Origin of the sequence: Bacillus sp. OK048 (assembly GCF_900103525.1) — a bacterium.
Lineage (GTDB): Bacteria > Bacillota > Bacilli > Bacillales > Cytobacillaceae > Neobacillus.
Window position 1 is genome coordinate 230686 of sequence record NZ_FNHN01000007.1, and the last position, 57671, is coordinate 288356.

The window sequence follows — 57671 nt, forward strand, 5'->3', positions numbered from 1 at the left end:
TCATAATTGGAGGCTCCTACATGAAAAAATTCAAACCACTCATCCTACTAGCGACTTTCTTATTTGCCCTCACTCTACTCATTCCCGCAATCTTAGTGTTACCGTTCGGGGATGGGAAGGTTAGCGGCAAATTAGGTGAAGAATTATCCCACAAGGCTCCAAATACCGAAGGCGGTGGTAACTCAACAGCTGATGCCGCCGTTGAGGTTGCAGTTTACCGCTCCACAATTGGACAAATCGATAATATTCCACTTGAAGACTATCTTGTTGGGGTCGTAGCAGCTGAAATGCCTGTCGAATTCAAGGAGGAAGCCTTGAAGGCACAAGCCCTGACAGCGAGAACTTATATTGTAAAAAAAATGCTTAGCAAAGACAAAATTGGCGTTCCCGAAGGTGCACAGGTAACGGACACGCAGATCCATCAGGTGTATTTGAGCAAGGAGCAAATGAGAAAGAACTGGGAAATGGAGTTTGAATCGAACTACGCGAAGATTCTTGCTGCGGTTAGGGCCACGAGCGGTCAGATTTTGACGTATGACGGCCAGGCGATCGATGCCTCGTTCTTCTCAACCTCTAATGGCTACACCGAAAACTCCGAGGACTACTGGCCCAATGAAATGCCGTACCTGCGCAGTGTATCAAGTCCATGGGATAAAAATTCTCCGAAATTTAATTCTGTGAAGGAAGTTACCGTTAAGCAATTTGAATCGGCTCTTGGGGTAAAGGTTGGTGCGAGCGGGACGATTGGAAAAATTGTCGAGCGCACCGCTGGGAAGCGGGTCGCGAAGGTCGACTTTAATGGGAAGGTTCTGAGCGGTAAGGATATTCGTGATAAATTGGATCTGCGATCTTCTGATTTTGATTGGCAGCGTAAAGGGGATAGCATTGTCATCACCACCCGCGGCTACGGACACGGTGTAGGGATGAGCCAATACGGCGCAAACGGCATGGCGGCTGAAGGGAAGGACTATCAAGAAATCGTGAAGCACTACTACCAAGGTGTGGAAGTCACATCAGCGGACAGCATGCTGGCGACGATTACGGCGCAGAAATAGGGAATGCTAGCTGCAGTTAGGGATCAAGCCACAATTCAACCGTAATATCCATATAGGAAATAGTGATACCTAAGCCAGGGCGGACCCTGGCTTTTTCAGTGTTTAGTGTGGTGGTGGAATTGATTAGGCAGGTAAACAATGGTATTGGCAGGTGAAACGGAATTTTGGCAGATAGGAGCTCCGAATCGGCAGGTGGTGAGACATATTTGGCAGGTAAGAGTATTTTTATCTAAAAAAGGTAATTAAAAAAGCGACCTGGGGCCAAGAATCATATAAAAACCTAACCGCAATATCCATATATAGGAAATAATGATACCTAAGCCAGGGCGCGCCCTGGCTTTTTCAGCGTTTAGTGTGGTGGTGGAATTGATTAGGCAGGTAAACAAGAGGTATTGGCAGGTGAAACGGAATTTTGGCAGATAGGAGCTCCGAATCGGCAGGTGGTGAGACCTATTTGGCAGGTAAGAGAATTTTTATCTAAAAAAGGTAATTAAAAAAGCGACCTGTGGTCAAGGATCATACAAAAACCGAACCGCAATATCCATATATAGGAAAAAGTGATACCTAAGCCAGGCCGCGCCCTGGCATTTTCAGTGTTCAGTGTGGTGGGGGAATTGATTAGGCAGGTAAACAAAGGGGATTGGCAGGTGAAACGGAATTTTGGCAGGTAAGAGCACAAAATCGGCAGGTGGAGGAACCTATTTGGCAGGTAAGCGAATTTTTATATAAAAAAAGTAATTAAAAAAGCGACCTGGGGCCAAGGATCATACAAAAACTTAACCGTAATATCCATATATCGGAAATAATGATACCTAAGCCAGGCCGCCCCCCGGCTTTTTCAGCGTTCAGTGTGGTGGTGGAATTGATTAGGCAGGTAAACAAAGGGGATTGGCAGGTGAAACGGAATTTCGGCAGGTAAGAGCACAAAATCGGCAGGTGGAGGAACCTGTTTGGCAGGTAAGCGAATTTTTATCTAAAAAAAGTAATTAAAAAGCGACCTGGGGCCAAGGATCATACAAAAACCTAGGCATAATATCCATATATAGGAAATGATGATACCTAAGCCAGGGCGCACCCTGGCTTTTTCAGCGTTAAATGTGGTGGTGGAATTGATTAGGCAGGTAAACAAAGGGGATTGGCAGGTGAAACGGAATTTCGGCAGGTAAGAGCACAAAATCGGCAGGTGGAGGAACCTATTTGGCAGGTAAGCGAATTTTTATCTAAAAAAGGTAATTAAAAAAGCGAGCTGCGGTTAGGGATCATGCAATATTCCAACCGCGATATCCATATATAGGAAATAATGATGCCTAAGCCAGGGCACGCCTTGGCATTTTCAGCGTTGAGTGTGGTGGGGGAATTGATTAGGCAGGTAAACAAAGGGGATTGGCAGGTGAAATGAGATTTTGGCAGGTAAGAGCTCCGAAATGGCAGGTGGGGAGACCTATTTGGCAGGTAATAGAATTAGGACAAAACAACTTAATTCTGTCACAATTTTTCAGCAGGAGTTTTATGTAATAGAACAGAAATAGATGAAAAAAAGGAGAGGACTGATGCAATTGATAGCCAAGCCCTGCGTGCTGCCACTGAGTATGATGAAGTATCAAGCTTTGATTAGGAGGGTCATAGAAGATTTATTAGTACAATCTGATATTGTGACGGATTTTAATAATCGGATGACAGGGTTTCGTGGAGAGGAATCGGTTATGAGCTTTCATTTAGAACCAATCTCTAACCTTAATTATCGAATTTACCATGATCTCCGTTTCCTTCACGGAAACTATTACTTCCAAATCGACATCTTAATCCTTTGTGCATATTTTGCCCTCGTGCTGGAAGTGAAAAATTGGGCAAAAGATTGGCATTTCGATAAGGTTCTACAGCAGGCGATGATTGAAAAGGATGGAAAATTAGAAAGGGTGAATAACCCTATTTTTCAGGCTAGGTTACAGGCGTTTAAACTGCGGGAATGGTTAAAGAGGCATAACTTTACTGGGTTACCGATCCAATATCTATTTGTTAATAGTAATGAAAACACCAATATTATTATTGGAGATGACAATAAATACAAATGGAATGTTTGCAATAGTGAATATCTCCTTGAGAGGATTGACCAAATAGCAAATGATTTTAAAATTGAATTTTATGATGAAAAAGAACTACGAAAAATCGATAAGCTCCTTTTAACCAATCACACTCCTGAAGATCCAGACTTACTCCAGAAGTACAATCTAACTCGAAAAGAGATTAAATCAGGTGTTCATTGCACCATTTGCAACTTTTTGCCGTTGCACTATAATGCTGGAACATGGAAATGCCCAAAATGTAAAACTGAATCCAAAACTGCGTTCATAGATACACTCAACGATTATTTTTATACTATTAGCCCCACCATTACCAACGCGGAGGCACGAAGTTTTCTTCAAATTCCCTCTCCAAAAATAACCCACCATTTATTAAATTCAGCAGATCTTGCAAGTACAGGGAAATTCAAGTTCAAAATATATCACCAACCAACAAAGCAAAAATAAACCACCGCGAAACCCGCAGTGGCTACAATTTCTTCACAAACCCAAGTACCTTCCCTAACTTCGCAAATCGACCTTTAAACAGCGCGCCCCGAATAAAATAAAAACATACTAGTATTCCGGTAACGTCTTTTACCAAGTCAAACCAGGATGCTGACCGGTAGGCGTAGAAGGATTGGTGGATTTCATCGGTAAGCCCGTAAAGACCGGCGATAACGGCACAGATGACGTTTAGTGACGCTGTGAACGGCCGTTGGCGGGTTAGGAAGGCTGAAACTAGCAATACATACAAAATCGCGAACTCTATTAAATGCAGGGATTCCTTAATCGTGCGGTCAAGTCCTGAATTGGGGAGTTCGACAAAGTGATTCGATGGCAGGCTCGACATAATCCAAATGGCGCTCATATAGAAGAAAGGCAGGATTCGCAAGGTCCATTTTAAGATATTCATAAAAAATTTCCTCCAATAGTAAAAATGAATGCATAAAAACTTCAGTACTTTCAAAAAATAAGTAGAAAATTTTTTTTTGCTAGTGTATATAATTCTACTTATCTGTTCAGAATGATTGCTGAGGTGATGAAAATGAGAGAGGAAGAAAACAAACGATCTTCTCAAGGTTCCAGCGTTAAACGCTTTTTCAAGAAGCGTTGGGTATTTCCAGCCATTTATATTGCAAGTGCAGCAATCATTCTGACAGCCGTACTTTGGTTCCAAGGCAGCGATAATGCAACAGACAAGTTTGATTACAAGCCTTCAGACCTAACTGGTAAAAACAACGATAAACCAGCACTTGAAGTGAACTCGGCTTTAGAAAACTTGAAAATGCCTGTGAAGAATCCACTGGAAACGACAGTCAAAATGGAATTCTATGATTTCAACGCAAGTGATGAAAAACAAGAAGCAGCATTAGTCTATTACAACAATCAGTATGTTCCGCATACAGGTATTGACTTTACATCCAAAGATGGCGAAACATTTGATGTTGTAGCCGCCCTAAGTGGTGAGGTTACGAGAGTGCAAGAAGATGCTACCCTTGGAAATGTCATTGAAATCGAACACGATACAGGTATTGTAACACAATATCAATCCGTTAAAGATGTGAAGGTTGAGGTTGGCGATAAAGTAAAACAAGGACAAGTTATTGCCATGGCTGGACAAAGCTTGTTTGATGAAGAGTCTGGAACGCATGTACATTTTGAAGTCCGCAAAGATGGTGTAGCTGTTAATCCGACTACCTATTTCAATAAACCGGTAAGCGAATTACAGGAAGGCACTTCAGCGGGTGAAAAAGCAGAAGATACAAAAAGTCCAAAACAACAAATGATTGAGGACCCTGCGACTAAAGAGAAGAAAGCTCCATCAAAAGAAGAACGAACTCCATCTGATGATAAAAAACCATCTGATGATAAAAAACCATCAGACGATAAAAAACCATCAGACGACGAATCTTCTGAGTCTAAAGAAAAAACAAACTCATAAATAGGAACATAGGGGAAAGGGGAATCAACCTTTCTCTTTTTTTTGCCTAAATATGTTAAAATAAAGAGAAAAGGGGGGGATTTTTTTGAAAAAAATAATGGGGCTGCTGGTAATGGTGATGCTGATGTTAGTGGCAGCTGGCTGCAGCAAAGAACCTACGCCAGAGGATCGATTTGCCGCGTACATAAAACTATGGAATGATCAAAAGTTCGATCAGATGTATGACCTCCTCACAGATGGATCCAAAGAGGTGATCTCCAAGGAAGACTTTACTACCCGCTATCAAAAAATCTACGAAGACATACAAATCAAAGACCTCAAGGTGACTTTTGACAAACCGGGTGATAATGAAGAACTGCCCAAGGATCAAGAAAGTGTTACCTATGATTTTTCCGCTACCATGAACAGCATCGCTGGACCAATCGAATTTACACACAAAGCCAAGCTGAAAAAAGAAGAACGTGATAAAAAGAATAACTGGTATGTTGACTGGAATACCACATATATTTTTCCCGAATTAAAAGACGGTGACAAAATCGGCATCAGCTCTTCGACGCCAAAGCGTGGGCAAATCCTTGACCGAGCAGGCAATGGGCTGGCTGTGAACGGACAGGTATACGAAGTCGGTGTGGTCCCTGGAAAGCTTGAGGGGCAGAAGGAGACCGTCATTCAACAATTGTCGAGCCTGCTAAAAATGACTCCCGACCAAATCAACAAGGCGCTTTCTGCCAGCTGGGTGAAGCCAGACTTGTTTGTCCCGTTAAAGAAGGTGTCAATGGATGATCAGGAACGGATCGCGCAATTAATCGCCCTAGAGCCGGTTCAAACGAAAAAAGTCGGGGCTCGGATTTATCCATATAAAGAAGCAGCCGCTCATTTAATTGGCTATGTTGGCTCGATTACTGCGGAAGAATTAGAAAAACGGAAGGATAAAGGCTACTCGAGCAATGATGTCATCGGAAAAAGAGGGCTCGAGGAAGTTTTTGATGAGCAGCTGAAAGGAAAAAGCGGTATAACCATCACGATTAAAAAGCCGGATGGCAGCACAGAATTACTGGCTGAAAAACCAGTGGAGGACGGACCGGATATAAAGCTGACCATCGATATCGATTTGCAGGCGAGCTTGTATGCCGAGTTAGTTGGTGAAGCGGGCACAGGGGCGGCGCTAGACCCGGTTAGCGGTGAAACGCTGGCACTTGTCAGTTCACCATCGTTTGACCCCAATCAAGCCGCGCTGGGCTTCTCAACCGATGAGTGGAATCAGCTTCAGGACCATCCGCAAAAGCCAATGACAACGAGGTTCAATAAGGCGTATGCGCCAGGATCCGTATTCAAGCCAATCACGGCTTCCGTTGGGCTTACGAACAATGTAATAACGCCAGAGCAAACCATGGACATAAGCGGTTTGAAATGGCAAAAAGGCGCCTCGTGGGGTAATTATTTTGTGACGAGAGTTCATGAAGCGAATCCTGTTAATCTCGAAAAGGCCATGGTATTCTCGGATAATATTTATTTTGCCCAGACGGCATTGGGGATTGGGAAAGATGCCTTCACCGCTGGGTTAAAGGAATTTGGTTTTGAAGAAGAGTCCGATTTTCCATTCCCGCTTGAAACATCAACGATTGGAAAATTGGATAAGGAAATCGCTTTGGCCGACTCCGGTTATGGTCAGGGACAAATTCAAATGAGTATCGTTCATTTATTGCAGTCCTATACGCCATTTGCCAATGGTGGAAAGATGATTAAGCCAACCCTCGTGCTGGACGTTGCGAAAACTGAGAAGCATGTGGTTTCGCCAGAAATTGCCACTACCATTTCTGAAATGCTGCGAAAAGTCGTCGGCGATGCGGAGGGAACCGCTCATGGTGCGGAAATCGCAGACTATCCACTTGCGGGTAAAACCGGAACAGCTGAAATCAAACAAAAGCAGGGTGAAACCGGAACCGAAAACGGCTTTTTCATGGCTTATAACACAAACTCCCCAAGTTTACTGGTGGCGATGATGGTTGAAAATGTCCAGGGCCGAGGCGGATCACAAATACCGGTGAAAAAAGTCAAAAATGTTTTTATGCAGATGAAATAAGAAAAAAACAGAAACCAGATTATGCTAAAGGGTTCGGTTTTGAGGTGATTTTCTTAAAATACGAGCAGAAATGACAGTCATATTGGATTCTTATTGGTATATAAAAAGTAAAAATCGCCATAGCGGGAATAAAGTAAAATAAGCGGAGAGTTTCCGGTTAAATGTAGAATAGAGCTCGTTTTCGGGAAAATAAGGGGAGGTTTTCCGCTTATACAAAGCAACATCCTTCATTTTTGGGTTTTTCGAGATAATAGGCGGAATCTCTCCGTCTATTTATGCCCTTTTTACTAATAATTACTAATTAAGCGGAATTCTTCCGTCTATTTATCAGCTCGGGTACTTTACCTGACCCTCAACCGACAAGTGCGGACCCTCTGGGTTCTTGATGCCGGAATCAGCAGCTTTTTATAGATCAGCTTATCTAAAAATTGGTGCTCAAAACGGCACTGCAAATGACAGAAGTTTTGACCCTCTTTTTTAATTGTACAATACTTATTGTCTATCATAATAATGATGTCAAAGTTAATGGAATTTCGTGGAAAACTTGATAAATAAAGAAAAGACGTATGCTAATTCATACGTCTTTTCTTGTGTCTTTTAATAAGAATGCACCCGAAAACGGAACCCTTTAAGCTAAAGTGATTTCTGTTTTTAATGTTAAAAGTAATTTTGCGTTTCAATGGTTTCTGTTGTTATGATGTAAAGGTTATTTTGCTGTCCAAACTGCTATTAGTTGATCAGCGTCAGCGAGAAGTTTGGCTTTTAGACCTTCATCGACCTTTGCCTTGTTAAGATGCTTTTTAAAATTTTCCATGTGTTTCACTGCCTGTTTGATTTTTCCATCACGTAACATGTGCTGTACTTGATCCAGGCTATTTTTTAAAACAGATTCATTTAATTCTAGAACAACCGTATGTTTCATAGCTGGAAGGGTTGCTGTATAGTCAACACCTGGTGCTTGTAATTCGCCTGCAAGGATACGCTCGCGGATATCTTCACCAAGGTAGAAACTGATGTGAGGTGGCTGATTGTAGGCTGTGTTTTGCCAAGCAATACCATTCCGATAAACAGCATCGTGCATTAATGTATATAGCCTATACTCAGTTGGTATGGTTGTACTGTATACTCGAAGCTCTGTATCGTCTGTTGTCGGCAGCAGAACTTCCTCACGCCAGTCACCGAGAATATCCCCCTGTAGAGTTGGAGTTGCTTTCGTTCCATTATTACTATGAACGCCTTTAAAAGCTTTTAGACGATCCGTTTTACCCGTTGATTCGTTGTATTTGGAAATCGCCGTATCATCTAGTAATTCGTGCTGCAGGTCACCATCCCAGTAAAGAGCAAAGTTAGCAGATAGACCTGCATCCCTAGAGCTGTCAGCAATTACCTTGCCTTGAACATTGTAGAGGCCGCCGCCTGTTTCAACGGTGTCGCCGCCCCATCCCCAGAATTCATAGCCTGGCTCGGAGCTAATATTCGCCGCCACGCCTCGGCCGGCATCGACAGAACCAAAGTAGGACATAAACGTTTCACCTGTTGCCGCATCATGTAATTCTAAAGAGGCAACGGCAGGTTCTTCATGAACCCCAAATACTTGAAGGCCGTCACGATCGGGGTCAAATGCACCGACATGAAGCGCATCCCCATGTGATCCTTTTTCACGTTGCATTTCTCCGTCCATGGTATAGAGGATACTGCCATCATGATCCAGTGTTAAACTACCAGCGATGATTTCATCAAAGCCGTCATTATCAACGTCTGCAATTGCAAGATTGTGGTTACCCAAACTCGCCCCTCGACCCGCTTCATTTGAATCGAAAGTCCATTCTTCTACAAGCTTGCCATTTTTAACACTATAGGCGACAAAGCTTGTTCTTTCATAATAGCCACGGCCATAAATCGCACTTGGCGTTTTGCCATCTAAGAAAGCTAAACCGGCAAGGAAACGGTCAGAACGGTTCTGCCAAGTATCGCCCCATGAAGCACCAGCGTCGTCTCCAAGTGGGAACGCATAATCGATGGTATCGATCACTTCACCTGTTTCACCGTTAAAGACGGAGATATATTCAGGTCCGCCAATGATATGGCCATTCGCTGCTAACCATTTACCATTATCTTCTGGATTTCCAATTTCACTAAGCACTTTGCTGCTGTCAAACTTGCCATTCGTTACACCATAAGCAGTTGTCCCGTCAGCTGTTTTGATGAGGAAATCACTTTTTCCATTGCCGTCAAAATCGGCGACGATAAATTGATGATAATGGGCACCAGAGGTTAGATTAAGCCCCATATTGATCCGCCACAACAGCGTTCCGTCCAATTTGTAGGCATCAAAAATCGTCGGACCCGTCATAGCGGTCTGGGAACTGTCAATTGCATTGGTTGGATACCATTTTACAATGACTTCAAGCTCGCCATCACCATCTAAGTCTCCTACACTGGAATCATTTACAGTGTATGTGTAATCGCCAGTAGCAGTCGTGCCGCCCTCAGGCTTTTGCATCGGTATTGAAAGATAGTCTTCAGCTAATGCTTTTACTTCATTTTTCTCAACAGATTGGCCATTCACCAGTGTTTCCACTGTATACGTATCGTTTGCTGACCCTTTTGCATCCTGATAGTTGGTCACATTTAGCGGTTTAGAGGTTACTTTTTTTCCATTGCGGTAGACATTAAAGGTCACATCTTTCGCATATTCATCCGCAAGTAAACGCCAGCTGACAAAAATCCCATTTTCGGATTTAAGGGCAATCACGCTGCGATCCAGCCATTCTGTTTGTCTTTCGATTCCCGGATCAAGTAGGCGGTTATAAACATAAAAAGTGGCTTCACGATTAAAGCTGTTGTCGATCCCTTTTGTTTCGGCGAGAATACCTTTAAACTCGTAAACACCTGATATTTCAGGATTCCATTCTTTTCCGACAGACTTCCACTCACTAACAGCCACTTCCTTCTTGCTGTTATCGGCAAGTGTGACGGTCACGGTTTCAGGCAGGCCGATGGATGACAAATCAGAAGTTGTTTCATTTACTTTCACATGGTGGTATCGTAATTGATCTACTTTTGAAATGGTATTACTAGGAATCGGCACATTGTAGACGCCAAAGTCGTCAAGGTAGGTAGTCCAAGAGTGGTTATTTCCAGACGTCCGGATCCCGACAAGCTTAACGGTCTTGACAGATCCGTCAAACGCAACACCCTCTAGGGAAGAAGTGTATTCTTTTGTTTCACCAGATGCTTTATCCGTTAGCGTTAAAACAGCTTGGTTGTTGATTAAATCAAAATGAACACGTACTTCATACCAGGCTTCTTGATTGGTGATGAAGGTTTCAGCAGGGGCTTGGCTGCCCGCAAAATACTCTATTGCTTCCTTATTGGTATTGTTTAACGTGAAAATAGTGTTTCCTGTACTATCAATAATTCGAAGCTCACCGGAATTTTCATACTGTCGATCGCCTTTATCATTGTTCTTACCAGGATACCAATCTAGCTTGACAAGAATGTCTTTTCCTTTAACAGCCGTTTCTAAATTCTTTGTGGCAACACGGCCGCCAGATTGATTGACAATGGTGTATTGAAGTTTATCCGTTGCGTTTCCTTTAATGTTTCCCCTATTAATAGAAACAGTTGAATTGGCTGCGGTAAAGCCCCAGAGATTGTTTTTTTCAAAATCAGAGCCATCTACCAATTGGTACCCATCAACATCCGAAAGTGTAGCCGAGACAAATGGAAGATTTGAAAAAACGAGCCCTAGTGATAATACCCCCATTAAGATTTTCCTTTTTCTTTTACCCAAATTTAGTTCACTCCTTTTGATTTTTGACCACGCCGGACATCCTCCAAAACAATGTAAACGCATACAAAAGAAGCTAGTAAATCTCCTGTTTTTGAATGAACTTCGGAACATTGGCCTATTGTTACTAAATACTAGCTCGCTTGAGACAAACCGTCTAGAAGACAATTTTGCAAAAAACAAAGCCTTGTGGATCAAGGCTTTGTTGCTGTTCTTGGACTTTATTGTAAGAGTTAGAATATTTTGATAGCGGCAGCATTCTGGACTTTTGGCAGTTGCGGTGCAAATGAACTAGGACCAAAACCCTATAAGTAGTGACTGTCATTGTCTTCCTGAGTTGGGGCATTTTTTGGGCTAGTTCCTAGCTACTTTGGAAAAATAATCTTTTGGGGAGGAGGAGGACTGGCTTATTTTTGGTTGTAGGGTTTCCAAAAAATGTCTAAAAGTCCAAAACCTATTGAAAATAGTCCAAAACCTATAGAAAAAGGTCCAAAACCCCATAAAAAAAGTTCAAAACAAAAAAGCGACCTCATCCAAGGTCGCTCCCATCACTCAAATGTTCCACATTTAATTGTAACAACAGAGGCAGAAGAGAAAACGGTTCAGTTCCTGCTCGTTTAAGCATATGTTATTCCCAACTATTACTTTCATCTGAATTTGGATGATACTGATATTTATTTAAATCAATTTTCCCGCCAAGGCCGATTTCGACTCCTTCACTTTCAAGCGAAAAAAGTTGTTCCTGATAGGATTCATCGTCTTGAATGGCGATTTGACCTTTTGTGTTGATGACACGGTGCCAAGGAAGGTGATGTTTCTTGCTCATCGAATGCAGAGCACGAACAACCTGGCGTGCCGCCCGCGGGCTCCCTGCCTCTCTTGCAATTTGTCCATAGGTCATCACTTTTCCTTCGGGAATGGCTTTAATGATCTCAATGACTCTTTCTGTAAAAGGCTGCATAGTCATATTCCTCTCGATTTACTGCTTTTATTATAGAGCAAAATACCTTTTAATAAGGCTCTTTTCTAAAACTTTGTTGCTTTTTGTAAAAATAAAATGATTGTGCCGTGTCTTCGCGAGAGTCTGCATAAATTTAATAAGAAAAGAGCATGTAATTATATTCGAAAGATGTAAAATATCTATTACCCAGTTAAAATTGACTTTAAGATTTTAATAAAAATCGTTACGAAAATAGGCTTTTATTAAATTTTCATTCGACATCCTTCTGCGACAAATTTCTTAGGAAATAATCGCGGCTGATTGAACATTTTCTTTAAAAAACGAGCCAGGGTATGCCTTACAGCCTTTTCGCAATCGTGTCGAAATACGGTGGGCCTGGATTCCATTTCTGTTAAAATGTCAGATTTTTCAAAAAAATAAAATGGTACCTTGTCCCGATTAGATAAATCGTGCATATATTCGTATCCAAGCTAATAAAATGGTTACAAACCTTTACAAAGAGAGTGTTTGAGGTGAAGAATCGTTTGAAGCTCTTGTGAATTCAGTTGGGGACATGATTATTCATCGTAATGCCGCATAATTGCATAAATGGTGACAGGCACCGCTCGTGGACACTGTCCACCCCAGGCGGACAGTGCTGGCCGTTTGTTGGGTATTTGCGGATTTTGTATTTCGTCATAGTGATAAGCGGGTCTCATTTCGCACTTCTCACATCCAATTTAGGGAGGGCGAGTGGTGTGCACGATTACATCAAAGAGAGAACTATCAAGATTGGAAAGTATATCGTGGAGACGAGAAAAACGGTTCGTGTGATAGCGAAGGAGTTTGGCGTATCCAAAAGTACTGTCCATAAAGATTTAACAGAGAGACTTCCTGAAATAAATCCTGAGCTTGCAAATGAGGTTAAAGAGATTTTAGATTACCATAAATCGATCAGACATCTCCGGGGTGGAGAAGCAACAAAGATGAAGTACCAGAAGGAAGAACAAGAAGGTGAGGCCGTTAAATAGGCCGATTTTCAGAAGGAATCTCTACAAAAAGAAAATATGTTTTGAAATGGCCTTTTTCAAGGACTTCTTAGAGCATTCTAAGAAAGTCGGGGAAAGGGCCATTTTTAATGATGGCTATTTTCGCAAACTTTGTTGTTTTGGAATATGGGTTTAATAAGATTAGGTACTAGTCTGATTCCCATTCCCATGTTTTTTCGTGTTCAACGGTAATCAGAAGGTTCATCTGATTCCCTCTAGCATGATTTTTCGTGTTCAACGGTAATCAGATGGCTTGTTCATTCCATTAAATTTCGGACATTTATTAAAAGCAACAAACTTTTAGAAAAGAGCCTTAATGATAGAAAAAAGCGGGCATACTCTTTCAATAAATTTTTTACGACAAATTTCTACGTTTTTTGTGTTTACAGTATGGAAATTTTAAGGAATATGGTATCATTAACAATTAGGAAAGTATGACCGTTTCAAGGAGGAAAGAAACAGAATGTTTGCTAGGGATATTGGGATTGATTTGGGAACGGCTAACGTGTTAATTCACGTAAAAGGCCGTGGAATTGTATTGAATGAGCCTTCAGTTGTAGCCATAGACAGAAATACAAATCGTGTTCTTGCAGTTGGTGAAGAAGCTCGCCGCATGGTTGGACGGACACCTGGAAACATCGTTGCCATTCGCCCATTGAGAGATGGCGTAATCGCAGACTTTGACGTAACAGAAGCAATGTTAAAACATTTTATTAATAAACTGAACGTGAAGGGCTTTTTATCGAAACCTCGTATTTTGATTTGCTGCCCAACGAACATCACTAGCGTTGAACAAAAGGCAATCCGAGAAGCAGCTGAAAAAAGCGGCGGAAAGAAGATTTACCTAGAAGAGGAGCCGAAGGTAGCTGCCATTGGCGCGGGAATGGATATTTTCCAACCAAGCGGTAACATGGTGGTGGATATTGGCGGTGGGACAACGGATGTTGCCGTCCTCTCCATGGGCGATATCGTTACATCATCCTCCATTAAAATGGCCGGCGACAATTTCGACATGGAAATCCTTAATTACATCAAGCGTGAGTACAAGCTTTTGATCGGTGAACGTACATCAGAGAATATTAAAATTAACATCGGAACCGTATTTCCAGGTTCACGCTCGGAAGAAATGGACATCCGCGGTCGTGACATGGTCAGCGGTTTACCGCGTACGATCACGGTTCGTTCAGAGGAAATCGAAGGTGCATTGCGTGAGTCTGTGTCCGTGATCGTTCAAGCGGCAAAAAGCGTTCTTGAACGCACACCGCCGGAATTATCAGCTGATATCATCGACCGCGGCGTCATCTTAACAGGTGGGGGAGCTCTCTTGCACGGAATCGACACCTTGCTTGCTGATGAACTGAAAGTACCGGTTCTAGTGGCAGAAAATCCAATGGACTGCGTAGCCATCGGAACAGGCATCATGCTCGACAACATCGACCGCATTCCGAAGAGAAAACTTGGATAAACAGCGTAAAGTCTAATGACACCGTCATTGGGCTTTTTTGTGTGTTGGAGGTTTGGCTTGGCGGTGGATCACCGGTTTGGCACATAATCGGGGAGTCGGCACATAAAAAAAGATTTTGGCACATAAATTATGAAATCGGCACATAGGCAAAACTTCTAAAAAAAACCCGTTTATGTTTCTCCGACTGTATGAAAAACAAAAGATTTCGCCACTTTTTGCCATGGAAATACTTTTTCTGCAAAAAGTTGGTGTCTATTTCCTAATTATTTTCTATAATAGAGTATAATATTAGGTAAAATGAAAAAACAGCAGAAGAATGGGTAAACTAATGGTCCAATACAATAGATGGATTTCGGTAAAAGGGGAATAAAGAGATGTCAGTAAATCATCTAAACCAGGTAAAAACGAGGGAAGAGTATAAAAAGATAAAAGAAGATGAGCGGAAAAAGTCTGTAGATGCGCCTACGGCCCAAAAGGCTTCGAAAGCCAAAACTGCTCAAAAAGTCAGCAAAGCGGCGTATGAAAAAAAGCGGATTCGGATCCGTCTTATTCCGATTTGGCTTAGAATGGTCCTTTTGCTCGTTTTAACTGGGGTTTTTATGGTAGCAGGTACCGCGGTTGGGTATAGCTTCCTTGGTGATGGGAATGCGGGAGATGTCCTAAAACAATCGACTTGGACACATATTCTCGATTTAATTGAAAAAAAATAAACGCGGAAGGGCTTCTTGCCCTTCCTTTTTATATCCTCTTAATAGTAAAATATAGTTATCTGTTCCTATGAGGAGGTACTAACCATGTTAGATGTAACACAAATTAAAGAAATTATTCCCCATCGTTATCCATTTTTGCTTGTTGATAAAATTTTAGAAGTTGAAGAAGGGGTCAAGGCGGTTGGAATCAAAAATGTTACGGCCAATGAAGAGTTTTTCAACGGACATTTTCCTGACTATCCTGTGATGCCGGGTGTTCTGATCGTCGAGGCGCTTGCGCAGGTTGGTGCTGTAGCGGTATTGAAAAAAGAGGAAAATCGCGGCAAACTGGCTTTTTTTGCTGGTATTGATAGCTGCCGCTTCAAGAGACAGGTTAAACCAGGTGACCAATTAAGACTGGAAGTTGAAATTATCCGCTTGCGTGGTCCCATTGGAAAAGGGAAGGCCGTTGCGACGGTAAATGGAGAAATTGCTTGTGAAGCGGAAATAACCTTTGCATTAGGAAAATAACTGGACTTGTTCCGGTTATTTTTTTTTGTAATAGTCCTTTCATTCTTGGGGAAAATAACAACAGACCAGTAAACGGGTCAATATTTTACTATGGAAAGGGGCTTTTATTTTTGAATAAAAAGTTGTTTGTATTGCTTGCAGGTACGGTTTTATCAGTGTCAATGTTAGCGGGGTGTACCACTAATAAGAATCAAAACCCACCTCCACCGGTGAATGATAATGCACCGCTTAACAACACAAACACACGTTATAACGATAATAACCGTTTAAACAACACAAACACACGTTATAACGAAAATAATCGTTTAAATAACACAAACACACGTTATAACGACGGCATGAATGGTACCGACGATGGCACGGTCAGAGAAAGAATCGAACGCGACATTAATGTTAGATAATAAAGAGCAGGGCAGGCTAATGCAGCCTGCCCTTTACCTATTCATGTTTAATTTTTAATTTCGGCTTACTCTTCATTTTGTCCTTAAATTCATCAAGGAGCGTTTGACCGCCAAGGCCTTTTTCAAGGAGGCTGTCGAGCAAGAGTTCGGAGTAATCGCTTCGGGTACGGCGCAATTGTCCTTCAAACAGGACACTTATATGTTGGTCAAAGTTGGTTAGGGATACAATTTTGGTTTGGAAAAAGGCAGGGTCGTTATCACGCTTGGTAATCACCGCTTGTACAATCACCTCACGGCTTTCCACGTGAATTTTTTTGAAGTAGTCATAAAGGGATAGGTCGGAATAAGCTTCCAGCAGCCAGCTGGCTCGTTCATTTTCTTTATTAATGATCAATCCATCTTCTAATGGGATTTCAACAGATTTCCCATCCTCAATAACTTCCAAAGCGACTAACTTAAAGGATTTCATCAAAACACCTCCGGTTATCGATCGACGTTCCCATTTTCTAAATTATAGCATATCCTTGCTGGTTACAAATGTCGAAAAATATTTGTCGCTTTTTGCAAGTTTCTGGTTTTGAAAAAATAATCCTTCCAAAGTTGGTTTTTGCACTAATGGAAAAATTACTTTGAAGCCAAAACTCCCTTTATTCTCTGAAAAACACGATTTTACAGCACGGACGGAGTTAGCATATGATTAAGCCATCAAAAGGAGAGGAGACAAATGGATGATCAATCAAGTTACGCTCGTTGGAAGATTGACGCGTGATCCGGAATTAAGAAGGACGCCGGATGGACTGGCAGTAACGACAGTGATACTGGCCGTAAGCCGCCAATTTCGTAACCAGCATGGGGAAATTGAGGCTGACTTCGTTCAATGTACACTTTGGAAAAAATATGCAGAGAATACGGCGCAGTACTGCCGCAAGGGATCGGTTGTGGGGGTGACAGGAAGGTTGCAAACACGGCATTATGACAACAAGGAGGGGAAACGGGTCTATGTCACGGAGGTGGTAGCTGAATCGATTCGCTTCTTGAGTGGAAAGCCGAATAATTATACACCTGTTGAACCGCCGCCAGCTGTTGTGATGAAGGAGGAGCTGCCTTTTGCCTAATCATGATGATATTGCGACAAGCTTAGAACAACTGCTTGAAAGTTTGATAAAAATGGTGGGTCGAGCCAATCAAAAAAACGACAACCTCCATAAAGAAATCGTTCAGATCAATCAAAGTATGGACAGTCTGCAGAAAAGAATCGGCCAGCTAGAATGGATTTTGAAAGGGCAGATAAAGGAAAGGGAATGGAGCCCAATCAGAAATTACCCCACACATCCGCATCCGCACACTACATCCGAAATTCACGACCATATCTCAGTACATTTTTGAAAAGCTCACTAGGATTACTTTTGGTAAAAAAATTTGAAACTTGGTTCCTTTTTTAAAATTTTCCCCCGAAAGTAGAGGTTCCTTTAGTAAAGAAAACAGCCGCCTTCCAAAATAATCCCCATTTTCCGGCCAAACAGCGCCGGAATTTTTTTATGGCTGGCTGATGGTCTATGGTTACCGGCAAGGAGGAAAACCGAGGTTCGGGGTAATCATAGGAGGTTTATAATTACCGCCACGGCGAAAAAAATCAAATTAGTGAATAAAAAATTGTCAGATGGGTATACTATGACAAAACCCCCTGTTTTATTTTCGAGGCCGCTGATCAAGTATCAGCGGCCTCTTTTTTTAGATATTCTTATGCCTTTTACTAGCTTTAATCTGATAGGTTAATAAATCGACAAAAAATGCACGGCGCTTTGGAGACATTAGATAGAGATCGAGTAGATTTTTTTTCAAATCTGGCTCTTGCTGAAGCAGTTGAAGTATGATGCCCAAATCATGATCCTCTAAGCTTTCCTTCGTAATATACCCAGGTTCGTCGACTTTTGGAAGCAGCTGGTTTAGCTCTTCGACTAAATACTCTTTCTCTACTTGATATAGTTCAGCAAATCGGACCACCGTTTGATAGTTGGGTATGCTTTTTCCTGTTTCGTACCGACTCACCGTGGAACGGTCCATATTCATCATGTCTGCCAAAGTCTGCTGCGACCAATTCCGACGGTCGCGAAGCTTTCGTAATTTTTCCGATAAAGCCATCTCATTCACCGCCATTAAAACAATTGATGTTTTTAACTTAACGGCTATAGAAAGGGCATAGTTCGAATGTGCCCGATATGCACGGAAGTTCATGTGAAAACTGTGCACAAATGACTACTAATAGGATGTATGCCGGAAGAGGAAAAAAGGACTTTTAAAATTATTGTCGAATAATAAATGTTGATGTAAATATTTGTATTTTTGGAGGTATATACGATGCCAAACTCATTGATTTTCATTGGAGAACGACCGAGTCACTCAGAAATGTACATAAAAGGAAAACCAAGCTTCTTCGATGCCTTACAACTCTCAAAAACATCTCAACACCAAACTGCAATCCTGCCCTATCATTCCATTCCACTTCATCAGTCACTAATTTCTATTCATATTCTTGAAAGTAATTGCCGTTTCCACTGCCGGCAACAGTCGCTTCAGCTAATCGAAGGCAAGCAGCAGCTGTCTGAAGAAGAAGCCTACGATGTTTTTGCAAACTTCGCGATTATGGAAGACAACAAAGTCGCAATCCTCGTGCATTCAGACCAAAAAAGAATTAGAGCGGGAGAAAAAGAGGGGCCTAGGGTTTTGTCTGCTAGTCAGGACGAGGGGGTCTAGGGGTAAAAGAGGCGAGTCTCAAACAAAAAATACGTTAACAGACCTGCTGGAAATACATTTTATCGAGTTTCCAAAATTTGAAGAAGTCCGTTACGATTTGAATAATCCCCTCCATTGCTGGCTATTATTCTTAAAAGATGATGTTCCTGATCAATTATTGAGGGAGGTATTAAGGATGGACGTAATTAGTAAAGCAGAGGAAAAGCTGACAATGTTAAGCGCAGACCCGGAGACTAGAAAAGAGTACGAACGCCGGGCGAGAGCCCTTTCAGACGAACGGAGCCGGTTAGAGGATGCCAGAGAAATGGGCATGGAAAAAGGTATAGTAAGTGTAATTAGAGGTCTTTTGGCCAAAGGAATGCCGCTCACTGAAGCTGCGAAACTTACTCCATATAGTGTTGAGGAATTAGAAAAGAAGTTAAACGAAAACCAAGAATAGCTGAATAGTTGGTTGATCTGTCACAAGCGCTGCTAGTATTACAAATACATGATAAATATTATCGATGAAGGGGTTCGGGGATATTCTCCGGCCCCTTATTGCTGTGAAATTTAGCAACAGATCTTTCGGCTGTATTTTCAGGTCTTACGATAGATTCACGGAGAATCATGCCCTTGCGCTGCAAAAAAATGAGAATGAGGGAACGATACAGGGTGAACTGTGCCCTTGCGCTGCGAAAAAATGAGAATGAGGGAACGATACAGGGTGAACTGTGCCCTTGCGCTGCGAAAAAATGAGGATAAGGGAACGATACAAGGTGAACTGTTCCCATAAAATGTTTAAACCAATAAAGGTGGCAACTTCAACCTAAATATTTTACATATTTGACAAAGCTCGTACATAATCAAAAATAAATTCCCGCTTTCCCCTTGTTTTTCGCGTGCACAATTTCCCTATAATCACCATCATCGTGCGTCAATCGTACCCACAACAACCAAGTGTCCACCCCACGCGGACAAAAGTGACGAAATGTCCACGAGTGGTGACAGGCACCGAGGTCATCGCCTATATTTTTCATCTGTTCACATTGTTTTCCACTGTTATATGACAATTTGTGATAGAGTTTTAATGTTTTTGTAATATAACTGGTACATTGCCATGTTATAAATAGATTAATAGAGAAGGGGGAAACCGTATGCAACATTTAAAGCGTATGATTTTCATGTTTCTAACATGCGTATTATTGGTGTCAGGTACCGTTGTGGCACATGCACAAACAAGTAAGGACACTTTACATAGCGTAGAGCAAGAGCTTGAACAAAAGGCGAATGAGAAGAACTCTATTAACAAAGAAATTGAACAAATTAAAAAAGATATGGAATCTTTACAAGCGTATATTTCACAAAATAGAGAAGCGTTGGCAGAAACTCAAAAGAGAATCGCCGCTGTCCAACAACAGATTGAAAAGAAAAAGGAAGAAATTGTTGTCCTTCAAGATAAAATTCATAACCGTAAAGATGTTATGAAAAATCGATTAGTGGCCTTGCAAAAGGATGATAAACTTAATGTTGTCATTAATGTAATCTTAGAATCTAAAAGTGTGGGAGACCTTATTCAACGCGCAAGTGCGGTAACGACTCTGCTTACCGCCGATAAAAACATTATGACTGATCAAGAAAACGACCTTAAGCAAATTGAAGAAGATAAGAAAGAAATTGCTAAGCAAGAGGAACAGCTGGCTGTAGAACAGGCAAACCTTGGCAAACAGCAAGAAGAACTTAATCTAAATTTGCAAAAGAGACAAGAATCCTTAACGGTAATGCAACAAAAATATAGTCAAGTTGACGAACAAATGGCTGGTATTCAAGCGGAGTTACAAGCGGCTCAAGAAAAGGTTCGACAAGAACAAGAAGCAGCAAAATCAATAGTAGCTGTTAGCGCACCTGCAGCAGCTCCAGCACCTGCACCAGCGGGCGATGAATTGTATGTAAATTCCACTGCATACAGCTATCAATCTTCAGGAGATATTACACGTATGGGCTACAATATCAGAGAAAATCCCAATATGAAACTAATCGCGGTTGATCCGTCTGTCATCCCATTAGGTTCACAAGTATGGGTAGAAGGATATGGCGTAGCAATTGCTGGTGATACCGGCGGCGCGATTAAAGGACATAAAATCGATGTATTAATGCCAAACAATGCCGAAGCGTACGCATGGGGCAGAAAGACAGTGAAAATCGTCGTATTACAATAGTGAAATCAAAAAGAGAGATCTACCATCCTAAAAAGATGGTAGATCTCTTTTATTCTCGAGAAAAGGTATTTTTATGGCACTTCCGATGAAGGACGAAATTTCTGGGAAAATCGTAAAAGTGGTCATCATAACCCCGATGATAACCAAAACTCATGGGAAAAATCGTAAAAAGGGTCATCATAACCCCAATGATGACCAAATCTCATGAAACAATCATAAAAGTGGTCATCATAACCCCAATGATGACAAAAAACTCATGAAACAATCATAGAAAAGGTCATCATAATAGAGTGTCCACCTGGGGTGGAAAGTGTCCACGGGCGGTGCCTGTCACCGAAAGTGTCACCGAAGGATGTCACCGAACTACCCTAAATACACCAAATCCTTAAGTTGGTCGGTTGATAGTTCGGTGATCCAGTTTTCGCTTTGGATGATTTGGTCGTTTAGGTGCTGCTTTTTCTCGAGCATCGCATCAATTTTTTCTTCTAGTGTCCCGGTACAAATGAGTTTGTGCACGTGGACGAAGCGGGACTGACCGATCCGATACGCCCGATCGGTAGCTTGGTTTTCAACGGCAGGATTCCACCAGCGGTCATAGTGGATGACGTGATTGGCTGCCGTCAAGTTCAGCCCGGTTCCTCCGGCCTTCAACGAAAGCAAGAACACAGGGAATTCCTGATTTTGGAACCGCTCAATCATGGTATCACGCTGTGTCTTCGGTACGCTGCCGTTCAGGAACGGCACTTCAACACCAAATTTCTTCTTGATTGTCGAACGGATCATTTCACCCATTTCGATATATTGTGTAAAAATGAGACAGCTTTCGCCAGCTTCCAAAACTGAGTCTACAAGGTCAACAAGTTTCTCCAGTTTATTTGAGCGGTCAAGAAGCTGGCGCTCAACCGATCTTTCCTTCAAATAGAGTGCAGGGTGATTACAAAGCTGCTTCAACCTGCTGAGCATTTGCAAAATTAACCCTTTACGCTCAAAGCCAGACAGCTTTTCAATCTCTGCAAATGTATCGCGGACGAGCTGCTCATATAAGGAAGCTTGCTCCGTAGTCAGCGGGCAGTACTCCTTTTGTTCCTGTTTGTCAGGGAGATTGAGGGCAACCTCTTCGTCCTTTTTCGTCCGCCTCATCAGGAATGGACGGATCAGTGACTGAAGCTCATTGACCTTTTCTTTTTTCTCATCTTTTTCAATCGGAATGACGAACTTTTTCTGAAATTGTCCTAAGCTGCCAAGATAACCATGATTGGTAAAATCAAAGATCGACCACAACTCGGATAAGCGGTTTTCCATTGGTGTACCAGTCAAAGCGATGTGATGGCCACCACGCAGTCTGCGCACCGCTTTTGACTGCTTCGTCCCAGCATTTTTAATATTCTGTGCCTCATCAATCGAAATTGAGCTCCACAGGATCGATTCAAACTCCTCCGTATCCATATGGCTAAGACCATACGAAGTCAGGACAATATCCACAGCCTTGACCTTTTTAGAAAAAGCGTCTTCTCTCAATCGATTCGATCCATAATGCAAATACACATTCAACCCTGGAGCAAACCGCTCAAGCTCCTTCTGCCAGTTACCAAGAACCGATGTCGGACAAATGATCAAAGCAGCCTTAACAGGTGTTTTATCACTGGTACCTTTTAGTTGCATCAGATTTGGATCTGCATTGGTTTTGGTGCCTGTCACCATGTTCGGATCCGCATTGGTTTTGGTGCCTGTCACCATGTTCGGATCCGCATTGGTTTTGGTGCCTGTCACCATGTTCGGATTCGCACCGATTTTAGTGCCTGTCACCGTTTTCGGACCCGTACCGGTTTTGGTGCCTGTCACCATGTTCGGATCAGCATCGATTTTAGTGTCTGTCACCATTTTCGGATCTGCACCGATTTTAGTGTCTGTCACCTCACCCGAATCCATCTCTGGGAGCGCTCCGATTTCATCCTTTACCTTCAACAAATAAGCAATTAGTTGAACGGTTTTTCCGAGGCCCATGTCATCAGCGAGGACGGCGCCGAAGCCGTATTGGCGCAGAAACCAGAGCCAGCTCATTCCAAGCTGCTGGTAGGGGCGGAGTTCGCCTTGAAGCCCTTCCGGAACGGTTTCTAATGGTATCTCATTCGTTTCAGTGAGCTGTTTGATCATTTTTTTCCATTGGCTGTTCAATTCGATTTGAATCCGCGCGAAGGCCTTCGGATTTTCCAGCTCATCCTCCGTAGGCGTAGCCTCAATTAGCTCCTGCTCAAGCAAATCCCTAACGTGCAAGCCTTCCTTTTCGGCACGTTTCATCAAATCCTGAATTTGTCGAATAAAGCCAGGATCGAGCTTGACCCAGCGGCCGCGAATAAAGACAAGCCGGCGTTTTTCTTCGACAAGCTGACTGAATTCATCCTCGGAAAGATCGACACCATTCATCGAAAAGCGCCAATTGAAATCAAGCATGGCTTGCAGCCCGACGAACGACGGACGGTGGCTCGAGGAACCTTTTAGAGAAGCCTTCACCTTCAAGTTGGCATTTTTCATCGCTTGCCACCAGGCCGGAAGCAGGATTTCCACGTCCAAAGCGACAAGTGTCTCACTCGCCTCCGTCAAAAACATCCACGCTTCTTCCTCGGTAAGCCCAGACTTTAGTGTAACGCCATCCTCACTTAACCAAGGAATTAGCCTAGCCCAGCGTCCCTGTTCGGCGTCAATCCTCTCCAAAAATGGCTTCCACCGTGCAGGAAGCTTCGCATCCATGCTATAAACATCATCGACATTTTTCTTGCCGCGTAAAAAAGACTCCAGGTTCCAAAGACCCTCGCCATCGATAGGCTCTTCTAACTTCAGACCGATCGTAAAAGGGGAGTCGTTTTCTTTGATTCCAACCCATTCAAGCCAGCTTTCTTCATCAAAATAGCGGGCAAGCTCGGCGCCAGAGATATTTTGCTTTCGCAACAACGCAAGCTTCGGTCCAAACAACTCTTTCATAGCAGTATTTCGCGTTAAATAGGCGTCAAGCGCATGGTCGTATAAGTCAGAAATAAATGTCTGTACGGTTTCAGACTCTTCCAAATGGGTATCTACAGCTTGATCCCAAAACGACGGATCGAACTCATCCTTCACCCGGACAGGAAGCTGCCAGCGGAAGTCCCCTTGTTCCCAAACGGAAAAGTCCGGCAGCCAATCCTTTTCAAGAATCCCTTCATGGAGAGCATGGGCAGCCGCTAAACAAATTTCAGACCGATCACTCCAGTCCCAATCAATAAAGCGATTAAAGGATTCCTTGGCAAAAAGAGAAACAAGATGCCAGCCAGTGACCACCACACCCTCGATGCCATCCACGGACTCGGTCTCCAGAAGTGTGCCAAAAAAGCTCTCATCATGCCGGCCAAACAGCACATTCTTCCACTCAGAAGGGGGTAATCGATCCCCGTGCTCATCCTCAGCAGCCAATAGATAGCGACCACCTTCTAATTTAATTGTCAGAAGCTTAACAAATCTCGTCTTTAGCATCGTAGTGTTACTCCTTTTACTTGGGTAGGTGAGGTGTTTGGTGCACTTTAGGTGGTTTTTGTTTTCCAGATATTGTCTAAAAGTACAAAACCCTCTGAAAAAAGTACAAAACTCATCAAAAAATGTACAAAACAAAGAAAAACCCAAAAAATCATAAATCTAAAAAACAAAACTGTCCGCCTGGGGTGGACAGTGTCCACGAGCGGTGACAGGCACCACATTTTTTCCGAGCGGTGACAGGCACCGCATTTTTTTAGTCCTCTATGAGTTTGCTCCGCCTGCATTCTTCGTGGAAGGCGCGGAGTCGTTTGGTTTTGTCCATTAGGTTGTCGAGGAAGTATTGCCAGTCGTCGACGCGTTTGGTTTTTTTGTAAAGTGTCCGCAGTTTTTTTAAATGGCGGACGGCTGTTTTGTAACTGGAACGGTTTTTTTGGTTGATTTCGTTCAACGCGGATTGGTGCAGCATTCCAAGCAGGACTTCAGGTTTTTCCTTTTCGACCACCTTAACGCGATCCTTTGGCAAGTCGTAAAAACTCCAGCCCATGAACGCCTGCAGGTCACCCCATTTATCATACTGACACCGTTCAAACAGCATTAATTCATAATCCGTATAACTGTATGGTAAAGTCGCCAATAATGTCCGTTCGTACAAATCCACCTTGCCATTTTCCGAAATATAAGGACGGATGGCTTTGAGTGCCGAGCGGGTAAAGGCCGCGCAAGAATGATAGGTGCGCAAAAATTCCAAATAGCCCTTGAGTTTGGATGAAAACAGCTCGATGAATGGCCCCACTCGTTTCCAAGCTTTCGTCAGTGACAATAAATCAATCCAATGGAGCATATAAGGAGTAATCACGTTATCATCGATTTTACCAATCAAATCTAATGCAAGTTCATCCTTTTGCTGCAAAATACTAATATGAACCCCAGCAACCATCAAAGGATTTAGGTTCTCCCACTCCTGCGCGGCCTTCATCCGTTCGTGAATCCTTTCGATCTCCTGCTCACGCCATTCCTTCTTCTTAAAAAGGTTGGTCCAGAGAAGACGGTAAAGATAAATCCGCTCCTGCTCGAGTCCCGAAGACACTGTCAGCAGCTCGAATACATCGTCCTTTAAGTGTAAAATAAACTCGTCGAAGTCAAATGGCAGGGATTGGACGCCAATTTTAAAAACGAGCTCATCCGCATCCTCAATTAAATTATGGAAAACTGAGAGATAGGCACGCCGTACCGCGTCCTCTGCAAACTGTGATTTCTCCGTCAAGACAGCAAGTTTTTTAAACGACACAATAATTCCGACTACCTCATACAGCAGGCGCCATTCTTGTTCGACGGGAGCGCTCGCCTTAATGCGCCGATTGTAAATGTTAAAAAGCTCGGCAATGATAAAAGGGCTTGAATACTTTTTCGAGTTTAGAATCGTATCAAAACTCACTTCAAACGATTCAACCCAGCGCCGATAATCAGGCTTCAACACACCATTCGCCTTGATTAAATCCTTCGCCTTCTGAAGGCCCCAGCTCGCGATATCACTTTTCTCCTTCATCGGTTCCCGCCACTCGGTCACCCAATCGGCGACACTGCCAACTCGAGAATAAGCCGCAAAAAACACAGCCATCTGATGGCGGCACAGTCCCTCGTGCGGGCACGTACATTGACTAGAAGCCAAAAGGGAAAAATTGAGCTTAACATGGCATGGTGTCACATCCTGAACCATTGCCGTAATTTGGGCATTCCATATTTGTACTTGCTTCACCAAACCTTGCCGGTACAGCATTAAGCCCTTTTGAACGAGTTTTACATCATCGGCAACATGTGGGTGCAGTAAATCCTTAATCTCCTCTGAGAGAAGTTCAATCCGTTCATTAGCAGTCGTCGACTCCAACGCCACGACCCCCTTTATTCAAAAAATCCATATTCCTATATTATACCCAAAAAAAGGGCGTTCGAGGAGAATTCATTCTTATTCTAAAAAAAACAAAAAAAGTCCAGGCATCATGTTAACGCCTGAACTCAAGAATTTTCCTCGGAGGTAGTAGCTGCAGTAGGATTCTGAACTAGCTGGTGGGAGACAAGTTCAAACAAGTGGGTAAGATAATTAGTAAGCTCAAAGCCTTCATCATTAGTAAAATGTGATAATAGCAATTTATTTTCGTCCATTCAGTCATTCCCCCTTAAATTTCCTTCCTATCATCTTTATTCCCAATCTATCATTCTCTTATACATCCAATTTTATAAGTAACAGAAAATTAAGGCCGCTTGATTCTCTTTCCAACGCACGTAATCTTCTTCTGTATTTGCCTGCGACTCTACTATTTGACGTTGCAGTTGAATCGGACCGCATTTAAAATGTGTCTTCACCTCCCTGTCCAAAAGTCACTTACAAATGGGTGAAGATGGCACGGCATAAACGCAAAAACCAGCCCCAGCAGGTGCCAGGACTGAATGATTATTATAATTCGATTGAGGCTTTCGTCTCTTCAGTAACCTCCGGATCATGTGTCTCCCCATCAGGAGCGAAACGGTCCAACCCCCCGGTAGCACAAAACAAAACAAGCGCAATGAACAACGCAATCAAAACTTTTTTCATCGAAATGCTCCCCCAATTATTTCCTTTTATCTCTACTCATTTAGACGTAACTAGGCGGTAAAATGTTCCACAAAAGAATTAGACAAAATCTGCAGATCAATCGAGTTAGTGATTGCTATTCTAAAATCAATATGGTATAGTACTTTTTGTGAAAATGACCAATTTGGTTTTTTAGTCATTTTTTTAAAAGTGAGGTGAAGAAGATGGCAATGATTGATCGGAAGAGGTTAATTCTTGAAGCAGCAGCCAAGTCATTCTCTTTGTATGGTTATAAAGCAACGACGATGGATCAGGTTGCGAAGTTAGCCGGTGTGGGAAAGGGGACGATTTATACCTTTTTCAAAACGAAGGAAGAATTATTTGATGAGATCATTAATTCGCTGATTGCTGATATTCGAACGGAAGTGGAAGGCGCCATGGACGATTCCGCCGCGATTCTTGAAAATGTGAACAGAGTGTTAGTTCAGGTCCATGAGTTTCGCAAATCCCATCAGCTGACGATAAAATTGATTCAGGAAGAACGGGATATGGGGACGCAAACCGTTGTCGAAGCGATGCAAAGGGTCGAGCAATCGATCATCCAGTACATGAAAGTGATTATCCAAGAAGCAATCGACAAGGGTGAAATCAAAGCTTGCGATCCAGAAATCACGGCTTTTGTGATGCTCAAAATGTATTTTTCATTAGTGAATGACTGGCAAAGGAACCACCCGCCATTGGAGAAAGAGGAAATCACCAAGCTGTTTGAACTTTACTTGCTAAAAGGCTTGTTAACCTAAATAAGTCTTTTATTTTTCCATAAAAATGACCATTTGAACAAAACGGTCAAAATTACTAGATTGGGAATTTTTTTCGAAAAAATTGACCAAGTGAATAAATTAGTCAGGAGGAATGACACTATGAAAAGATCTTCATTTAAAGCAGAGTTAAAATCTATCCTTTCCAATCGCAAGGTTTTGATTCCCATCATCGCCATAATGTTTATTCCGGTGCTGTATGCAGGGATGTTTTTGTGGGCGTTTTGGGATCCATATAAGTATTTGGGCGATCTGCCGGTGGCGATTGTGAACGAGGATGAGGGGGCGGCGCTTAATGGTGAGCAGCTCCAGATTGGCGAGGACCTAGTCAAAAATTTAAAGAAAAGTAACACGTTTGCTTTTGATATTGTTGATAAAAAGCAGGGCTATCAAGGCTTGGAGGATCAAAAGTATTATATCCTAGTGGAAATTCCAAGTAATTTTTCAAAAAATGCCACCACCTTACTTGACGATCAGCCTCAGAAGCTCGAAATCAACTACGTGCCAAATGAAGGAGCCAACTTCTTATCGGCGCAAATCGGGGAAACCGCGATGAAGGAGATCAAAGCGGAGATTTCCAAACAAATTGTCACCACCTATTCTGAAAGTATTTTTGAAAAAGTATCCGAAATGGCTGGCGGCCTAGAAAAAGCCAGCGATGGAGCCAAGCAACTGAACGATGGCAGTATAAAACTGAGCGAAGGTGCCAGCCAAATCAAAGAAAACCTCGCAGTCCTAGCGAGCAAATCCATTGAATTCAATGATGGTGTGCATAGTGCAGCCAAAGGTTCCGATGAACTGGCAAAAGGGTCAACGGCCATCAATCAGGGGTTAGCGGAAATTGACGGAAAGCTTCCGCAGTTGGTGACAGGCACCGCAAAAGCGCAAGCTGGGGCGGAGCAAATGAAAGAGCAATTACCGGCTGGAATCGCAGCGGGGATTAGCAGTCAATTAACCGGAAGCACTGAAAAATTAAACGCCGGTATCAATCAATTCGAGTCACAGCTGGGTGCAGGATTATCAACACAGATTGCCGATCAGATGATCGCGCAGCAAACCGCGAAAATGCAGGAGCTCGCTGCAGCCTTGGTCGCGAACGGTATACCGGCTGAAACTGTCCAAGCAATAATGGCGCAGCAAGCCGCGCCAAGCAAGGCGGAGGTTGAGCAGCAGGTGGCACAAGCGATAAACCCAGGATTACATCAGGGCTTCACACAATTTAAATCCCAGGTGAATGGACAATTACTTGGGGCGGCTACAGGGTTAGAAGAGCAATTGAAAAAACAAACCGATCCGGTATTTGACCAATTAATTGGCGGAATCGGTGAAATTAATGCCAATCAGGCAAAATTACAATCAGGAATTCACCAGCTCTACGAAGGGTCATCAGCATTAAATGCCGGTGCCAATCAACTGACAACGGGGATGGGACAACTATCTGACGGTGCCGATAAAATTGCCGATGGCACTGAAAAGCTCGCCGAGGGTTCTTCTGAATTACAAGCAGGCACAGAACAAGTGCAGAATGGAACCTCGGAATTAAGTGAGAAGCTGGCTGCTGGGGCAGATGCGGCATCTAGTGTAAAAGCGGACGATGACACGTTTGATATGATGGGCGAACCCGTGAAGGTTGATAAAAATGAGATTAATACGGTACCAAACTACGGTACCGGCTTCGCACCATATTTCATCTCACTGGGACTATTTGTCGGTGCACTGATCATCTCAATCGTGTTTGCAATGAGGGAACCAGCCGTCCAACCAGCTTCGGCAGCACAATGGTTTTTCGGTAAATTAGGTGTCATCACCATCATCGGAGTGGTTCAAGCCTTGTTGGTTGATTTTGTGCTACTAGTCGGTTTGGGGATTGAGGTGCAGAGTTTACCATTATTTATGGTGACATCGATCATTACAAGCATGGTGTTCGTAACATTGATCCAAATGCTCGTCACCACAATGGCGGATGTCGGTCGCTTTATCGCGATTCTCATCTTGATCATGCAATTAACCACAAGCGCGGGTACCTTCCCACTTGTGTTAATTCCAGAGGCGCTGCAGCCATTCAACGCGGTCTTCCCAATGACGTACACCGTCCAAGCGTTCAAGGCAGTGATCTCAAGCGGCGACTTCGGGTACATGTGGCAAAACAACGCCATCTTGCTCGCCTACATGGCTGGGTTCATGGTCGTGACCTTCGCCTACATGATCATTCGTTTCAAACGTAAACAAGTCAGTGTGACAATGATCGAGCAAGCTGCATAAAATTAAGGAAACACCGAGTTCGCGGAAGGAGCGAATTTGGTGTTTTTTTGTGTGGCGGGGGCTGATGTGTCGATTATTTGTTTACCTGCCAAATGGATCTCTTCACCTGCCAATTCTGAACTCTTACCTGCCAAAATCTCATTTAACCTGCCAAATGCATTTGTTTATCTGCCTAATTAATTCCCCCACCACGCTGAACGCTGAAAAAGCCAGGGCTCGGCCTGGCTAAGGTATTTTTATTTCCTATATATAGGAATTCGGCTGCGGATTTCGCGTAATTCCATAGCAGCAGATGCTTTTTTAAGCTAAAAAAAATCTTACCTGCCAAAATGATCTGTCAACCTGCCAAAACGGACCGCTTACCTGCCAAAATCTCATTTAACCTGCCAAATGCATTTGTTTATCTGCCTAATCAATTCCGCAGCCACGCTGAACGCTGAAAAAGCCAGGGCTCGGCCTGGCTAAGGTATTTTTATTTCCTATATATAGGAATTCGGCTGCGGATTTCGCGTAATTCCATAGCAGCAGATGCTTTTTTAAGCTAAAAAAAATCTTACCTGCCAAAATGATCTGTCAACCTGCCAAAACGGACCGCTTACCTGCCAAAATCTCATTTAACCTGCCAAATGCATTTGTTTATCTGCCTAATCAATTCCGCAGCCAAACTGAAAGCTGAAAAAGCCAGGCATCTGCCTGACTAAGGCAATTGTATTTCTTATATATGGAAATTTCGCTCAGGACTTTGCATAAACCTTGGACCCAGGTCGCTTTTTTTGCTACCTTTTTAGATAAAAAATTTCTTACCTGCCAAACAGGTTCCCTCACCTGCCGATTTTGTGCTCTTACCTGCCAAAACCCTCTTTCACCTGCCAATCCCCTTTGTTTATCTGCCTAATCAATTCCGCAGCCAAACTGAAAGCTGAAAAAGTCAGGCAGATGCCTGACCGTATGTACAAACCAAAAGATTTATGTGCAACTTTCCGGGTTTATGTGCCAAACCAATTCACCCACCGCCAAACAGCTTAAAAGCCTGGCGAACGCCAGGTCCAGGTCATTGTCATTGAATCCCTACCTTACCCCCACCTCAAACTTTTTCAACAAAAACACGATAACCCAAAGCAACCCGCCAGTTAGCAGCGACGCCCACCAAGAAAAGGCGAAGGCAGGACCGAAGTCTGGTATAAACATTGTTAATGCGATGACGAGCCCCATGGAGACTGCTGCGAAGACCCCCACCTTAACCATAATTTTCTTTTCATTTGCCTGTTCATTAAACAAGCTTTGTTTGATGACCCTAAAAATATACCAAACGCCAAATGCAACCGATCCTAAAATAACTGCAAATGTCACTAGAGTTGGGAACACATAAACGCTAGAATCCACATCCTTAAATTGTGAGATAACGAGAATTACCACTCCCCGAATCATTAACATCCAACTTACCAGATTAAGAACAATCCCCATTATAAAAGGAATAACCTCCCGTTTTTGTTCCTTCGGTAAATTCTCAATGATTTCATCCGCATAGCCTTTAGGGTCAGCACCGAAAATATCCCTCGCCGACTTACCTTCGATTTGACCATCAAGGAGATGATCGAGCATTTCCATCAACACTTCCTCGGATTGTTGTTCGGACAGAGTTAATTGCAGACGGATGTAGATGAGCATGTCACCATAGTATTTTTCGTTTTCTGGTGTGAGCTGTTCTCGTTTGCGGTTATTCTCCTCAATTAATTGTTTAGCCTTCATAGTAAATCTCTCCCCTTAAATAAAGAATGAACTGGTTCAACAATCTGTTTCCACTCTGAAGCAATCATATCGAGTGCCTCTTTGCCTTCATTTGTTAAAAAATAATACTTTCGATTTGGACCAGACTCGGATGGCCGCATTTCTCCCCGGATAAGGCCGTTTTTCTGTAAGCGAAGCAACACGGGATAAATCGTCCCCTCGCTAACATCACTTAATCCGTATTCTTGAAGCTTCTTAGATAACTCATAGCCATAAACAGGTTCTTTTTCAATAACAGCTAAGACGCAACCATCCAAAATTCCCTTTAATAATTGGCTTCTTAAGGACATGGTATAGCTCCTTTTCCTTATTTAATACGGAACAACAAGGACTACATTGTTAAACAAGATAGTTGATGAAAAAATTACTACTTTGCTAAACAAGGTAGCTAATAAAAAAACAACTACTTTGTTATACATAGTAGCTGTTTTTATTTTATCCTTTTTGTTCCATCATTGTCAATACACGGTTTAAAGGTTATTCACTAAAATGCTTTGCTTTCCTGCAAAAAAAGCCTGACTTCCAAAAGTCAGTCTAGGTGACGCCAGGTGCTTCCTCGCGTCTATTTATAGTATTCGTGTTTAGTGACAGTAGTTACTCTACCAGGGAGACGGTTCTCACGGCTCCATCACGGAAAAATTAGGCAAAAAAAGCCATCAGAGCCGTCTCTCTGGTCCTATTCATCTGGACGTAAAGGGGTTGCATATACGTTAATAAATACGATGTAAACCGGAAACAGAATGCTTGACCCAAAAATTAAAAGACTAAATCTCGGAAAAAGTGTTACTCCTGAACTAAAAGGAACGAAGACAGTGAAAAGAGAGAGAAAAAGGATAAAGTAGGGTACCCACAAAGCCAGTGACCAATAGCTGTTTTTTCTACCTACCATCCATTTTTTTGTTAAGCTAATGAAGATAATGGTTGCAAGTAGAAGCCCCAAAACATTAATAACAGCAACTACTATGTAAACATGATCCCATTCCCAGCCAGTTAAACTACTAATACGAGATACATTCATAATGAGTTCGATTGCTATAAACAACGCTAAAGCGTATAAAGCACTAATGGTATTTAACTTTATAAAAAATTTCATCATAAACCTCCGTGATTAAGAGACAGCGTCGTCATCCATTATACTACTTCTTAAAGAATTTTTGCCATTTTAGCAACATGGAAAAAAGACAAACCTCTAATCGCTGTTTGTTCCATAGCCGATACTTTACATTGCATACACTTTGCCTCAGCAGCTGTCTTTTTCTCCTTTACTTGATGTAGAATCGTATAAATTCTGAATAATAATCTGCTATAATGTAAAAAAAGGGAATTATCTGAAATTATTTGAATGTTCATGGGTGATCGGATGAAAATTTCAATCGAAGAAATAAACAAAGAACTGGCAGAGGAAATCCTCATTCGGTGTCATGAGGTAGACGATGAAATAAATGAAATCGTCAACAAGCTGGAAATAGAAAACCTCATTGTACTTGGCTATCAAAACGATCAAGTTCATCGGATAAAGCTTAGTGATATCTATTATTTTGAGGCCGTTGATGGAAAGGTTTATGTCTACTGCAAGGACGACGTTTTTGAGGTCAAACAAAAGCTGTATGAGTTAGAGGAATTGTGCAAAGAGAAGAATTGTTTTCGTGCATCCAAATCAACGATCCTGAACATCGCTAAAATTTCATCTATTTATCCGTCGATAAGCGGCCGATTCGAAGCCGTGCTTGATAACGGGGAACGTGCTGTTGTCTCAAGGCAGTATGTGCCTGTTCTTAAAAATAGGCTTGGGTTGAAATAGGGGGATAAATTATGAAGCTATCCGAATTTTTACAAAAGATTTTCAAGGATTTCTTGATGATCTTCGCAGCCATCATCATCATCATTACGATTTTGCGGCAAATCTATGCTCCACATCTCGACTTTGATTTGAAGTCGATTTACACCCTTATGGCTTTTTCTTTTTTAAGTGCCTTCCTGGCGTTTATTTTGTATTCACCTCATGATGTAAGTGAGAAGAACATGCGGATCAGAAGGGTCATTCATTTTTTCGCGTTGGAAATTCTCTTGATTGCCCTGGCCAGCGTTTTTGATATTGTAAATAGTGGAGCAGATGCCATCATTCTGGCACTGCAAATTGCGGTCATCTATATCCTCGTTCGTCTGCTGTCATGGAAAAAAGATAAAAAAGAAGCCGAACAAATCAATGAAAAACTAAAGGCATTTAGGAAAGACATTTAATAAAAAAAGTAGCTATTTTCATGCGGTAAGCTCACTAGCTTACCGTTTTTTGCATCTTATTTGCCTGTGGATGCAACTTACTGATTTTCTATATACTTCCTTTTGGTGATTTTTTATGATGTGTTCATAAGAAATTTTTCAAAAAAGGGGTAATGACGATGGGGATTATATTATTATTGATTGCTTTGATTTTCGAGATTGGTTTTGCCATCTACTGTGTGGTAACGAAGCAAAATCATACCAAACTAAAGAATGGGATGAGGATTGCTCTTTTTATCGCTTTTGTCGTGCTCACACTTTCATCGGTGATTGAGTGGAGCTTCCGCTGGGTTATGGTTGCGATCCTGCTATTCCTAATGGCAGTAAAGGCAACGGTTTCTCTGATCCGCAATCAATCAAATACGAAACCATACAAAACTTCTAAAATTGTCTGGAAATCCTTGATGGCGATTGTGGTAACGGTATTTGCCCTTGCGCCTGCCATTGTTTTTCCGCAGCATCAATCACCAAAAGTGACGGGGGACTATAAGGTTGAAACGGCTACTTACAGCTATATGGACAAAAATCGAATCGAGGAGTTTACCGACAAGGGTGACAACAGGGTTGTGAATGTGGAATTTTGGTATCCGAAAAACGCGGATGGAAAATACCCTTTATTAGTGTTTTCACATGGTGCATATGGTATTAAGTCGAGCAATACCTCTACTTATATGGAGCTTGCAAGCCACGGGTATGTAGTCGTGGCGATGGATCATCCTTATCATTCCTTTTATTCCGCTTCAGAGGACGGAACGCGAGCGATGATTAGTGCAGATTTTAATAATGAAGTAAGTAATTTTAATAAAGAAGGCATTTACACGAGGGAACAAGAATACAAGATCATTCAAAAATGGATGAAGCTGCGGACGGATGATATGAATTTTGTCATTGATACCATTCTTGATAAAGCCAAAAGTAACAATACCTCTGTTTATCAACATATCAATACTGAAAAAATTGGCGTATTCGGGCACTCAATGGGCGGTGCTGCCAGTGTGTGGCTGGGCAGAGAGCGTGATGATATTGGTGCAGTGGTGAATATTGACGCCCCGTTCTTTAGTGATCTTGTGTATAACAACGAACAGGCTGATTTTGTAGCCCGGGACGAAGCCTTCACGAAACCGCTTCTTAACATTTATTCGGACGATGTTTGGGGCCAGCTCGACACCAACACCACGTATGTAGCGAACAAATTGAATAATGAAAATTTCAAAGATGCCTATACGGTTCATTTCAAAGGGGCAAAACATTTAAGCTTGACGGATTTACCGCTGTTTTCTCCACTCCTTGCCACTATGATACAAGGCGGAAAAGCGGACATTGACAAATATTATAGTATTGAAACGGAAAATAAACTGATTCTTGAATTTTTTGACGATCAATTAAAGGGAATCGGCCAGTTCACTGCCAAAGCAACCTATTAATGTTGTGCCAGGGGGACGGATCTAAAAAAGCCATCAGAACCGTCCCTCCGATCACTGACATGAAAATGTGTAATCCAATGCCAAGAAGGTACTTTCTACCTTTGGAGTTCCGCCTATTTCGTAGCACTGATCACTTGCAAGGTTGATTTCACCATAGTTGAAGTACGATTGAGAGCCAATTAAGAAAACTACTGTTATTAATTTATCATATATTTTTTGAATAGTGAGTTATTTTTTAAAAAAAGGGATAAAAAGCCTGGCGAATGCCGGGCTTATGGAATTGTATTTTCTATATATGGATAATCAGCTGTGGATTTATCATAATCTCTTGGCGGTGGTTGCCTTTTTTATTAACTTATTTTTTTAGGATCTGTTAAAGTTAAATGTTGTTTTTATTGCAAAAATAATGGAAACCAGTGCTACATAGGTTTCCATTATTTTTTTATAAGTTAATCAAAGAAGGAATTTAATCCAAAATACTGTGTTAAGGGTACTTTTCGACCTTCTTCATGCCAATTATGGTACTCCTCAAAAACAGAATTCACATTATTATTAGCACGAACCTCTACTAAATACTTCACAGCGAGATAACTTCGCCAATAATCAAACATAATACTTGATAAATTACCTTGATATGAACTAATTCCAAAATTATCGATTGAATGTTTTCCATATTTATCTTTGAAGGTTTCAACTAACTTCATTTCTGCAAATGTTATATCATTAAATTCTTCATCACTTAATAATATTTTTCGCGGTAGATAAAAACACATTCCTTCCTCGAACCAAATACTATCCTCTCTTTCGTCTTCAAACTCATCTAAGAATAAATCTGAATGGTGTGTTAGTTCGTGTGCCAATATTATAAATACTTGGTTTTCGGAAAAGTTTTCATAAAACTTTTGGATATCTGGAAGTTTTTTTCCGTCTAATTGCTTTACGAGAATATTCCTCCACGTTACTAAATCTGGCGACATATATATTAAACTTTTATTTGTGTAGGCAGGGATAGGTATTTCAGAGAATACAGTAGTTGCTAATTCTTCATTAGTCCATAAAATAGCCTTTGGCAAATCCCTCAAAGCATATTCATTTTCGAGTACCTGTTGGTATTCCTTCAATTTCTTATTAAATCGTTCTATGATATCCTGATGTTTTTCGTATTCCTCTTTTACCTCAAACGCAAAGATATGCTTCATTGAGTTTCCCCCCATTAGTTTTCTTTCGTTGAATTCTAAAGGCTACACTTGTTAACCCCCCCCCGAAAAATTTAATATTCAAATAATTTACCACGTTTTTGGCACATTGCTCAACCGTTAGGCTTGTTTGCCTTGTATACTAGAAGGAATTTAAGATAATGAAATAGAAGAATATGTGAGCGAGGGAGTGGGTTCTACATGGTTAAAGCAATTTTATTCGATTTAGATGGAACGTTATTAGATAGAGACTCATCCGTAAAAAACTTTATTCATAGCCAATATGACAGATTGAATGGAGTTGTAGGTCATATTTCAAGAGAGAACTATGTGGGAAGGTTTATTGAGTTAGATCAACGCGGGTATGTGTGGAAGGATCAAGTGTACCAGCAAATGGTCAAGGAATTTGGTATTACAGAGATCTCCTGGGAGGAACTGCTTCAGGATTATATCGCTGAATTTAAAAATCATTGTGTTCCATTTCCGAATCTCATAAGGATGCTGGAAGAGTTGAAGAGTAGGAATCTGCTTTTAGGCATGATCACAAATGGCAGAGGGCAGTTTCAAATGGATAATATAAAGGCTTTAGGAATCGAAAGGTATTTTGATAGTATCTTAATTTCAGAATGGGAAGGGATAAAAAAGCCTGATCCCGAAATCTTTAAACGGGCGTTAGAGCGGCTGAAAGTTTCGGTAAGTCAAAGTGTATTTGTTGGGGATCACCCTGAGAACGATGTGAAAGCGTCTCGGAATTTAGGGATGAAAGGAATTTGGAAAAAAGACTCTCAATGGAACGGGGTTGAAGCAGATTATACCGTGAATGATTTGGCTGAAATCCCATTGCTCATATAAGATGAAATGTAATTAGTGCCATATATATCGACGAATTAAAGAATTTAAGGGAGGCTTGTAAGATGAGTAAGCTGGTATTTTACGGAGCAATTAGTTTGGATGGCTATCTCGCACGAGAGAATCATTCGTTGGATTGGTTGGATAGGACGGAAGGTGAAGAGGAGATGGGTTATCAGGACTTCTATAATGGTGTTGATACGATTCTAATGGGAAGGAGTACATACGATCAAATCGCCATCCTTTCGCCAGATAAATTCCCGTATGAAGGTAAAGACTGTTATGTTTTCTCTCGTACGTTGAAGGGCTCTACTGAATATGTGAAGTTTATTAATGAGGATATTGTCGGTTTCACCCAATCCCTAAAGGAGCAGGAGGGCAAACGGATTTGGATCGTCGGCGGGGGAGAGGTGCTGCAGCCCCTATTGCAAGCAAAACTTGTCGATGAGTTTATTATTCAAATCGCTCCGTTCATCATTGGCCGGGGGATACCAATGTTTGTGCCAGGCGAGCAGGAGAACGAGCTGACACTGGTTGATGTTAGACGTTACAAGCAATTTGCTGAATTGCATTATGTCAAATAATCTAGGGACAAGGACTTTTTAGTCTTTGTCTTTTTCTATGAAGACCATTTTTTGAAAATCCAGCTTATGTGCTGATTTCATATCTTTATGCTCCAAACCGGTTCCGCCACCACACCCAACACATCCATCAATAGTTCCCCCACTCTGCCAATGTCCATCCCACAACCTAAGTGCTCTCGGATATCCACTTGTATAAATTAGCCAAATCTAGTAGTTTTCCCTTAAAATAAGTTTAAATAGAGACACGTGATCAGATCGTAGTGGGGGGTAGAAATGAAAACAAGAAATAAGCTAGTGCGAATGTCCAAGGTGCTTTCGATGGCGTTTGTCATTTTTCTGCAAATCTATTGGTATAAGATTCGTCGAAAGCCGCAAGCAGAGTGGGATATCCTGTGGGGGAAAATAGGAGAACGGTATCGAAAAACACTGTTTGAATTAGAAGGCTTATTGATTAAAGTAGGACAAATTTTAAGCACCCGAGCAGATTTGCTTCCGAAAGCCTTTATCAGTCAAATCGAGGATCTGACCGATAAAGTTCCGCCATCAGATTGGAGTGAAATTGAGGAAATTCTCGCAGCTGAATCGCTCCACCAAAAGTTTCTTTCCATCGAAAAAACAGCTGTTGCTTCTGCTTCCATTGGAGAAGTGTATAAAGGTGTGCTACTGGATGGAACAGAGGTCGCCATTAAAGTAAAACGTCCTCATATTGACACGATTGTACAAACGGATTTCCGAGTTTTAGCGATCATCATTTGGTTTGCGGATCACCTTGTTCCCATTCCAAAAGGGTTTATCAATTTTAACGTGCTGTTTAAGGAATTAAAAGAAGTGATTGAACGGGAGCTTGATTATTCAAAGGAACTCGACAACATTTTGTTTTTTCAAGAGAGATTTAAGGATATGGATGTCGTCCAAATTCCGTCTGTAAATTCCGAGCTTAGCACGGCGAATGTGCTGGTAATGGAATGGGTCGATGGTATACGGATTACAGATGTTGAGTCGTTAGAAAATGTCAGCCGAAAAGAGATTGCGAAACGGCTAATTCAAGTGTTTCTTCCCCAATGGCTGGAGCCCGGCAGGTTTCATGCTGACCCACATCCAGGTAACGTGTTGGTGTCAAAGGAGGGGAAAATCATCTTACTTGATTTTGGGATGATTGGTGAAATCACCAAAAAGGACGCAGCGCATTTTCAAAAATTGATTGAAAGCTTTCTTTCTAAAAATTATTCGAAAGCGGTGGCGAGTTTAGCTCAATTAGGATTTTTACTTCCGGATGCGGAAACGAGAACGATAGAAAAGCTATTAGCTGAATTCGCCTCGTTCCAGCCCGAACAATTAAAGGAAATGGACCTGCTCGCATTAAAAGTGGAAATGAATGATATGATTCAGGCCCTGCCAATCCAGGTTCCAACGAGATTTGTTTTCTTGGGACGTTCGTTTGTCACCATTGAAGGGATTATCCGTAATTTGGCTCCAGAGGAGGAGCTGATCGACTTAGGAAAACCTGTATTCATGGAATGGCTAAATAAACACGGGAACAATAAGTGGTCATTGGTATGGCAATGGGCTCAATCACAGCCTGTTTTTAAGCTGGTCCATTCGGTAACTGAATTTCTAGATGCACCGCAAAAGCTAGTAGATCTTAAGGAAATCGAACAACGAAGACAATTTCAATTTACTATCTATGAAAATAATAAAAAGCATTTATTTCAAGTAACACTGCTTGGATTGATAGGTATCGTAGCTGGCATCTATACCTCTGATGATTTCATTCGAAACCTGTCGACAGGAGTATCCACTGCTGCTCTTATCGGTTACCTCATAAGTAGTCATAAACAGAAAAAATGGATGAAGTACATGCATGAAAAACGGTAATCCATAAAATTAAGATAAAAAGGGGCGTGACTGCTATTTTTCAAAAATTAATTTCCTATGTGGAAGATATAAAGGAGCGCAATCATAGCAGTGGAGCTGCTCTCGTTATCATCAAGGACAACGAAATCGTGTTGGAGCACTATAGCGGCTATCATTCGAATGCCGCTGATTCTCTGCCTATTCATGAAAACTCGCAATTTAATGTTGCATCTGTCCGAAAAAGTTACTTAGGTTTAGCGGTTGCCTATGCTTTATATGAGGGGAAGATTAATAGTCTCGATGACTTGGCCAGTCAATACTTCGAAGAGTTTGATAAGGAATTGTTAGCCAAAACCACCATCAGGCATTTAGTTACTCACTCACACGGACTACATCAAAGTGAGGATGGAACGATTTTTCGGGAATTCGCTCCTGGCGAAGGCTGGACGTACAGAGGAATTAACATTTTAATGATGACGAAGCTGATCGACAAGCTTTATGGTAAAAGTTTTCCCGAACTGCTGGAAGAAAGAGTGTTCCGACCTTTAGGAGTAAAGGAAACACATTGGCGAACAGAGCCAAGTAAGCAATTGGTGCAGGTCATCCATCATCCCGACGAGCCTGCTTCCTATAAACTTGGCAGCACAAAGGATGGAACGGAATCAAACCTGCATACCTCTGCCCGGGAGCTTGCCTTATGGGGGAATCTTCATCTGAATAATGGTTCCATAAATGGGAAACAAATCGTTCCAAAAGAAGTGATTCAATTGGCGACGCAAGTTCAAAATCCACTTTATAAAAATAAAGATTTGCCACAAAACGGATTGTTCTGGTATGTGCAAGATACACCGGCAAAAAGAAGTGAGCTGGGTGAAAGAGTACCAAATGGGTCCTATCAAATACTAGGGATAACAGGACCAACGTTATTAGTGATTCCAGCGTACAACCTCGTCGTCGCAAAAATGTACAATAAACGATATAACTATGGAGGCGACAATTACCTCCATTATTTAAGGGAATTCAGTAATCAAGTGGCTGATACATATTTACGATAGGGCGACATAGAAAGAATAAATTGGATTAGGTGGAACTCCGTATGAAGAAGGATATTTTCTGTTTTAAGGGAATTATAATTTCAAACAAACCTTACTCGAATGCAGGTATTGAAAATAACAGGAACATAGGAGGTATGAGATATGAAGGTCAATAGAATAGATCATGTGAGTATAAACGTAAATGATCTTTCAGAGGCTAAAGCGTTTTTTCTTGATTTAGGACTTGAAGTGCAAGCTGAATGGGAAATGGATGGAGAACAGTTGGACAGAATAGTGAGGCTTAATAATGTTAAAACGGCATGTGTAGGAATGGGGATGCCAGATGGTCAGGCATGGATAGAGCTAGTCAAATTTTATACGCCGTCAGATGAAAAAGATAGTCAGATACCTTTTGCAAATACGCTGGGTATCCGACATATTTGCTTTAATGTTGAAGATATTGAAGCTATTGTTGCAAAATTGAAAAAGAAGGGCACGGAAATCTTTAGTGAGATACAGCAATATGAAGAAAGTTATAAGTTATGCTACGTTCGTGGTCCAGAGGGAATTATTTTAGAGTTGGCGGAGAAAATCAGATAAATATTGAATGGGACTTTAAATGTATAGCCTTTAAATGGTCATCTAGACGTTTTGAGTGGTTGTTATTTGTCCTCATATTTCCACGACTTTTACTACAGTAAATTTGGAATATTATACCACGTTGCTTCTTTATTCTAAAATCTACAACTTCATTTGATTTCTTTTAAATATAGTTAAAAAAGCTCCTATTTAAGAGTCGGTGCCTGTTAAGGCTTGATAATTATTTCTTAATTATAAGATAACAAAACTAAGTAGATTGTTAGTTGAAATTTTTCTTTGCAACGATTTTACTCCCTCATTCGACTTTATTATGAAAAGGAGGGGATACTCAAATGGATGTTGCGAAATTGGTGCAAAAAGCCAAGAAGGGTAATGATGAAGCGTTTGAACTTCTAATAAGTTCTGTTCGTAATAAATTGTATCGGACAGCCTATTCATATGTTAGAAATGAGCAAGATGCCCTTGATATTTATCAAGAAACAATTTATAAGGCCTACACTTCACTAAAAACATTAAAAAAACCAGAGAGCTTTCAAAGCTGGATAATAAAAATTCTTGTTTTCAAATCTATAGATTTTATTCGAAAAGAGTCTCGACATTTTACTACAGATGATGAGAAAATATTTGCCGAAATAATTTCTAAAGACAGCGTAGATTACATAGCTCATTCAATGGATTTATCTGAAGCCTTTAAGTTCTTGGATCCTAAATACAAAACCATTATTATACTGAGGTATTATCACGATCTATCAATAAGGGAAATTGCAAACATTATGAATTACCCTGAAGGAACTGTGAAATCGCACTTACATAGAGCGCAAAAAGAACTTAGGCCGATTTTAAAGGAGGGCTATTTTTATGAATAAAGAAAAGTTTAATCATTCTATAGATAATATTGATATACCTCTTGAAAAGCTAGTTGCTAGGGAAAAGGCAGCTATGCTCCAAGTAAAGAAAAGACGAAAGGTCGGAAGAACTACGAGACTTTCCGTATTGATTGCATGTGGATTATGTATTACCCTCCTGGGATCCGGCTTTGTTTCAACAGGAATGGCAGCTGCGTTATCAAATATTCCACTGATCGGACCTATTTATGCTCAATTCAGTGACATTGCATCTGATAAAATTCAACAAGATCAACTTACGACAGAAATTGAAAAACAAGATAGTCAAAATGGATTAACGATGACCGTAAAAGAGGCTGTTTACGATGGCGGCCGGTTAATTGTAACAGTAGAATATACAGGTAAGAAAAAGCTTTCTCTTACAGAAGAAACTGTCGGCTTAAATTATGTAACAATTAACGGACAGTCAGTCAAACCTGCAATTGCCTCCACTGGGCAAGATGCTATCGATTCAAAGACAATCATTGAACATCATCAATTTACTTTATCAAAATATAACGAATACGGCGATAATATTGAGGTTTCGGTTCATGGGGAAAATTTATTTGGATATAAAGGAAAATGGAATGTAACTTTTCCACTTGAAAAAGTAAACGGTGTTATGAAAGAGTTCTATCCAAAGGTGAAAACTGAAACAGCCGATAAAGATTATGCATTAACAGCTGATAAAGTAACAGTTTCACCTCTATCAACACGAATAGACTTAAAGATTGATTATCCTGCTGAAATGGATGAAAACGATACATGGCCATGGTTTGATTTCACAGTAGTCGATGATAAAGGCCGCGTATATGATCGACTAAAACTACAAACAGGTATGGCTGGGGACTACGGACACCATATGGTATTAGCATTGCCGCCAATGGATGAGATACCTAAATCATTTATCATCAAGCCAGCTGATATAAACAATGAAGGTTATAGGGAAGAAATAAAAGAACTAGAATTGGTCGTTCCATTAAATAAATAAAAATAAATTTTGTCAGATTAATCAGGGGTTGTGTAACAAGAAAATGGTCAGACATCTTTTTTGAAAAGGTGAAATGAAATTAAGTTTATTTGTTCAATTAAGGTCCAGATTGTTGAATAAGGAGTCCCTTTTCTGATTGAACTAAAGGGTCCTTTCGTTCAATCAGCCTTCTAAATATATAAAAAATAGCCTAAGTTTTTATGCGCTTGGGCTATTTTTTATAAACATAAAAGGACCGCAAATACGGTGCAAATTGATACGTATTTTACTATACATTTTGGGCTGTAATTTCACGTTTTGCGATAGGAAACGGAACCCGTTAAGATACTATATCCTCTTTTTTACATACTAAAGGGCGGAAACCCTCTAACTCTTAGCACTTATCGTTTACGGAGTGGACTACCAGGGTATCTTATCAACAATTGTAGAAATTTCACTCCGCACGTTATAATTGTTATAACGTTTGAACGTAAAAATTGTATTAACGGTTATGATCCTCTGGTTCTGGGAATAAATTATAAGGAGGATGAAAAAATGACTTTAGTGGTGGTGAAGGAGCAAATGGAGAGAAAAGTTACTAGAGTCGGGAATAGTTTAGGAATTACACTTCCACAAGAAGTATTAGAGCATTTACAAATTGCACAGGGCGATGAAGTACGTTTTGATTTAGCGGATGGTCACGTAACGATTAAAAAGAAAGCTGATTTAAAATTGCCAAAAGGTGTTGACGCTGAATTTTTACAACAAATGAATGATATGATTAACGAGTATGATGAGACTTTTAAGGGCTTGGTAAATAGGTAAATATGGACCAAACAAAATATCTTACAGAAGCGCAAGTGATTTTCCTTAATTCGCACCAAATTAAACTTTATTCTCCGAAAGAACAACTAGGAGTAAAAGAACCTACATTGTTAAACAATGCAGTAAACCGCCCAAAATCCACGATGTTTGAGCAAGAACTATATCCGAAGATTTATGAGAAAGCAGCGGCATTATTTGAAAGTCTGGCAAAGAATCACGCTTTTCACAATGCGAACAAAAGGACCGCATTTGCAGGTCTTTATATGTTCCTTCGGCAAAATCAGCATAAGATTGTAGTTGATCCCCAAGAGGCGGAGGACTTTATGGTGAAAATGGTTGCAGATAAAAATCCTCCAGTTTCTTTTGAAGAAATTGTCGCTTGGATAAAAGAATACACCATTTAAAGCCTATCATTTTGGTGGGCTTCTTTTCGTATCTGACACAAGATACTTGTGTTAGGGATGGGATTGGCTAGTAACATGATTGAGGAGTGAGCAATTTGAAAAAAAAAATCGGCTGTCTGCATGCCCATTATTCAAATATTGAGTATATCGAATCCGCACTATCTGCTTATGACATCGAACTAAGTCATTTCGTGGACCCAGGTTTAATGCAGCGGGTGGGGACCGACGAGAGTTTCACGGTGGTGGACGCGGAAAAGAAAGTGAAGGATCAGGTGGAATGGATCGTTCAAACGGGTGTGGATGCCGTCCTGATAACCTGTACAAATTACATTGCTTTATTAAAAGATGAAACGCTCAATGTGCCGATCATCAAGATCGACGAGCCCTATTTTGAGGCAATTTGCAAGATTGAGGAGCCGCAGACGATCCTGTTTACAAACCCTGATACCGTTTCAGGTACGATGACGCGGCTACAGCAATATGCACAGAACAATCAGAAAATACCGGATATTGAGGTGATCGTCATTGAAAATACCTTTGAATTATTGATGCGTGGGGAGAAGGAGGAGTACCAACGAGAAGTGGCCCATGTTTTGAAGCATCAAAGTCAGCAGAGGATTGTTTCTGTTGCTCAACTCTCCATGGTTGCTGCCGCACAGCAGGTAGAGCGGGAGACTGCTAAAATGATCATCAATCCATTAAGTACGCTTGTTTCATCTATCGTGGATCAATTAAATCTATCGAAAAGGGCGGAACAAAAGTAGCAATTGTTCCGCAAGAGGTATGTAGATAGTAGTAACGTCGTTCCCTAGCTGCCAAAAAAAAATTGTCCGCTCCCATTTTTTTTAACAACTATTTGGGTAAATTAAAAAATCTTACCTGCCAAAAGGGTCTCCCAACCTGCCAATTTTGAGCTCTTACCTGCCAAAATTTCATTTCACCTGCCAAAACCATTCGTTCATCTGCCTAATCAATTCCACCACCAAACTAAGAGCTGAAAAAGCCAGGCGGCAGCCTGGCAAAGGTCATTGGATTTCCTATATATGGATATTCAGACGCGATTTTAGCATAATCCCTTGGTGGAGGAAGCCTTTTTTATTACCTTTTTTAAAATAAAAAGATTGTACCTGCCAAAAGGATGTCCCCACCTGCCAAATTCGAACGCCTACCTGCCAAAATTTCATTTCACCTGCCAAAACCATTCGTTCATCTGCCTAATCAATTCCACCACCAAACTAAGAGCTGAAAAAGCCAGGCGACAGCCTGGCAAAGGTCATTGTATTTCCTATATATGGATATTTGGATGCAAATTTAGCATAATCCCTTGGCTGAGGGGGCCTTTTTTATTACCTCTTTTAAACTAAAAACATCGTACCTGCCAAAAGGATCTCCCCACCTGCCTAATTTGTGCGCTTACCTGCCAAAATTCCATTTCACCTGCCAAATCCATTAGTTCATCTGCCTATTCAATTCGCCACCACCACACCACACTAAAAGCTAAAAAAGCCAGGCGGCAGCCTGGCTCAGGTATCATATCAGTAAAATCTCTTAAACCCATCTAGATGCTCGGTATAGTAAGGGTTGCCCAGACTCGCAATGGAAACGCCCTTTTTTTCGTCGGCGTGGATGAATTGGTTGTCGCCGAGGTAGATGCCGACGTGGGAGATGCCTGGTTTATATGTATTTTGGAAAAAGACGAGGTCGCCTGGCTGCGGCTGGTCGACGTAATAGGTGCGGCTGTAGTAGCCTTCTGCCGAATAGCGCCCGATACTTTTGCCGCTTTTGTTGGCAACATAGTGAATGAAGCCGCTGCAATCAAAGCCAGAAAGCGTGGAGCCACCCCATACATAAGGCGTTCCGATTAAACTCTTTGCCGTATTCGTAAAGGTCACGGCGAAATCTGTTAGCTGTGGTGGTGGCGCGCTGCCAGCACCAGAAACGATGAGCTTTTGGCCAACATAAATCAGGTCGGATTTTAATCCGTTAAGTGTCTTTAACTCCAGAACAGTCATACTATATAGCAAGCCAATCTTGCTAAGGGTATCACCGCTTTTTATGATATATTCACTGGCTGGAGCACTAGGTGTCGGTATTGGTGGAGCAGGAGGAGCCGGTGTTGGCACTACTGGCTCAGGCGGCGGTGCCACTGGTGTTGCGGCAGAGACCTTCAGTACTTGTCCGACATAGATCAGATCGGACACCAATCCGTTAAGGGACTTTAATTCCTGGACGGTGGTGCCAAATTGTTTGGCAATCTTGCCGAGATAATCGCCACTAACAACGTTGTATTCTGTGACACTCACAGTCGGTATCGTTGGAGCAGGTTCTGCAGCACTCGCTACTTTGAGTGTTTGGTTGATGTAGATCAAATCGGATGTTAGTCCGTTCCATTGCTTTAAATCCCTGACGCTTGTTTGATACTGAATGGCAATTTTCGATAAAGTATCGCCTTTTTGCACGGTATAGGTGTTAGCAGAAGCCATTCCCGCATAGGCGCCAGACAGAATGGCGACGGTTACCACCGCCGTTGCGACTTTCTTCTTCATTTTTCTTCATCCCTCCAGACATGATTCTACTTTCTGTCTACTATTCTATCACAAAAAATTGGGGTTTTAAGCAGATTTTAACAAAAGTAGACACGGAATATTCAAAAAACAAACCTTACAATTTATTTACAAATAATAGGAAGTTTAGTAGAATGGGCGGAGGAGTTACCAAGAAAGGAGAAAATTGTCTAATGGGGGAAACGCGAAGCAAAGATGAGCTTTCGGCAAATGAATTCTCTGACATTGTAAAAAGAGCCTATGATCGCGGCCTGAGTGATCAAGCGATGACGGTGCAACAACTACTTGCTGATTTGAAAAATGACCTTTTAAAACTAAAGTTTACTAATATATGAAAAAAGGGGCAAACTAGATGAATCCTAGTTTGCCTTTTTATTGACAAAATAATCTACAAGGAATTGCGCCCAAACCTGGTAGCCTTTTTCGTTTGGAGCCTTTTGAACCGCTGTTAAATAATCCTTGATTTCTGGATTATCGGTTGCCGGCCAGGCTGTCCAATGGTCAAGATAGGTGATGCTGTTTTCTTCGGCAAATTGCATTAATGCTTCCACTTGGATCGCATAATAATTTGGCAGATAGATGGGGTGCGACGGCTGCAACATGATCGTGGTATCTGGATTCGCCGCCTTTGCCGCTTCGATTATTTTTGTTACGTTCGCTAAGGTGACATCCATCTTCACAACATTATTGTCGTTTAATAAAAACGGCTCGATGACCATCAGCTGTGCCTTTTCCGCTGCCAGCTCCTGCTGTTTGTTTTGTGCGATGATGTCCTTTGTTGTCAAATCGTATGTATAGTGTGCGGTGCGAATCCTGTCAGGGCCGAAGCTCGCGGTTAATGTTTTAGAAACGGTTTGCTCCCACTCCATGCTGCTAGAGCCAGCAAACAGAATTTTAAAAGGCTGTTCTGCTTTCAAGGATCGTTTGAGCTCCAGTTTTGCGGTTTCGGGCCAATTTGCGGCTAGCTCTAGGTATTTATCGACTTCTATTTCGGTCGAACTTGCTGTGATCGCGGGTTTAACTGCTTTTACCGCTGTGGTTTGCTGGTTCCAGTGGATATGACCATAGACTAGTATGCTAACACAGATTAATCCCCAAATGACGGTGAAAAAATACTTCATTTGTTACCCCCCAGATACATTTTTCCTATTATTATAGCAAACTTTGGGCAAGGAATTTATTCCATTTGTGAAAAACCAACATTTTCTTACAAAAAACATGGTATGATGGGTTAGGTAATTTACAAATTCCTACAAATAGTTCATAGTAAACTAGTGCTTAGTACCTACAATAGTTTAGTGAAGGCAATTCTTACCAATTGTAAAAACCAACAAAAAGCATGGTATGCTAGTAGAGTTGATTTTTTTAATTCCTCTGCCTGAACATAGAGATGTATAGAAAATATGGCAGATTGATATGAAAAGGGAAATAAATATCCACAAATCGCCATTTAACTGTAAAAAACGACAGGATTCATGGTATACTATTGATATTTTGATTCAACATATACAGGAGGATATTATGGAAGAAACTATTAGTTTAAAAGAGTTACTAGAGACGTTAAAAAAACGCCTCGTGATGATCATACTCATTACCATGACGGCTGGTTTAGTTAGCGGCATCGTTAGTTACTTTTTTATTACCCCTATCTATCAGGCTTCGACACAAATTCTCGTCAACCAAGCAAAGAATGAACAAGCGGTATACAACTACAATGAAGTTCAAACTAACTTACAATTAATTAACACCTATAATGTTATCATTAAAAGTCCGGCCATTCTTGATAAAGTAATCGTTCAACTCGGCCTTGATATGACAGCTGGACAAATAAATGAAAAAATTACCGTCGGCAGTGAAAAGGATTCCCAGGTTGTCAACATAGCGGTCCAAGACCCGGATCCCAATGTGGCTGCGGAAATCGCAAATGTAACGGCAAAAGTCTTTCAAACGGAAATTGTTAAAATCATGAATGTCGATAATGTTAGTATTCTAGCGCAAGCACAAGTGGTCGATCAGCAAGCACCGATTAAACCACAGCCCGTATTAAATGTAGCGATTGCGATTGTGGTTGGTTTAATGGCTGCGATTGGAATGGCGTTTTTACTTGAGTACTTTGATAACACGATTAAAAATGAACAAGATATTGAAAAAATCTTAGAGCTTCCGATCTTAGGGGTTATTGCAACCATTGATGATCAAAAGATGGAAGAATTGAAGAAGCGAAAAGCAGCAGGAAGCAGATCAGCAGGAAGAGGTGAGACTCTTGGCGTTTAAGAGAAATAAGAAGGTGAGGACAACAGATCCTAGTCGAAAGCTGATTGCTACACTTGATCCAAAGTCACCGATTTCAGAGCAATACAGAACGATTCGGACGAATATTCAATATTCGTCAATTGATAAAGAGCTGAAAGCAATTATGGTCACCTCTTCAGGTCCGGGTGAAGGAAAGTCAACCACAGCAGCCAACCTCGCAGCTGTCTTTTCACAGCTAGGAAAAAAGGTATTACTGGTTGACGCCGATCTTCGTAAGCCAACGGTTCATCGAACGTTCGCTGTTAATAACCTGTTTGGCTTTACCACTGTCTTGACGAAGCAAGCTACCCTTGGCAGTACCGTGATTGAAACAGAAGAAAAGGATCTCTATATCTTAACAAGCGGTCCCGTTCCGCCGAACCCAGCAGAGTTATTAAGCTCAAAATTAATGGAGCAGTTCATTGAAGAAGCGCAGGAACAATTTGATTATGTTATCTTTGATACGCCGCCATTGTTAGCTGTATCTGATCCGCAAATCCTTGCGAATAAAGTAGATGGTTCGATTTTGGTTGTCTATAGCGGCAAGACGGAGATTGACCAAGCGAAAAAAGCGAAGGAACTTCTGGCAAATGCACAAAGTAAATTGGTTGGAGTGGTATTAAACCACAAAGAAATCAAGGATAACGACTATTACTATTATTATGGTTCAAAATAACTAATTTTCGACAAATTGCACCCCTTTACTAGGGCATTAGACGGTGTTACCATGAATATTGTCGAAATAAAATTAACAGATAATTGGAAGGGGTTGTGCTGCCATGATTGATTTACATTGTCATATATTGCCAGGAGTTGATGATGGCGCACAGTCTCTTGCTCAAGCACTCGAAATGGCGAGAAAAGCGGTGGAACAAGGAATTCATACGATTGTGGCGACGCCGCATCATTTGAATAATTCCTATGAAAATCCGAAACAACAAATCCTTGCTAGTGTCGAGGAGTTAAACCAGCAGCTACGCAATGAAAACATCGATGTCAAGGTATTACCGGGTCAGGAAGTCCGGATACATGGAGAAATGATCGAAGGATATCTAGCAGGCGAAATTCTTCCAGTGAATCATACCCCATACGTATTAGTAGAATTCCCCTCAAACCATGTTCCGCGGTATACGGAGAAATTGTTTTATGAGCTGCAGGTGAACGGATTGATCCCCGTGATTGTCCACCCAGAACGGAATCAGGAAATCATCGAATGTTCAGAGCTACTCTATCAGTTAGTGAAGAAGGGTGCTTTAACCCAAATCACAGCGGCTAGTGTTTGTGGCGACTTCGGAAAGAAAATAAAGAACTTTTCGCTGCAATTAATTGAAAACAATCTAACGCACGTGATTGCTTCGGATGCTCATAATGTCACAAGGCGTACGTTCAAAATGAGAGAAGCATTTGCTGTGATTGAACAGAAGTATGGGAACGAGATGGCCTACTACTTTGATGATAATGCTGCGCTGATGATTGAAGGCAAGCATGTCTATAAAGAAGATCCAGAACGGATTAAAAGGAAAAAATTATTCAATTTGTTTTAAATCCGATTAAGTCGATAGAATTATTTAACAAAATCATACAACTTTCAGGTTTAACACCCTGAACGGCGAGGCTTCCCTGTCCGATATCGATGGGAGTACTCAATCATGCTGTGGGAGGAGAGAGAGATGTTTCAATCCTTAGACGCCTGTCGTCAAAAGCATGGTGTGAGGACGGGTTAGATGCCCGATTTTAAAATAAACCAATAAATACTTAATGAAAGGATAAGCATGGTGAACGCTTGTATTTCCATTAGGTATTTATTTTTTGCCAAGTATTTAGATAAACGAAAGAAAATATAGAGGAGGAAACAAAAGTGAAAAGAGTTAGAAAAGCCATTATACCAGCTGCTGGTTTAGGAACGAGGTTCTTGCCAGTAACGAAAGCAATGCCGAAAGAAATGTTACCAATTGTCGATAAGCCAACGATTCAGTACATAATCGAAGAAGCTGTTGCTTCCGGTATTGAGGATATCATAATTGTTACAGGTAAAGGAAAGCGGGCCATTGAAGATCACTTCGATAATGCGATGGAGCTTGAACAAAATCTAATCGAAAAAGAAAAGTATGATTTACTAGAAAAAGTTCAGTACCCAACAAACCTAGCAGACATCCATTACATCCGGCAGAAAGAACCTAAAGGTCTTGGACATGCTGTATGGTGTGCTCGTAATTTTATTGGTAATGAACCGTTTGCTGTTCTATTAGGTGATGACATTGTACAAAGTGATACTCCATGTTTAAAACAATTAATCAATCAGTATGAAGATACTTTCTCTTCCGTCATCGGTGTTCAAACTGTTCCTGACTCTGAAACACATCGTTATGGAATTATTGACCCTTCTACGCAGGAAGGACGTCGCTACCAAGTTAGTAACTTTGTAGAAAAACCAAAGCCAGGTACTGCTCCTTCTAATCTAGCGATTATGGGACGCTATATCTTAACACCAGAAATCTTCATGTTCCTCGATCGTCAGGAAAAAGGTGCAGGTGGCGAGATTCAGTTAACAGATGCGATACAAAAGTTAAATGAAATCCAAAGAGTGTTTGCCTATGATTTTGAAGGTACACGCTATGACGTTGGAGAAAAGTTTGGCTTTGTTAAAACAACCATTGAATTTGCATTGCAACACGAAGACCTCCATGACGATATGATAGATTACTTGAAAAACCTAGTTTCTTCATTAGATAAAGAAAAAGTAATCTTATAGGAAAAGGAAGGGGTCTAAGTTGTCCAATCTAGCAAATCAAGAAGTTGGTTATATAGAAAAACAAAATACCAATGTAAATGATAGGAAGACCTATCTCTTTACAAAAAGGTTGGTAGACATATTTGGATCTTTATGCGGAATTATACTTTTAAGTTTTCTCTTTGTGATTATTGCGGTCCTAATAAAGGTAGAAGATCCAAAAGGATCAGTCTTTTTCTCACAAAACCGTGTAGGGCTAAATGGAAAAAAGTTTAAAATGTATAAGTTTCGCTCCATGGTGTCAAATGCAGAAGAGAAGCTCGCTGAACTATTAAAATACAATGAAATAAACGGTGCCATGTTTAAAATGAAAGAAGACCCTCGAATTACAAAAGTGGGGAAGTTCATTCGGAAAACGAGTATCGATGAACTACCCCAGCTTTTCAATGTATTAAAAGGGGATATGAGCTTAGTTGGTCCACGTCCACCTCTTCCTCGAGAGGTTGCGGTATATTCTGCTTACGATAAGCAACGTTTATTGGTCACTCCGGGGTGTACAGGTCTTTGGCAGGTAAGTGGAAGAAATAGTCTGGGTTTTAGTGAAATGGTTGAACTAGATCTACAATATATTCAAAAAAGAACTTTCTTCTTTGATATTAAGATTATTTTTAAAACGGTCCTAGTATTATTTGGTTCAAAAGATGCATTTTAGAAAAGGTTACTTTTGTTGAAATCTGAATCAAAAATATATGTTGCGTGTCTTCGGGATTAGTTGGTTAATTGATTGTCAGATATCAAATAATATCGTCTATCGTACAAGTAAAGAACTAGAGTTGAGCTGTTAATATGCAGTGGACAGTTTCTTCACAGAAGAAAAACCTGAATTTATTTTTTACTACTGTAAAATTGGGCGAAATTGTAGCAAACGAGAATATCCAGCTGACTTCTAACATGGCACTCTATTAATTCAAACAAGCATAATTTCCAACAGAGGCCCATCATGGTGTTAAAACTTATCATGGTTAAGGTAACAAAGTTCATCTTTTATGACGCGAACTTGAAAGACTGGAGACTTTCTTTTGATGTAAGTTGTTAATGATATAGATGAGTTAAGAAAGTGTGATGTAATCATCAATAATAGTTAATCAGTTGCTGGAATTTTACTAGAAAAGTTCTAAGCAGGGAATCTTCTTGAGATAATGAATATGTGGATGTGATTATCGTGAAAAATAAGAAATTAAAATTGTGTTTTGCAGCTTCCACAGGAGGGCATTTTGAGCAGTTAATGATGTTAAAGCCCTTGATGGATAAACATGATAGCTTTATTTTGACAGAGAAAACTTTATATGCGGTAAATACAAAAGGAGTTAGGACATATTATCTTCAGCAGGTTAATCGAAAAGAAAAAACGGTGGTTCTCCGTTTGTTTATAAATGTACTCAAATCTTTGGTAGTTTTTATAAAAGAAAGACCTGATGCGGTGATCTGTACTGGTGTATTAGCTATGTTGCCGATGTGTTTAATTTGCAAAGTATTCCGTAAGAAAGTGATTTATATTGAATCGTTTGCTAAGGTGACATCAGCAACTAAAAGTGGGAAATTAGTATATAAGTTTGCTGATCAGTTCTATGTTCAGTGGGAAAGCATGTTGAAGATATATCCAAATGCAATTTATTTAGGCGGAATATATTAGGAGAGAAAAAATGATATTCGTAACGTTAGGCTCACAGAAGTTCCAATTTAATCGTTTGTTAGAGAAAATCGATGATTTAATTAAAAATGAAGTTATTAAAGATAGAGTATTTGCTCAGATTGGTGCAAGCGAATATATTCCTAAAAATTTTGAATCTGTTGATTATATGGATGCAGATGATTTTTCTGGAAAGGTGGGAATTAGTGATATTGTAATTACTCATGGCGGGACGGGCGCAATCATCAGTGCAGTAAAAAAAGAAAAAAAAGTAATTGCAGTACCGAGATTAGCAAAATATGGTGAACACGTAGATGATCATCAATTGCAGCTACTTAAACAGTTTGACGAGATGGGGATAATTATGGCGTGTTATGATTTGGATAATTTGGGGAGCATCTATGAGGAAATCTTAAGTGTTAGCCTGATGCCATACCTATCGAATACAAAGCGGATACTTAATGAGATAGACAATTTCCTTTTGCTTTAGTGAATAATAACGCAAAGTTATCCTTTGTGATAAGCAAGGGGAAATATATATTTGCTTTTTACGAAAGACTGCGGTCTGTTATTAGCAAATTTATGGTGCAAAATGGATCTGATTTGTTCTAATTGAAGATAATCTGAACTGATAGATGCACTAGCTAACAAAAGGCTTTAATCATGATGATTTGCAACTACACTATAATAAAATTCCACATCACATTATTTATGAAGAGTTTTGGAAGATGCGGGTAATCTTTTTGAAAAATAAAAATTTTATTAAATGTGCAACTTGCTTCTATCTGAAGAGATAGTGGGTTTAACTTGAAATTATACGTATTATCATTGAATCATATTCATGAAAATTAGGGGATTCATCAAAATATTAAGGAAATTGAACCTCCATCTAAACTTTGGTAAAGACTGAAATAATTTAATTTAGGCTACTAATTAAGAGTTTGTTCAAGTGGATTTATATCAGATTAAAGATAAAATTTATACCGGTGACTAACCTTTACACATGATGGACGAAAACTATCGTATTATGTACCGGTTAGTGATTAAAAATGGACTCTCTTCTATAATTAAACGAAACATGATAAAGTGCCATTTTCTATTAAGCGTTGAGCTCCAAGCTTTTAAATCTTTTTTGTGTAGCAAAGGAAGTTTTTTTTACGTAATTTTGCAAAATATAATGTACACATTTGTAATAATCAATTAAATAGTTAAGTTTGTTTTAAGATTGGAGGGGACTATGAGAGTATTGGTTGTTGGACCAAGTCCATTTAAATCTAAAGGGGGTATGGCAACTGTAATTAAGGAGATTATTGAGGATAGGGACTTATGTGATATATATAATATTGAATCCTACAGTTCCTATGCTGATGGTAATAAAGTGTATGTGCTTTTTTATTCATTAATATCCTTTGCATGGTTTTTCCTTACTAAGCGAAATTATGATGTCTACCATATTCATGCCGCGTCACGGGGAAGTACCTTTAGAAAAGGTTGGTATGTTAAAACAGTAAAAAAGTGGAAAAAAAAGGTGGTTTTTCATATTCATGGAGCCCAATATATGGAGTTTTATGATGAATTAAGCAATAAGAAAAAAGGAAATGTTCGCGACATATTGAAAGTTTCTGATTTAGTAGTTGCCTTGTCTAACGATTGGAAGAATAAATTTGAAAAAACATTTGGTATTACAAATTGTGTTGTACTGGAAAATGGTATCAACGTTTCAGGTCTTGCGTTAGCGGTGAATTCTCCGATCGAACATCAAAAAGAGTTTGTAATGTTAGGAAGAATGGGGAAGCGAAAAGGTACGTTTGATTTAGTATGTGCAGTAGAAAAAGCGGTTAAAATGGAGCCTGAGCTGAAATGCTATTTGGCTGGGGATGGAGAAGTTGAGAAGGTTAAAAAGTTAGTAGCAGGAAAGCATCTGGAGAAGAATATAATAATTATCGGTTGGGCAGATTTCGAAAAAAAAATATCGTTGTTGAGTAATGTTTCAACTGTAGTATTACCCTCATATAACGAGGGATTACCTATGGCAATTTTAGAAGGCATGGCGTGTGGGAAGGCAATTATTAGTACAAAAGTAGGAGCAATTCCGGAGGTTATAAAAGATGGAAAGAACGGCATTTTGATAAATCCAGGCGATGTTGATGCATTGGCTGCAGCATTAGTAAAATGCTGTCGAAATACAGTTATGATCTCACAGATGTCAATTAGTAATATGACCAAAATTAATGAGGAATATAGTACAGCTATAATGCACAGTAAACTGATGAAATTTTACAATCAACTAATGAGGTAGAGTACTTCGTGAGTGATTACAGAAAAGTGTAGTGATTTAATGATAATGAAAAGAGACGAATTAAAGAAAATATTGAAAATGGAAAAAAGTTCTTACCTTAAAAAGGGAGTTATACCCCAGGTAGTTGTTAATTCCAAAAATGCAACAATATATAGGTTTCAAAAGTACTTAAGGTGTGAAGAATATCATTTTAATGCAGGAGATAGTTTGTATCACAAGGTAATGCTATTGTATTATAAACGAAAGAAAAATCGCTTAGGGCAAAAATTGGGTTTTGATATTCCTGCAAATTGTTTTGGACCTGGTTTGCACATTCATCATGTTGGTCTGGTAACTATTAATGGAGGATCCAAAATAGGGGACAGTTGTACTATTTTTGGAAATGTGTGTATAGGTGTTGGTAATTCAGGTGTACCTAGAATTGGAAATAACTGTACTTTGGGATTTGGCAGTATTATTATAGGTGGAATTACCATCGCAGATAATTGTCAAATAGGAGCAGGTTCAGTAGTTACAAAATCTATCTTTGAAAGTGGAAGTAAAGTTGCTGGGGTACCAGCAAAAATTATTGGTAATGTCGAAGGAAGATTATATGAATCCATTAATTAGTATTATAATTCCTGTATATAATGTTGAAGAATATTTAGATAGGTGTTTTGAGAGTGTAAAAAAGCAAACATACAATAACTTAGAAATTATTTTTGTAAATGATGGATCACCAGATAACTGTGGCCCAATGTGCGATAAATATGCAAATGAAGATAACCGTGTAAAAGTTGTTCATAAAAATAATGAAGGACTAGGATTTGCACGTAATAGTGGATTAGATGTGGCTTCTGGGGATTATGTAGCATTTGTTGATTCAGATGATTTTGTTGCAGCAGATTATATTGAAAAATTATACGATGCTATAACAAGGAATGATGCTGACACAGCTATTTGTGGAATAGTACGTTATTTTAATAATGAAAAGCAGATTGCAAAGTCTATTTGTGAACGAGAAAAGATATATTTTGATGAAGAAATCATTGATAATGTTCTATTGAATATGATTTCAAGTGAGCCAAGTGGGAAAGTTGAATCAATTATACCAGTCTCTGTTTGGCATGAGTTGTATTCGATGAAATTGATAAATGATAATAATATACGCTTTCATTCTGAACGTGAGTTTATCTCAGAGGATGCAGTATTTCAAATTGATTATTTTAAGCATTCCCATAAGACAGTCATTATTCCGTATGAATTGTATTATTATTTTAGTTCACAAGAGGGATCTCTTTCTACAAAGTA

58 protein-coding genes (1 of these 58 running past the window's edge) are annotated in these 57671 nt (G+C 40.6%); 43 read left to right on the forward strand and 15 right to left on the reverse strand.

The genetic code is table 11. The annotated features are described in order from the left end of the window. Positions 1-20: 20 nt before the first annotated feature. Together spoIID and BLR86_RS14805 are read left to right on the forward strand one after the other, a co-directional pair. Complete coding sequence (gene spoIID / locus BLR86_RS14800) at positions 21-1055, forward strand: stage II sporulation protein D (protein WP_090762760.1); 1035 nt, start codon at positions 21-23, stop codon at positions 1053-1055. Between the two features lie 1550 nt (positions 1056-2605). Next, the gene (locus BLR86_RS14805) at positions 2606-3583 is read left to right on the forward strand and encodes a nuclease-related domain-containing protein (protein WP_175492902.1); all 978 of its coding nucleotides are present in this window, start codon (positions 2606-2608) and stop codon (positions 3581-3583) included. A 22-nt stretch (positions 3584-3605) separates the two neighbouring features. Here the strand turns inward: BLR86_RS14805 and BLR86_RS14810 are convergent, their stop codons facing one another. Next, a complete protein-coding gene (locus BLR86_RS14810) occupies positions 3606-4196 on the reverse strand; it encodes a VanZ family protein (RefSeq protein WP_368086786.1) in 591 nt (196 codons plus the stop codon). Here BLR86_RS14810 and BLR86_RS14815 point away from each other — a divergent pair. After that, positions 4164-5060, forward strand: coding sequence for a stage II sporulation protein SpoIIQ (locus BLR86_RS14815; RefSeq protein WP_090762767.1), 897 nt, complete (start codon positions 4164-4166; stop codon positions 5058-5060). The two genes, BLR86_RS14810 and BLR86_RS14815, sit on opposite strands and share 33 nt — an antisense overlap. Positions 5061-5145: 85 nt before the next feature. Next, the gene (locus tag BLR86_RS14820) at positions 5146-7143 is read left to right on the forward strand and encodes a penicillin-binding transpeptidase domain-containing protein (protein ID WP_090762769.1); all 1998 of its coding nucleotides are present in this window, start codon (positions 5146-5148) and stop codon (positions 7141-7143) included. 706 nt (positions 7144-7849) lie between these two features. Here the strand turns inward: BLR86_RS14820 and BLR86_RS14825 are convergent. Beyond that, positions 7850-10939 (reverse strand): rhamnogalacturonan lyase family protein, encoded by a 3090-nt coding sequence (locus BLR86_RS14825; protein ID WP_254782334.1) that lies wholly within the window; start codon positions 10937-10939, stop codon positions 7850-7852. 432 nt (positions 10940-11371) lie between these two features. Between BLR86_RS14825 and BLR86_RS14830 the strand changes: the two genes are divergently transcribed. Beyond that, positions 11372-11557 carry a hypothetical protein gene (locus BLR86_RS14830; protein ID WP_090762771.1) on the forward strand — a complete coding sequence of 62 codons (186 nt, stop codon included), beginning with the start codon at positions 11372-11374 and terminating at the stop codon, positions 11555-11557. A 7-nt stretch (positions 11558-11564) separates the two neighbouring features. On the opposite strand, the gene BLR86_RS14835 is transcribed toward BLR86_RS14830, so the two are convergent. Continuing rightward, positions 11565-11897 (reverse strand): MGMT family protein, encoded by a 333-nt coding sequence (locus BLR86_RS14835; RefSeq protein WP_090762773.1) that lies wholly within the window; start codon positions 11895-11897, stop codon positions 11565-11567. Between the two features lie 737 nt (positions 11898-12634). On the opposite strand from BLR86_RS14835, the gene spoIIID reads away from it, so the two are divergent. The 5 genes from spoIIID to BLR86_RS14860 all read left to right on the forward strand — a co-directional run bounded on the left by spoIIID (position 12635) and on the right by BLR86_RS14860 (position 16011). Further along, positions 12635-12907, forward strand: coding sequence for a sporulation transcriptional regulator SpoIIID (spoIIID, locus tag BLR86_RS14840; protein ID WP_090762775.1), 273 nt, complete (start codon positions 12635-12637; stop codon positions 12905-12907). Positions 12908-13388: 481 nt separating this feature from the next. Continuing rightward, positions 13389-14390, forward strand: coding sequence for a rod shape-determining protein (locus tag BLR86_RS14845; RefSeq protein ID WP_090762777.1), 1002 nt, complete (start codon positions 13389-13391; stop codon positions 14388-14390). A 374-nt stretch (positions 14391-14764) separates the two neighbouring features. After that, positions 14765-15100, forward strand: coding sequence for a DNA-directed RNA polymerase subunit beta (locus BLR86_RS14850; protein ID WP_090762779.1), 336 nt, complete (start codon positions 14765-14767; stop codon positions 15098-15100). A gap of 84 nt (positions 15101-15184) precedes the next feature. Continuing rightward, positions 15185-15610, forward strand: coding sequence for a 3-hydroxyacyl-ACP dehydratase FabZ (gene fabZ, locus BLR86_RS14855; protein ID WP_090762781.1), 426 nt, complete (start codon positions 15185-15187; stop codon positions 15608-15610). A 110-nt stretch (positions 15611-15720) separates the two neighbouring features. Further along, complete coding sequence (locus BLR86_RS14860) at positions 15721-16011, forward strand: hypothetical protein (protein WP_090762783.1); 291 nt, start codon at positions 15721-15723, stop codon at positions 16009-16011. Positions 16012-16048: 37 nt separating this feature from the next. On the opposite strand, the gene BLR86_RS14865 is transcribed toward BLR86_RS14860, so the two are convergent. Beyond that, positions 16049-16480 (reverse strand): YwpF family protein, encoded by a 432-nt coding sequence (locus tag BLR86_RS14865; RefSeq protein ID WP_090762785.1) that lies wholly within the window; start codon positions 16478-16480, stop codon positions 16049-16051. Between the two features lie 259 nt (positions 16481-16739). Between BLR86_RS14865 and ssb the strand changes: the two genes are divergently transcribed. Together ssb and BLR86_RS14875 are read left to right on the forward strand one after the other, a co-directional pair. Then, positions 16740-17126, forward strand: coding sequence for a single-stranded DNA-binding protein (ssb, locus tag BLR86_RS14870; protein ID WP_090762787.1), 387 nt, complete (start codon positions 16740-16742; stop codon positions 17124-17126). After that, positions 17119-17397 carry a coiled-coil domain-containing protein gene (locus BLR86_RS14875; RefSeq protein ID WP_090762789.1) on the forward strand — a complete coding sequence of 93 codons (279 nt, stop codon included), beginning with the start codon at positions 17119-17121 and terminating at the stop codon, positions 17395-17397. Before ssb ends, BLR86_RS14875 begins: the two co-directional genes overlap by 8 nt. Positions 17398-17742: 345 nt before the next feature. Here the strand turns inward: BLR86_RS14875 and BLR86_RS14880 are convergent, their stop codons facing one another. Further along, positions 17743-18246, reverse strand: coding sequence for a helix-turn-helix domain-containing protein (locus tag BLR86_RS14880; RefSeq protein WP_090762791.1), 504 nt, complete (start codon positions 18244-18246; stop codon positions 17743-17745). 123 nt (positions 18247-18369) lie between these two features. On the opposite strand from BLR86_RS14880, the gene BLR86_RS26645 reads away from it, so the two are divergent. From BLR86_RS26645 to BLR86_RS26825, 4 genes are all read left to right on the forward strand, one after another. Beyond that, positions 18370-18765, forward strand: a complete 396-nt coding sequence (locus tag BLR86_RS26645; protein ID WP_254782335.1) for a hypothetical protein — start codon at positions 18370-18372, stop codon at positions 18763-18765. Then, a complete protein-coding gene (locus BLR86_RS14885) occupies positions 18740-19204 on the forward strand; it encodes a PD-(D/E)XK nuclease family transposase (RefSeq protein ID WP_302847225.1) in 465 nt (154 codons plus the stop codon). The genes BLR86_RS26645 and BLR86_RS14885 overlap by 26 nt, the downstream gene beginning before the upstream one ends. A gap of 694 nt (positions 19205-19898) precedes the next feature. After that, positions 19899-20960, forward strand: coding sequence for a 3D domain-containing protein (locus BLR86_RS14890; RefSeq protein WP_090762797.1), 1062 nt, complete (start codon positions 19899-19901; stop codon positions 20958-20960). 85 nt (positions 20961-21045) lie between these two features. Then, positions 21046-21168 carry a hypothetical protein gene (locus BLR86_RS26825; RefSeq protein WP_302847222.1) on the forward strand — a complete coding sequence of 41 codons (123 nt, stop codon included), beginning with the start codon at positions 21046-21048 and terminating at the stop codon, positions 21166-21168. A 155-nt stretch (positions 21169-21323) separates the two neighbouring features. Here BLR86_RS26825 and BLR86_RS14895 read toward each other — a convergent pair whose 3' ends face one another. From BLR86_RS14895 to BLR86_RS26130, 4 genes are all read right to left on the reverse strand, one after another. Next, positions 21324-24464, reverse strand: a complete 3141-nt coding sequence (locus tag BLR86_RS14895) for a DEAD/DEAH box helicase (protein WP_090762799.1) — start codon at positions 24462-24464, stop codon at positions 21324-21326. A gap of 253 nt (positions 24465-24717) precedes the next feature. Next, the gene (locus tag BLR86_RS14900; protein ID WP_090762801.1) at positions 24718-26349 is read right to left on the reverse strand and encodes an SWIM zinc finger family protein; all 1632 of its coding nucleotides are present in this window, start codon (positions 26347-26349) and stop codon (positions 24718-24720) included. Between the two features lie 128 nt (positions 26350-26477). Continuing rightward, entirely contained in the window at positions 26478-26624 is a 147-nt protein-coding gene (locus tag BLR86_RS26125) for a hypothetical protein (RefSeq protein WP_175492904.1), read from the reverse strand. Positions 26625-26916: 292 nt separating this feature from the next. After that, positions 26917-27054: a hypothetical protein gene (locus BLR86_RS26130; protein WP_175492905.1), complete on the reverse strand. Its 138-nt coding sequence runs from the start codon at positions 27052-27054 to the stop codon at positions 26917-26919. A gap of 209 nt (positions 27055-27263) precedes the next feature. On the opposite strand from BLR86_RS26130, the gene BLR86_RS14905 reads away from it, so the two are divergent. From BLR86_RS14905 to BLR86_RS26135, 3 genes are all read left to right on the forward strand, one after another. Next, positions 27264-27833, forward strand: a complete 570-nt coding sequence (locus tag BLR86_RS14905) for a TetR/AcrR family transcriptional regulator (protein WP_090762946.1) — start codon at positions 27264-27266, stop codon at positions 27831-27833. A gap of 120 nt (positions 27834-27953) precedes the next feature. Further along, the gene (locus BLR86_RS14910; RefSeq protein ID WP_090762803.1) at positions 27954-30113 is read left to right on the forward strand and encodes a YhgE/Pip domain-containing protein; all 2160 of its coding nucleotides are present in this window, start codon (positions 27954-27956) and stop codon (positions 30111-30113) included. Between the two features lie 39 nt (positions 30114-30152). Beyond that, complete coding sequence (locus BLR86_RS26135) at positions 30153-30293, forward strand: hypothetical protein (protein WP_175492906.1); 141 nt, start codon at positions 30153-30155, stop codon at positions 30291-30293. A gap of 888 nt (positions 30294-31181) precedes the next feature. Here the strand turns inward: BLR86_RS26135 and BLR86_RS14920 are convergent. The 3 genes from BLR86_RS14920 to BLR86_RS14930 form a co-directional block, all read right to left on the reverse strand. Continuing rightward, complete coding sequence (locus tag BLR86_RS14920) at positions 31182-31862, reverse strand: DUF1129 family protein (protein ID WP_090762807.1); 681 nt, start codon at positions 31860-31862, stop codon at positions 31182-31184. After that, the gene (locus BLR86_RS14925; protein WP_090762809.1) at positions 31859-32191 is read right to left on the reverse strand and encodes a PadR family transcriptional regulator; all 333 of its coding nucleotides are present in this window, start codon (positions 32189-32191) and stop codon (positions 31859-31861) included. The genes BLR86_RS14920 and BLR86_RS14925 overlap by 4 nt, the downstream gene beginning before the upstream one ends. Before the next feature lie 386 nt (positions 32192-32577). Continuing rightward, positions 32578-32997: a hypothetical protein gene (locus BLR86_RS14930; protein ID WP_139185618.1), complete on the reverse strand. Its 420-nt coding sequence runs from the start codon at positions 32995-32997 to the stop codon at positions 32578-32580. A 252-nt stretch (positions 32998-33249) separates the two neighbouring features. On the opposite strand from BLR86_RS14930, the gene BLR86_RS14940 reads away from it, so the two are divergent. The 3 genes from BLR86_RS14940 (at position 33250) to BLR86_RS14950 (ending at position 35605) form a co-directional block, all read left to right on the forward strand. After that, positions 33250-33702 (forward strand): LytTR family DNA-binding domain-containing protein, encoded by a 453-nt coding sequence (locus tag BLR86_RS14940; RefSeq protein ID WP_254782336.1) that lies wholly within the window; start codon positions 33250-33252, stop codon positions 33700-33702. An 11-nt stretch (positions 33703-33713) separates the two neighbouring features. After that, positions 33714-34142: a DUF3021 family protein gene (locus BLR86_RS14945; protein ID WP_090762817.1), complete on the forward strand. Its 429-nt coding sequence runs from the start codon at positions 33714-33716 to the stop codon at positions 34140-34142. 158 nt (positions 34143-34300) lie between these two features. After that, on the forward strand, positions 34301-35605 hold the full coding sequence (locus BLR86_RS14950) for an alpha/beta hydrolase family protein (RefSeq protein WP_090762819.1): 1305 nt from the start codon (positions 34301-34303) through the stop codon (positions 35603-35605). 449 nt (positions 35606-36054) lie between these two features. On the opposite strand, the gene BLR86_RS14955 is transcribed toward BLR86_RS14950, so the two are convergent. Beyond that, complete coding sequence (locus tag BLR86_RS14955; protein ID WP_090762821.1) at positions 36055-36804, reverse strand: hypothetical protein; 750 nt, start codon at positions 36802-36804, stop codon at positions 36055-36057. 198 nt (positions 36805-37002) lie between these two features. On the opposite strand from BLR86_RS14955, the gene BLR86_RS14960 reads away from it, so the two are divergent. The 10 genes from BLR86_RS14960 to BLR86_RS15005 all read left to right on the forward strand — a co-directional run bounded on the left by BLR86_RS14960 (position 37003) and on the right by BLR86_RS15005 (position 45569). Continuing rightward, complete coding sequence (locus BLR86_RS14960; protein WP_090762823.1) at positions 37003-37653, forward strand: HAD family hydrolase; 651 nt, start codon at positions 37003-37005, stop codon at positions 37651-37653. A 62-nt stretch (positions 37654-37715) separates the two neighbouring features. Next, positions 37716-38234 carry a dihydrofolate reductase family protein gene (locus BLR86_RS14965; RefSeq protein ID WP_090762825.1) on the forward strand — a complete coding sequence of 173 codons (519 nt, stop codon included), beginning with the start codon at positions 37716-37718 and terminating at the stop codon, positions 38232-38234. A gap of 273 nt (positions 38235-38507) precedes the next feature. Beyond that, positions 38508-40109: an ABC1 kinase family protein gene (locus BLR86_RS14970; protein WP_090762827.1), complete on the forward strand. Its 1602-nt coding sequence runs from the start codon at positions 38508-38510 to the stop codon at positions 40107-40109. 35 nt (positions 40110-40144) lie between these two features. Continuing rightward, on the forward strand, positions 40145-41143 hold the full coding sequence (locus BLR86_RS14975; RefSeq protein ID WP_090762949.1) for a serine hydrolase domain-containing protein: 999 nt from the start codon (positions 40145-40147) through the stop codon (positions 41141-41143). A gap of 141 nt (positions 41144-41284) precedes the next feature. Next, positions 41285-41722: a VOC family protein gene (locus tag BLR86_RS14980; RefSeq protein ID WP_090762829.1), complete on the forward strand. Its 438-nt coding sequence runs from the start codon at positions 41285-41287 to the stop codon at positions 41720-41722. A 332-nt stretch (positions 41723-42054) separates the two neighbouring features. Continuing rightward, the gene (locus BLR86_RS14985; RefSeq protein WP_090762831.1) at positions 42055-42588 is read left to right on the forward strand and encodes a sigma-70 family RNA polymerase sigma factor; all 534 of its coding nucleotides are present in this window, start codon (positions 42055-42057) and stop codon (positions 42586-42588) included. Further along, positions 42581-43597 carry a DUF4179 domain-containing protein gene (locus BLR86_RS14990; protein ID WP_090762833.1) on the forward strand — a complete coding sequence of 339 codons (1017 nt, stop codon included), beginning with the start codon at positions 42581-42583 and terminating at the stop codon, positions 43595-43597. Before BLR86_RS14985 ends, BLR86_RS14990 begins: the two co-directional genes overlap by 8 nt. Before the next feature lie 534 nt (positions 43598-44131). Next, complete coding sequence (locus tag BLR86_RS14995) at positions 44132-44401, forward strand: AbrB/MazE/SpoVT family DNA-binding domain-containing protein (protein WP_090762837.1); 270 nt, start codon at positions 44132-44134, stop codon at positions 44399-44401. A 2-nt stretch (positions 44402-44403) separates the two neighbouring features. Further along, positions 44404-44805, forward strand: coding sequence for a type II toxin-antitoxin system death-on-curing family toxin (locus BLR86_RS15000; protein WP_090762839.1), 402 nt, complete (start codon positions 44404-44406; stop codon positions 44803-44805). Between the two features lie 95 nt (positions 44806-44900). Further along, a complete protein-coding gene (locus BLR86_RS15005; RefSeq protein WP_090762841.1) occupies positions 44901-45569 on the forward strand; it encodes a hypothetical protein in 669 nt (222 codons plus the stop codon). Positions 45570-46340: 771 nt separating this feature from the next. On the opposite strand, the gene BLR86_RS15010 is transcribed toward BLR86_RS15005, so the two are convergent. Beyond that, positions 46341-47351: a C40 family peptidase gene (locus tag BLR86_RS15010; RefSeq protein ID WP_090762843.1), complete on the reverse strand. Its 1011-nt coding sequence runs from the start codon at positions 47349-47351 to the stop codon at positions 46341-46343. 191 nt (positions 47352-47542) lie between these two features. Here BLR86_RS15010 and BLR86_RS26140 point away from each other — a divergent pair, with 191 nt between their 5' ends. After that, a complete protein-coding gene (locus BLR86_RS26140) occupies positions 47543-47704 on the forward strand; it encodes a YwzD family small protein (protein ID WP_175492907.1) in 162 nt (53 codons plus the stop codon). A 24-nt stretch (positions 47705-47728) separates the two neighbouring features. Here the strand turns inward: BLR86_RS26140 and BLR86_RS15020 are convergent, their stop codons facing one another. Then, a complete protein-coding gene (locus tag BLR86_RS15020; protein WP_090762847.1) occupies positions 47729-48490 on the reverse strand; it encodes an SGNH/GDSL hydrolase family protein in 762 nt (253 codons plus the stop codon). Positions 48491-48890: 400 nt separating this feature from the next. Here BLR86_RS15020 and BLR86_RS15025 point away from each other — a divergent pair, with 400 nt between their 5' ends. From BLR86_RS15025 to BLR86_RS15070, 10 genes are all read left to right on the forward strand, one after another. After that, a complete protein-coding gene (locus BLR86_RS15025) occupies positions 48891-49643 on the forward strand; it encodes a YveK family protein (RefSeq protein ID WP_090762849.1) in 753 nt (250 codons plus the stop codon). Further along, positions 49633-50337 (forward strand): CpsD/CapB family tyrosine-protein kinase, encoded by a 705-nt coding sequence (locus tag BLR86_RS15030; protein ID WP_090762851.1) that lies wholly within the window; start codon positions 49633-49635, stop codon positions 50335-50337. Before BLR86_RS15025 ends, BLR86_RS15030 begins: the two co-directional genes overlap by 11 nt. Positions 50338-50440: 103 nt before the next feature. After that, positions 50441-51205: a tyrosine-protein phosphatase gene (locus tag BLR86_RS15035; RefSeq protein ID WP_090762853.1), complete on the forward strand. Its 765-nt coding sequence runs from the start codon at positions 50441-50443 to the stop codon at positions 51203-51205. A 314-nt stretch (positions 51206-51519) separates the two neighbouring features. Next, positions 51520-52413, forward strand: a complete 894-nt coding sequence (gene galU, locus BLR86_RS15040) for a UTP--glucose-1-phosphate uridylyltransferase GalU (protein ID WP_090762854.1) — start codon at positions 51520-51522, stop codon at positions 52411-52413. 52 nt (positions 52414-52465) lie between these two features. After that, positions 52466-53104, forward strand: coding sequence for a sugar transferase (locus tag BLR86_RS15045; protein WP_254782341.1), 639 nt, complete (start codon positions 52466-52468; stop codon positions 53102-53104). Between the two features lie 510 nt (positions 53105-53614). Further along, on the forward strand, positions 53615-54085 hold the full coding sequence (gene pssD / locus BLR86_RS15050; protein WP_090762858.1) for a PssD/Cps14F family polysaccharide biosynthesis glycosyltransferase: 471 nt from the start codon (positions 53615-53617) through the stop codon (positions 54083-54085). Between the two features lie 10 nt (positions 54086-54095). Continuing rightward, positions 54096-54572, forward strand: coding sequence for a PssE/Cps14G family polysaccharide biosynthesis glycosyltransferase (pssE, locus tag BLR86_RS15055; protein ID WP_090762860.1), 477 nt, complete (start codon positions 54096-54098; stop codon positions 54570-54572). 747 nt (positions 54573-55319) lie between these two features. After that, positions 55320-56381, forward strand: coding sequence for a glycosyltransferase family 4 protein (locus tag BLR86_RS15060; protein WP_090762862.1), 1062 nt, complete (start codon positions 55320-55322; stop codon positions 56379-56381). Between the two features lie 12 nt (positions 56382-56393). Further along, positions 56394-56990, forward strand: a complete 597-nt coding sequence (locus tag BLR86_RS15065; RefSeq protein ID WP_090762864.1) for a DapH/DapD/GlmU-related protein — start codon at positions 56394-56396, stop codon at positions 56988-56990. Next, on the forward strand, positions 56974-57671 hold the 5' portion of the coding sequence (locus BLR86_RS15070) for a glycosyltransferase family 2 protein (protein WP_175492908.1). 316 nt of this gene lie beyond the right edge of the window; only the first 698 of its 1014 coding nucleotides appear in the window; it begins with the start codon at positions 56974-56976; its stop codon lies off the right edge, out of view. Before BLR86_RS15065 ends, BLR86_RS15070 begins: the two co-directional genes overlap by 17 nt.

Coding starts and splice junctions, on each gene's coding strand:
- spoIID (WP_090762760.1), top strand. CDS start 21: ATGAAAAAATTCAAACCACTCATCCTACTAGCGACTTTCTTATTTGCC.
- BLR86_RS14805 (WP_175492902.1), top strand. CDS start 2,606: ATGCAATTGATAGCCAAGCCCTGCGTGCTGCCACTGAGTATGATGAAG.
- BLR86_RS14815 (WP_090762767.1), top strand. CDS start 4,164: ATGAGAGAGGAAGAAAACAAACGATCTTCTCAAGGTTCCAGCGTTAAA.
- BLR86_RS14830 (WP_090762771.1), top strand. CDS start 11,372: ATGTCTAAAAGTCCAAAACCTATTGAAAATAGTCCAAAACCTATAGAA.
- BLR86_RS14835 (WP_090762773.1), bottom strand. CDS start 11,897: ATGCAGCCTTTTACAGAAAGAGTCATTGAGATCATTAAAGCCATTCCC.
- BLR86_RS14845 (WP_090762777.1), top strand. CDS start 13,389: ATGTTTGCTAGGGATATTGGGATTGATTTGGGAACGGCTAACGTGTTA.
- BLR86_RS14850 (WP_090762779.1), top strand. CDS start 14,765: ATGTCAGTAAATCATCTAAACCAGGTAAAAACGAGGGAAGAGTATAAA.
- fabZ (WP_090762781.1), top strand. CDS start 15,185: ATGTTAGATGTAACACAAATTAAAGAAATTATTCCCCATCGTTATCCA.
- BLR86_RS14865 (WP_090762785.1), bottom strand. CDS start 16,480: ATGAAATCCTTTAAGTTAGTCGCTTTGGAAGTTATTGAGGATGGGAAA.
- ssb (WP_090762787.1), top strand. CDS start 16,740: ATGATCAATCAAGTTACGCTCGTTGGAAGATTGACGCGTGATCCGGAA.
- BLR86_RS14880 (WP_090762791.1), bottom strand. CDS start 18,246: ATGAACTTCCGTGCATATCGGGCACATTCGAACTATGCCCTTTCTATA.
- BLR86_RS26645 (WP_254782335.1), top strand. CDS start 18,370: ATGCCAAACTCATTGATTTTCATTGGAGAACGACCGAGTCACTCAGAA.
- BLR86_RS14890 (WP_090762797.1), top strand. CDS start 19,899: ATGCAACATTTAAAGCGTATGATTTTCATGTTTCTAACATGCGTATTA.
- BLR86_RS26825 (WP_302847222.1), top strand. CDS start 21,046: ATGAAGGACGAAATTTCTGGGAAAATCGTAAAAGTGGTCATCATAACC.
- BLR86_RS14895 (WP_090762799.1), bottom strand. CDS start 24,464: ATGCTAAAGACGAGATTTGTTAAGCTTCTGACAATTAAATTAGAAGGT.
- BLR86_RS26125 (WP_175492904.1), bottom strand. CDS start 26,624: ATGGACGAAAATAAATTGCTATTATCACATTTTACTAATGATGAAGGC.
- BLR86_RS26130 (WP_175492905.1), bottom strand. CDS start 27,054: ATGAAAAAAGTTTTGATTGCGTTGTTCATTGCGCTTGTTTTGTTTTGT.
- BLR86_RS14905 (WP_090762946.1), top strand. CDS start 27,264: ATGATTGATCGGAAGAGGTTAATTCTTGAAGCAGCAGCCAAGTCATTC.
- BLR86_RS14910 (WP_090762803.1), top strand. CDS start 27,954: ATGAAAAGATCTTCATTTAAAGCAGAGTTAAAATCTATCCTTTCCAAT.
- BLR86_RS14920 (WP_090762807.1), bottom strand. CDS start 31,862: ATGAAGGCTAAACAATTAATTGAGGAGAATAACCGCAAACGAGAACAG.
- BLR86_RS14925 (WP_090762809.1), bottom strand. CDS start 32,191: ATGTCCTTAAGAAGCCAATTATTAAAGGGAATTTTGGATGGTTGCGTC.
- BLR86_RS14930 (WP_139185618.1), bottom strand. CDS start 32,997: ATGATGAAATTTTTTATAAAGTTAAATACCATTAGTGCTTTATACGCT.
- BLR86_RS14940 (WP_254782336.1), top strand. CDS start 33,250: ATGGGTGATCGGATGAAAATTTCAATCGAAGAAATAAACAAAGAACTG.
- BLR86_RS14945 (WP_090762817.1), top strand. CDS start 33,714: ATGAAGCTATCCGAATTTTTACAAAAGATTTTCAAGGATTTCTTGATG.
- BLR86_RS14950 (WP_090762819.1), top strand. CDS start 34,301: ATGGGGATTATATTATTATTGATTGCTTTGATTTTCGAGATTGGTTTT.
- BLR86_RS14955 (WP_090762821.1), bottom strand. CDS start 36,804: ATGAAGCATATCTTTGCGTTTGAGGTAAAAGAGGAATACGAAAAACAT.
- BLR86_RS14960 (WP_090762823.1), top strand. CDS start 37,003: ATGGTTAAAGCAATTTTATTCGATTTAGATGGAACGTTATTAGATAGA.
- BLR86_RS14965 (WP_090762825.1), top strand. CDS start 37,716: ATGAGTAAGCTGGTATTTTACGGAGCAATTAGTTTGGATGGCTATCTC.
- BLR86_RS14970 (WP_090762827.1), top strand. CDS start 38,508: ATGAAAACAAGAAATAAGCTAGTGCGAATGTCCAAGGTGCTTTCGATG.
- BLR86_RS14980 (WP_090762829.1), top strand. CDS start 41,285: ATGAAGGTCAATAGAATAGATCATGTGAGTATAAACGTAAATGATCTT.
- BLR86_RS14985 (WP_090762831.1), top strand. CDS start 42,055: ATGGATGTTGCGAAATTGGTGCAAAAAGCCAAGAAGGGTAATGATGAA.
- BLR86_RS14990 (WP_090762833.1), top strand. CDS start 42,581: ATGAATAAAGAAAAGTTTAATCATTCTATAGATAATATTGATATACCT.
- BLR86_RS14995 (WP_090762837.1), top strand. CDS start 44,132: ATGACTTTAGTGGTGGTGAAGGAGCAAATGGAGAGAAAAGTTACTAGA.
- BLR86_RS15000 (WP_090762839.1), top strand. CDS start 44,404: ATGGACCAAACAAAATATCTTACAGAAGCGCAAGTGATTTTCCTTAAT.
- BLR86_RS15010 (WP_090762843.1), bottom strand. CDS start 47,351: ATGAAGAAGAAAGTCGCAACGGCGGTGGTAACCGTCGCCATTCTGTCT.
- BLR86_RS26140 (WP_175492907.1), top strand. CDS start 47,543: ATGGGGGAAACGCGAAGCAAAGATGAGCTTTCGGCAAATGAATTCTCT.
- BLR86_RS15020 (WP_090762847.1), bottom strand. CDS start 48,490: ATGAAGTATTTTTTCACCGTCATTTGGGGATTAATCTGTGTTAGCATA.
- BLR86_RS15025 (WP_090762849.1), top strand. CDS start 48,891: ATGGAAGAAACTATTAGTTTAAAAGAGTTACTAGAGACGTTAAAAAAA.
- BLR86_RS15035 (WP_090762853.1), top strand. CDS start 50,441: ATGATTGATTTACATTGTCATATATTGCCAGGAGTTGATGATGGCGCA.
- pssE (WP_090762860.1), top strand. CDS start 54,096: ATGATATTCGTAACGTTAGGCTCACAGAAGTTCCAATTTAATCGTTTG.
- BLR86_RS15060 (WP_090762862.1), top strand. CDS start 55,320: ATGAGAGTATTGGTTGTTGGACCAAGTCCATTTAAATCTAAAGGGGGT.